Source organism: Pseudomonas sp. R1-18 (genome assembly GCF_051132095.1).
GTDB lineage: Bacteria > Pseudomonadota > Gammaproteobacteria > Pseudomonadales > Pseudomonadaceae > Aquipseudomonas.
On sequence record NZ_CP071658.1, the window covers coordinates 3,383,358 to 3,441,028 of the forward strand.

52 protein-coding genes and 3 tRNA genes (1 of these 55 only partly in view) are annotated in these 57,671 nt (G+C 61.0%); 9 read left to right on the forward strand and 46 right to left on the reverse strand.

All coding sequences use genetic code 11. The features are described 5' to 3' along the window. Positions 1-885, forward strand: partial view of an AAA family ATPase gene (locus J3P77_RS15425; protein ID WP_434677465.1) — the end only. Its footprint begins 2,760 nt before the window's first position; only the last 885 of its 3,645 coding nucleotides appear in the window; its start codon lies beyond the left edge, outside the window; it ends in the stop codon at positions 883-885. Between the two features lie 24 nt (positions 886-909). On the opposite strand, the gene J3P77_RS15430 is transcribed toward J3P77_RS15425, so the two are convergent. The 8 genes from J3P77_RS15430 to J3P77_RS15465 form a co-directional block, all read right to left on the reverse strand. After that, positions 910-1,113 (reverse strand): hypothetical protein, encoded by a 204-nt coding sequence (locus tag J3P77_RS15430; RefSeq protein ID WP_434677466.1) that lies wholly within the window; start codon positions 1,111-1,113, stop codon positions 910-912. Then, positions 1,110-1,289, reverse strand: coding sequence for a hypothetical protein (locus J3P77_RS15435; RefSeq protein ID WP_434677467.1), 180 nt, complete (start codon positions 1,287-1,289; stop codon positions 1,110-1,112). Before J3P77_RS15435 ends, J3P77_RS15430 begins: the two co-directional genes overlap by 4 nt. 387 nt (positions 1,290-1,676) lie before the next feature. Next, positions 1,677-1,859 carry a hypothetical protein gene (locus J3P77_RS15440; RefSeq protein WP_434677468.1) on the reverse strand — a complete coding sequence of 61 codons (183 nt, stop codon included), beginning with the start codon at positions 1,857-1,859 and terminating at the stop codon, positions 1,677-1,679. 189 nt (positions 1,860-2,048) lie between these two features. Then, a complete protein-coding gene (locus J3P77_RS15445; RefSeq protein WP_434677469.1) occupies positions 2,049-3,221 on the reverse strand; it encodes a lactonase family protein in 1,173 nt (390 codons plus the stop codon). 108 nt (positions 3,222-3,329) lie between these two features. Next, positions 3,330-3,887: a hypothetical protein gene (locus J3P77_RS15450; protein ID WP_434677470.1), complete on the reverse strand. Its 558-nt coding sequence runs from the start codon at positions 3,885-3,887 to the stop codon at positions 3,330-3,332. 246 nt (positions 3,888-4,133) lie between these two features. Beyond that, positions 4,134-4,418, reverse strand: coding sequence for a DUF5629 family protein (locus tag J3P77_RS15455; RefSeq protein ID WP_434677471.1), 285 nt, complete (start codon positions 4,416-4,418; stop codon positions 4,134-4,136). 126 nt (positions 4,419-4,544) lie between these two features. Beyond that, on the reverse strand, positions 4,545-5,537 hold the full coding sequence (araD1, locus tag J3P77_RS15460; protein ID WP_434677472.1) for an AraD1 family protein: 993 nt from the start codon (positions 5,535-5,537) through the stop codon (positions 4,545-4,547). Positions 5,538-5,563: 26 nt separating this feature from the next. Next, complete coding sequence (locus J3P77_RS15465) at positions 5,564-6,877, reverse strand: MFS transporter (RefSeq protein ID WP_434677473.1); 1,314 nt, start codon at positions 6,875-6,877, stop codon at positions 5,564-5,566. A gap of 205 nt (positions 6,878-7,082) precedes the next feature. Here J3P77_RS15465 and J3P77_RS15470 point away from each other — a divergent pair, with 205 nt between their 5' ends. Both J3P77_RS15470 and J3P77_RS15475 read left to right on the forward strand, forming a co-directional pair. Then, entirely contained in the window at positions 7,083-8,828 is a 1,746-nt protein-coding gene (locus J3P77_RS15470; protein WP_434677474.1) for an IlvD/Edd family dehydratase, read from the forward strand. A 110-nt stretch (positions 8,829-8,938) separates the two neighbouring features. Beyond that, entirely contained in the window at positions 8,939-9,661 is a 723-nt protein-coding gene (locus tag J3P77_RS15475) for a FadR/GntR family transcriptional regulator (protein ID WP_434677475.1), read from the forward strand. Between the two features lie 172 nt (positions 9,662-9,833). Here the strand turns inward: J3P77_RS15475 and J3P77_RS15480 are convergent, their stop codons facing one another. The 17 genes from J3P77_RS15480 to J3P77_RS15560 form a co-directional block, all read right to left on the reverse strand. Beyond that, the gene (locus tag J3P77_RS15480) at positions 9,834-12,224 is read right to left on the reverse strand and encodes an efflux RND transporter permease subunit (RefSeq protein ID WP_434677476.1); all 2,391 of its coding nucleotides are present in this window, start codon (positions 12,222-12,224) and stop codon (positions 9,834-9,836) included. Positions 12,225-12,249: 25 nt separating this feature from the next. Next, positions 12,250-13,278, reverse strand: a complete 1,029-nt coding sequence (locus J3P77_RS15485; protein ID WP_434677477.1) for a WD40/YVTN/BNR-like repeat-containing protein — start codon at positions 13,276-13,278, stop codon at positions 12,250-12,252. Positions 13,279-13,566: 288 nt separating this feature from the next. Then, positions 13,567-14,919 (reverse strand): DUF1329 domain-containing protein, encoded by a 1,353-nt coding sequence (locus tag J3P77_RS15490; protein ID WP_434677478.1) that lies wholly within the window; start codon positions 14,917-14,919, stop codon positions 13,567-13,569. A 25-nt stretch (positions 14,920-14,944) separates the two neighbouring features. Next, positions 14,945-16,942 (reverse strand): DUF1302 domain-containing protein, encoded by a 1,998-nt coding sequence (locus J3P77_RS15495; RefSeq protein ID WP_434682032.1) that lies wholly within the window; start codon positions 16,940-16,942, stop codon positions 14,945-14,947. A 439-nt stretch (positions 16,943-17,381) separates the two neighbouring features. Continuing rightward, positions 17,382-18,539, reverse strand: coding sequence for a glutathionylspermidine synthase family protein (locus J3P77_RS15500; RefSeq protein WP_434677479.1), 1,158 nt, complete (start codon positions 18,537-18,539; stop codon positions 17,382-17,384). Positions 18,540-18,559: 20 nt separating this feature from the next. Continuing rightward, positions 18,560-19,300, reverse strand: coding sequence for a DUF1190 domain-containing protein (locus J3P77_RS15505; RefSeq protein ID WP_434677480.1), 741 nt, complete (start codon positions 19,298-19,300; stop codon positions 18,560-18,562). 25 nt (positions 19,301-19,325) lie between these two features. Then, positions 19,326-19,751, reverse strand: a complete 426-nt coding sequence (locus J3P77_RS15510) for a DUF350 domain-containing protein (protein ID WP_434677481.1) — start codon at positions 19,749-19,751, stop codon at positions 19,326-19,328. A gap of 13 nt (positions 19,752-19,764) precedes the next feature. After that, on the reverse strand, positions 19,765-20,427 hold the full coding sequence (locus J3P77_RS15515) for a YjfK family protein (protein ID WP_434677482.1): 663 nt from the start codon (positions 20,425-20,427) through the stop codon (positions 19,765-19,767). A 57-nt stretch (positions 20,428-20,484) separates the two neighbouring features. After that, positions 20,485-21,033, reverse strand: coding sequence for a rhomboid family intramembrane serine protease (locus tag J3P77_RS15520; RefSeq protein ID WP_434677483.1), 549 nt, complete (start codon positions 21,031-21,033; stop codon positions 20,485-20,487). Between the two features lie 28 nt (positions 21,034-21,061). Then, a complete protein-coding gene (locus J3P77_RS15525; RefSeq protein WP_434677484.1) occupies positions 21,062-21,769 on the reverse strand; it encodes a PspA/IM30 family protein in 708 nt (235 codons plus the stop codon). 39 nt (positions 21,770-21,808) lie between these two features. Next, on the reverse strand, positions 21,809-22,450 hold the full coding sequence (locus tag J3P77_RS15530; protein WP_434677485.1) for a YjfI family protein: 642 nt from the start codon (positions 22,448-22,450) through the stop codon (positions 21,809-21,811). Between the two features lie 325 nt (positions 22,451-22,775). Next, the gene (pepN, locus tag J3P77_RS15535) at positions 22,776-25,436 is read right to left on the reverse strand and encodes an aminopeptidase N (RefSeq protein WP_434677486.1); all 2,661 of its coding nucleotides are present in this window, start codon (positions 25,434-25,436) and stop codon (positions 22,776-22,778) included. Between the two features lie 10 nt (positions 25,437-25,446). Then, positions 25,447-26,280 carry a DUF2797 domain-containing protein gene (locus J3P77_RS15540; protein ID WP_434677487.1) on the reverse strand — a complete coding sequence of 278 codons (834 nt, stop codon included), beginning with the start codon at positions 26,278-26,280 and terminating at the stop codon, positions 25,447-25,449. Then, the gene (locus J3P77_RS15545) at positions 26,277-26,537 is read right to left on the reverse strand and encodes a YeaC family protein (RefSeq protein WP_125831912.1); all 261 of its coding nucleotides are present in this window, start codon (positions 26,535-26,537) and stop codon (positions 26,277-26,279) included. Before J3P77_RS15545 ends, J3P77_RS15540 begins: the two co-directional genes overlap by 4 nt. 30 nt (positions 26,538-26,567) lie before the next feature. Continuing rightward, entirely contained in the window at positions 26,568-27,437 is an 870-nt protein-coding gene (locus J3P77_RS15550) for a rhomboid family intramembrane serine protease (protein WP_434677488.1), read from the reverse strand. Beyond that, positions 27,434-28,405 carry a metallophosphoesterase gene (locus J3P77_RS15555; RefSeq protein ID WP_434677489.1) on the reverse strand — a complete coding sequence of 324 codons (972 nt, stop codon included), beginning with the start codon at positions 28,403-28,405 and terminating at the stop codon, positions 27,434-27,436. Before J3P77_RS15555 ends, J3P77_RS15550 begins: the two co-directional genes overlap by 4 nt. After that, a complete protein-coding gene (locus J3P77_RS15560; RefSeq protein WP_083186220.1) occupies positions 28,405-29,295 on the reverse strand; it encodes an NAD(+) kinase in 891 nt (296 codons plus the stop codon). Before J3P77_RS15560 ends, J3P77_RS15555 begins: the two co-directional genes overlap by 1 nt. A gap of 910 nt (positions 29,296-30,205) precedes the next feature. Here J3P77_RS15560 and J3P77_RS15565 point away from each other — a divergent pair. Beyond that, positions 30,206-31,189: a DUF1853 family protein gene (locus J3P77_RS15565; protein WP_434677490.1), complete on the forward strand. Its 984-nt coding sequence runs from the start codon at positions 30,206-30,208 to the stop codon at positions 31,187-31,189. 33 nt (positions 31,190-31,222) lie between these two features. Here the strand turns inward: J3P77_RS15565 and J3P77_RS15570 are convergent, their stop codons facing one another. The 10 genes from J3P77_RS15570 to J3P77_RS15615 form a co-directional block, all read right to left on the reverse strand. Continuing rightward, on the reverse strand, positions 31,223-32,440 hold the full coding sequence (locus tag J3P77_RS15570) for an MFS transporter (protein WP_434677491.1): 1,218 nt from the start codon (positions 32,438-32,440) through the stop codon (positions 31,223-31,225). Positions 32,441-32,571: 131 nt separating this feature from the next. After that, the gene (locus J3P77_RS15575) at positions 32,572-33,909 is read right to left on the reverse strand and encodes an MFS transporter (RefSeq protein ID WP_434677492.1); all 1,338 of its coding nucleotides are present in this window, start codon (positions 33,907-33,909) and stop codon (positions 32,572-32,574) included. A gap of 148 nt (positions 33,910-34,057) precedes the next feature. Continuing rightward, on the reverse strand, positions 34,058-34,984 hold the full coding sequence (locus tag J3P77_RS15580; RefSeq protein ID WP_434677493.1) for a 1-aminocyclopropane-1-carboxylate deaminase/D-cysteine desulfhydrase: 927 nt from the start codon (positions 34,982-34,984) through the stop codon (positions 34,058-34,060). 194 nt (positions 34,985-35,178) lie between these two features. After that, the gene (locus J3P77_RS15585) at positions 35,179-35,442 is read right to left on the reverse strand and encodes a bacteriocin immunity protein (protein ID WP_434677494.1); all 264 of its coding nucleotides are present in this window, start codon (positions 35,440-35,442) and stop codon (positions 35,179-35,181) included. Between the two features lie 57 nt (positions 35,443-35,499). Next, positions 35,500-35,724, reverse strand: coding sequence for a bacteriocin immunity protein (locus J3P77_RS15590; RefSeq protein WP_434677495.1), 225 nt, complete (start codon positions 35,722-35,724; stop codon positions 35,500-35,502). A gap of 269 nt (positions 35,725-35,993) precedes the next feature. Next, complete coding sequence (locus J3P77_RS15595; RefSeq protein ID WP_434677496.1) at positions 35,994-36,257, reverse strand: bacteriocin immunity protein; 264 nt, start codon at positions 36,255-36,257, stop codon at positions 35,994-35,996. Then, the gene (locus J3P77_RS15600) at positions 36,250-38,544 is read right to left on the reverse strand and encodes an S-type pyocin domain-containing protein (protein WP_434677497.1); all 2,295 of its coding nucleotides are present in this window, start codon (positions 38,542-38,544) and stop codon (positions 36,250-36,252) included. Before J3P77_RS15600 ends, J3P77_RS15595 begins: the two co-directional genes overlap by 8 nt. 311 nt (positions 38,545-38,855) lie before the next feature. After that, positions 38,856-40,892, reverse strand: coding sequence for an FAD-dependent oxidoreductase (locus tag J3P77_RS15605; protein WP_434682033.1), 2,037 nt, complete (start codon positions 40,890-40,892; stop codon positions 38,856-38,858). A 170-nt stretch (positions 40,893-41,062) separates the two neighbouring features. Continuing rightward, the gene (locus tag J3P77_RS15610; RefSeq protein WP_434677498.1) at positions 41,063-42,439 is read right to left on the reverse strand and encodes a heavy metal sensor histidine kinase; all 1,377 of its coding nucleotides are present in this window, start codon (positions 42,437-42,439) and stop codon (positions 41,063-41,065) included. Beyond that, positions 42,436-43,107, reverse strand: coding sequence for a heavy metal response regulator transcription factor (locus tag J3P77_RS15615; RefSeq protein ID WP_434677499.1), 672 nt, complete (start codon positions 43,105-43,107; stop codon positions 42,436-42,438). Before J3P77_RS15615 ends, J3P77_RS15610 begins: the two co-directional genes overlap by 4 nt. A gap of 147 nt (positions 43,108-43,254) precedes the next feature. Between J3P77_RS15615 and J3P77_RS15620 the strand changes: the two genes are divergently transcribed. The 5 genes from J3P77_RS15620 (at position 43,255) to ilvA (ending at position 48,629) form a co-directional block, all read left to right on the forward strand. Continuing rightward, positions 43,255-43,749, forward strand: a complete 495-nt coding sequence (locus tag J3P77_RS15620) for a GlcG/HbpS family heme-binding protein (protein ID WP_434677500.1) — start codon at positions 43,255-43,257, stop codon at positions 43,747-43,749. 15 nt (positions 43,750-43,764) lie between these two features. After that, positions 43,765-44,175 carry a hydroxyisourate hydrolase gene (gene uraH, locus J3P77_RS15625; protein WP_434677501.1) on the forward strand — a complete coding sequence of 137 codons (411 nt, stop codon included), beginning with the start codon at positions 43,765-43,767 and terminating at the stop codon, positions 44,173-44,175. Between the two features lie 210 nt (positions 44,176-44,385). Then, positions 44,386-45,528, forward strand: coding sequence for a nitrilase-related carbon-nitrogen hydrolase (locus tag J3P77_RS15630; RefSeq protein ID WP_434677502.1), 1,143 nt, complete (start codon positions 44,386-44,388; stop codon positions 45,526-45,528). 2 nt (positions 45,529-45,530) lie between these two features. Continuing rightward, a complete protein-coding gene (locus J3P77_RS15635) occupies positions 45,531-46,571 on the forward strand; it encodes an AraC family transcriptional regulator (RefSeq protein WP_434677503.1) in 1,041 nt (346 codons plus the stop codon). Positions 46,572-47,093: 522 nt separating this feature from the next. Beyond that, positions 47,094-48,629 (forward strand): threonine ammonia-lyase, biosynthetic, encoded by a 1,536-nt coding sequence (gene ilvA, locus J3P77_RS15640; protein ID WP_434677504.1) that lies wholly within the window; start codon positions 47,094-47,096, stop codon positions 48,627-48,629. 133 nt (positions 48,630-48,762) lie between these two features. On the opposite strand, the gene J3P77_RS15645 is transcribed toward ilvA, so the two are convergent. The 11 genes from J3P77_RS15645 to accD form a co-directional block, all read right to left on the reverse strand. Beyond that, complete coding sequence (locus tag J3P77_RS15645) at positions 48,763-49,578, reverse strand: DUF2242 domain-containing protein (RefSeq protein WP_434677505.1); 816 nt, start codon at positions 49,576-49,578, stop codon at positions 48,763-48,765. Between the two features lie 223 nt (positions 49,579-49,801). Further along, positions 49,802-49,878 (reverse strand) — tRNA-Asp (locus J3P77_RS15650). Between the two features lie 82 nt (positions 49,879-49,960). Then, positions 49,961-50,037: transfer RNA gene (locus J3P77_RS15655), tRNA-Asp, on the reverse strand. A 70-nt stretch (positions 50,038-50,107) separates the two neighbouring features. Further along, positions 50,108-50,183, reverse strand: a tRNA-Val gene (locus J3P77_RS15660). A gap of 178 nt (positions 50,184-50,361) precedes the next feature. Further along, positions 50,362-51,126, reverse strand: a complete 765-nt coding sequence (locus J3P77_RS15665; protein WP_434682035.1) for an SDR family oxidoreductase — start codon at positions 51,124-51,126, stop codon at positions 50,362-50,364. 11 nt (positions 51,127-51,137) lie between these two features. Then, on the reverse strand, positions 51,138-52,349 hold the full coding sequence (locus J3P77_RS15670) for an O-succinylhomoserine sulfhydrylase (protein ID WP_434677506.1): 1,212 nt from the start codon (positions 52,347-52,349) through the stop codon (positions 51,138-51,140). 20 nt (positions 52,350-52,369) lie between these two features. Further along, on the reverse strand, positions 52,370-53,878 hold the full coding sequence (gene purF / locus J3P77_RS15675; protein ID WP_434677507.1) for an amidophosphoribosyltransferase: 1,509 nt from the start codon (positions 53,876-53,878) through the stop codon (positions 52,370-52,372). 12 nt (positions 53,879-53,890) lie between these two features. Beyond that, positions 53,891-54,478, reverse strand: coding sequence for a CvpA family protein (locus J3P77_RS15680; RefSeq protein WP_434677508.1), 588 nt, complete (start codon positions 54,476-54,478; stop codon positions 53,891-53,893). Between the two features lie 115 nt (positions 54,479-54,593). Next, on the reverse strand, positions 54,594-55,247 hold the full coding sequence (locus J3P77_RS15685) for an SPOR domain-containing protein (RefSeq protein ID WP_434677509.1): 654 nt from the start codon (positions 55,245-55,247) through the stop codon (positions 54,594-54,596). Continuing rightward, the gene (gene folC, locus J3P77_RS15690) at positions 55,231-56,535 is read right to left on the reverse strand and encodes a bifunctional tetrahydrofolate synthase/dihydrofolate synthase (RefSeq protein ID WP_434677510.1); all 1,305 of its coding nucleotides are present in this window, start codon (positions 56,533-56,535) and stop codon (positions 55,231-55,233) included. Before folC ends, J3P77_RS15685 begins: the two co-directional genes overlap by 17 nt. Continuing rightward, entirely contained in the window at positions 56,532-57,452 is a 921-nt protein-coding gene (gene accD / locus J3P77_RS15695) for an acetyl-CoA carboxylase, carboxyltransferase subunit beta (RefSeq protein ID WP_434677511.1), read from the reverse strand. The genes folC and accD overlap by 4 nt, the downstream gene beginning before the upstream one ends. Positions 57,453-57,671 lie beyond the last annotated feature (219 nt).

The window sequence follows — 57,671 nt, forward strand, 5'->3', positions numbered from 1 at the left end:
GAACTGAGCGAACTCGACGCCTTGATCAGCGAATGGCGCAACGATCACCGCGAGCTGGATGACAGTGCGCTCGAAGCGCTGCTGACCTACGACGACGCGCGCATCGAACAGCTGCGCCAACAATTGCAGGCCAGCGAGAAGGCGCTGGAGCAAGCTCGGGTGTTGTTGCAGGAACGTCAACAACGTTTGCAACAACACCAGGCGCAGCATGGCGATGGCCTGGATCACTCACAGTTGCAAGCCGCGCTCTCGGACGCCGCCCAGCAGTGCGCGGTCAGTGAGCAGCAGTGCGCGGATTTGCGTGCACGCTTGAGCGAAGACCAGCGCCGGCGCGATGCGAGCAGCGAATTGCAGGCACGCATCGAAGCAGCCAATGCGGAATTTCAGCGCTGGGCGCGTCTGGCCACGTTGATCGGTTCTGCCGAAGGCGACAAATTCCGCAAGATCGCCCAGGCCTACAACCTTGACCTGTTGGTTCACCACGCCAACGCGCAGCTCCGCCAGCTGGTGCGCCGCTATCGCCTCAAGCGTGGCGGCAGCATGCTCGGTCTGCTGGTACTGGATACGGAGATGGGCGACGAGCTGCGCTCAGTGCATTCGCTGTCCGGCGGAGAAACCTTTCTGGTGTCGCTGGCGCTGGCCCTGGGGCTGGCTTCGATGGCGTCGAGCACCTTGCGTATCGAGTCGCTGTTCATCGACGAAGGCTTTGGCAGCCTCGACCCCGAATCCCTGCAACTGGCGATGGATGCGCTGGACGGCCTTCAGGCCCAGGGCCGCAAGGTCGGGGTCATCTCCCACGTTCAGGAAATGCATGAACGGATTCCCGTGCAGATCAAGGTCCGGCGCCAGGGCAACGGGCTGAGCACGATCGAGGTGCAGAGCTAGTCTGCGGTACTGCGCTCAGAACGCTCAGGCATGGACGCCGGCGTTCTGAGGCGGTGTGGCCGCCATCAGCTTTTCCGCCCGCGAGCGTTCTATAGCGTGGGCAATCTCGTGACGGCACTCGATGCTTCGGGCGATCCCGCCTACCGAGTTCTGGCCGATACCCAGAAGTGAACTGCCATTGATCATCACGGCCAGACCGGCGGTTACCCAGATTCCCGCGCCGCTCATGAAGCACGCTCCTGCACCGGCTGATTTGCCGCCGATGCAGTGGCGGGCGCTTCATAGCGGCGATCCTTGAGTTGGGGATTCATGCTGGTGATGGCGACCACTGCGATGAATACGACGTAAAGGGAAATCGCGATATACGCGCCCTGTTTGATGGAATGAAGGATGGCAGTGGCCATGGTGTGCAGCTCCGTATACTGTTTTCCTGGCCGACAGAATGGCGGCGATACGAAGTTTTGAGAAACCACCAATACTCATAGCAACTATTAGTTCGCTTGATTATTCAGGAACTCAATGGCAGCCATAGAGAATCAAAACGTTACTTTTGCACGACATGAAAAAGACCCCGTCACGGCAAGTGACGAGGTTGCAGTCAGAACGATGGAATTCAAAGCTTTCGCGAGCAGGCTCACTGAGCAGAAGATGCCTGGCCTGCCACGTAATGAGCAGTGGGTCGCATCAACCTGTGTGGGCGAACGTGCTCGCAAAAGCCTTGAGCAGAGCCTTCGTGAATCCATTCCCCGGTAGCGAATTGTTCGTTAACGGGGAATGGATTCAATCAGCGTTCAGTGTGGCAACTTGTGGTCCAGCGCCGCGTAGAAGTTGGCGCTCTGTTGCAAGTACTTAGGGGTGTAACTTTGCGTGGCCTGTGTCTTGCGAGTTGAAACTTCCGCACTGGCACTGGCAGGCAGTGCGACGGATGCGGAAATGGCGGAAGCCGCGATAATGGAAAATACATTCAGGTTCATGTCGGTCACCTCTCGAAGTTATCAGCAGTCAAACTGTCTGCGGGTTGGCGGAAGTTCAGGCCGTCTTGGCCGTGACTCAAACTTACGCCCGAGGGCCGATTCATAGAAATCTTTTGTAGCACTAACTCATATCAGCTGGATTGATAGTGCCTGCAGCTCGCCGTTTGCGCGGGCTGCAAGCTGCGGACGTTACTCTTCGTTGAAGAAGTGCAGATCCGAAGGCGAGTCGAGGTCGAATTTCTGTACCGTCTCGCCGAGCAGGCCGCTTTGCGGATCACGGTGCAGGGTCACGATCTGGCTGCTCTTCTGATTGGCGATCAGCATGAACTTGCCGGAAGGATCGAAGCTGAATTCGCGGGGCTCCTTGCCCTCCACGTCGCGACGCTGAATCTCATCCAGAGTGCCGGTGGTGGGGTCGATCCGGAACACCAGTATCTGATTGGCATCACCTCGGTTGGCAACGTAAAGGAACCGGCCGTCAGGCGAGGTATGCAAGCCGCCGCCACCGTTCTTCTGATTGACGCCTTTATTCTTCAGGTCCACGCGCTGCTTCTGTTTGAACTCGCCGTTGTGGTACTCGAACGTAACCACCTCTGCCGACATTTCCAGTACCAGCCAGGCGTGCTTGCCCGAGCGGCTGAACAACAGGTGCCGGGGGCCAGTGCCGGCCGGCAACTGCACGGTAGGCACTTTGGCCGGTTGCAGAGGTTTGGCGCGATCCTGATCGTATTCATAAACAAACAGCTTGTCGGCACCCAGATCAGCGGCCACCAGATACTTGTCGTCCGGCGTCGGTACCGCCAGATGCACGTGGGACGCGAGCTGGCGCTCGGGATGCACTTTGCTGCCCGGACCCAGCGGCAGCGCCTGTACCGGGTCGGCCAGCTTGCCATCCTTGCCCACCGGCATCACCGCCAGCACGCCACCGGGATCAGGATTGACCGCGTAATTGGAGACGAACAGATACCGACCATCCGGGCTCAGGCTCGAATGCGTCGGCTCCTCCCCCTGAGTTACGACCTGATTGATGGGCGTGATGGAGCGGGTCTTCGGGTCGATGGCAAAGCTGCTGACCTTGCCAACCACGTCACGCTGGCCCGGTCCGTTCTCGTTGACGGCAAAAAGGTAGCGCTCATCCTTGGATACGGTTAGCCAGGACGGGTTTTCGGCCTTGATCACCTGACGAGGCTTGGGGTCGATCTGACCTGTCTCGCTGTTGAAGCCAAAGCGGTAGATACCCTCGCTCTTGCCCTGGGTATAGGTGCCTACCAGTAAATTGATATCGGTCATGGGTTCAGCCTGGAGTGGAGCCGCACTGATGGCACAGGCAAGCGCCAGCCATCGCAGCGATGTAGGGAACATAGGAGGCCTTCCTTTCTTGTTCAAATTGTGGGTGCCGACTACTCGACAGTCAGGTCTATGACAGTGCCGGGGCGCAGGTAGTTTTCTCATACCTCGCGCAAAGGTCTGTCAGCCTTCGGTCACAGGCGCCGGCGCCTGAATGGCGATGTGCTGGCTATCAACCGCAGGCTCGGCCGGCAGGTCCGTGGTCGGGATCAGCCGGGCAAGGAAACCCTGATAATGCGGCACGACCTGCTTGAGCTGACCGATAGGGTCGACCGAGATGCCGGCCAGCAGCACGGCGATCAGCAGACCGCCAATGGATACGTGACGCCGCACCGGCTTGAGGCCCCGCCGGGCCATGGGCAACAGCAGCACCAGGCCGATGAGAAACCAGACGAACAGCCGTGGCATCAGTTCCTGCCGGTCCAGGCCCACCTCCCACAGCGCCCACACCGTGCAGATCAGCAGCAGCAAGGTGAACAGCCAGACCGCAAAACGCAGACCCATGATCAGCAGAACGCCAATGGCAGCGAAGCCGAATCCGCACAGCATGTAGTAGAACGAGCCGCCCAGGCTCACCAGCCGCAAGCTCCCGGTCAGCATGACCACGCTCAGTACCAGCAGAATGACGCCTATGAAAGTCGGCAACAATCGTGCACGACTCAACGCACCTTGAGTAGACATTGGATCTCCCTATCTTCATCGTTTGCTCGAATCCGTGAGCAGAAAACTGGCTCGGCCAGTGAAAGTGATACACGTCGTTATGCCCGGACGCTCAGGCGTCCGGGCATAAGAAAAGGCAAGCACATCCGTGTGTAGCGGGCAAGCGCAGACTGCGCGCCCTACCACCTGATGCCGGTGCTTGCGCAGAAGCGACCGACAAGTGAAAGCGAATTTACCGGCAAGAGGCTTGCCGGAACCTGATCTGGATCAATCGGTTTCGGATTCGTCGTCATCTGTCGGGGTAAATGCGTCCAGGCAGATGATCCGATGATCGGCAGCGCCGTCGTTGACCACCCAGCTTTGCAGCGATTCGTCGAATACAGCGGCCTCGACCTGCGCCTTGCTGAACCGCCAGACCTTGCGCTCGCGGCCGTCCATGCATTCGATGTTCAGCTCCTCGCCAAGGGAAAAGTCCCACGCGTGCAAGCCGTCGATTTCCAGCATGGTGGTGGATTGAAGGGCCGAAAAAAGCGTGTCAGGGGTAGTAGTCATGAGTTTTGCCGGTTTGTGTGAAAGCGGGAATGATAAGGCAAAACCTGTGGCAGGAGGTCTAGCAGAAGCGGACCGTCTGGTCCGCTCCTACAGGTGATTAGGCGAAATTGCGGTGCAGCAACTACTTCAAAGCTTCCCGATCCCGCCCGGCTCGAACACGGTCTCGCTTTTCGCCAGCCCGTTTACCAGCGCCCGTCCGAACTCAGGCTGGCTGACTTCGAAGCGGTCTCCAGGCTGGGTTTTCACACCGTCGGCGAACGACAGCGTCGCGGTGCCGAAGAAGTGCACGTGTACATCACCGGGGCGCAGGAATTGGGCATATTTGAAATGGTGGAATTCGAGATTCTCCAGGCTGTGGCACATGTTGGCTTCGCCGCTGAGAAACTCCTTCTCCCACAACACCTCGCCATCGCGCCAGATCCGGCTGGTGCCTGACAGGTTCTGCGGCAGGTCGCCGACACGCAACTCCGGGCCGAACGAACAAGCGCGCAGTTTCGAATGGGCGAGGTACAGATAGTTACGCCGCTCCATCACATGGTCGGAATACTCATTGCCGACGGCAAAGCCCAGGCGATATGGCTTGCGATCCGGACCGATCACGTAAAGGCCGCTCATTTCGGGCTCTTCCCCGCCGTCCTCGGCGAACGGCGGCAGCGAGAACGCCGCGCCCGGACGGACGACGATGCTGCCGTCGCCCTTGTAGAACCACTCCGGCTGCACACCCGCCTGACCCGCCGCTGGCTTGCCGCCTTCCACGCCCCACTTGAAGATGCGCATGGTGTCGGTCATTGCCGCTTCATCGCCGGCCTGCTGGTGCATTTTGTCGCGCGCCGATGCGCTGCCCAGATGGGTCAGGCCGGTGCCGCTGACCAGCAGATGCGCCGGGTCCGGATGATCCAGTGGCGGCAGGACGCGCATTTCTTCAAGCAGCTGCGAATAATCATGGCTGGCACCCAGCCCCTGCCCTTCGACCTGCTGCGCCAGGCCGGTACCGGTTTCAATAGCGGCCAGCGCCAGCTCGCGGACGCTGTGGGCGCCCTGCACTTCGCGCACCTGATCACCGTCGACCACGCCAACCCGGCGATCGCCGTTGTTCAGTTCAAACTGTATGAGTCGCATGAAAGGCTCCTTTTAACGTGGCTCTCTTAACGAGCTTTGGCACTGGCGGAAAATTCGTCCTGCGGCAATACGTGCCTGCGCTCCAGCACGCGGTAGACAATGGCGGTCAGCACCAGGCCGAACACCATGACGCCGGACAGGAAGTACAGCCCGGACGCCAGGTTGCCGGTCGCTTGCTTGAGCGCACCGATCACGAACGGGCCGATGTAACCGCCCAGGTTGCCGACCGAGTTGATCAAGGCGATGCCAGCAGCGGCGCTGGCACCGGCGAAAAAGCGGCCCGGCAGGGTCCAGAACACCGCGGTGCAGGAGAACAGCGAGAACGCCACCAGACACAGCGCCGCCAGTTGTGCCACCGGCAACGTCAGCCAGGCACTGCAGAACAGGCCGATGGCACCCAGGATATAAAGCACTGCCAGATGTCCGTATCGGTCGTTGAGCCGATCGGAACTGCGCGGCACGATCAACAGACCGATGATGCCGAAGATGTAGGGCACGGATGACACGAAGCCGGTGGTCAGGTCGCTGCCGCCGAACTGCTTGATCAGCGTCGGCAGCCACAGGCCCAGGCCGTAAATACTCAGCGTCACCGGCAAGTAATAAAGCGCGAGCAGCAGAACGCGTTTGTCCTTGAGGGCGTGCAGCGGGTTGCCGTGGCGGGTCTGCCCGTACGCCTGCAGATCCTTTTTCAGCTCACCGGTCAGCCAGTCTTTCTCTTCCTGACTCATCCAGTTGACCTGCTGCGGACCATCCGGAAGCCAGCGCAGCACCGGCCAGGTCAGCAGGATCGCCGGAGTACCGATGACGATGAACAGCCACTGCCAGCCATGCAGGCCCAGTACGCCGTCCATGCCCAGCAGGCCGCCGGACACCGGGCCGGTGATCATCATGGCGATGGGTTGCGAGAGGATGAAGAAACCCAGGATCTTGCCGCGATGGCGAACCGGGAACCACTGAGTGATGTAGTACAGCACGCCCGGAAAGAAGCCAGCCTCGGCGGCACCCAGCAGAAAGCGCATCACGTAGAAGCTGTGCGGCCCCTGAACGAACGCCATGCCGATGGTGATCGCGCCCCAGGTGACCATGATCCGGGCGAACCAGCGACGTGCGCCGAACCGTTCGAGCATCAGGTTGCTTGGGATTTCCAGCAGAAAGTAGCCGATGAAGAACAGCCCGGCGCCCAGCCCGTAGGCCGCGTCCCCGATGCCGATGTCCGCGCCCATGTGCAGCTTGGCGAAACCGACGGCGGAGCGATCCACATAGGCGATGAGGTACAGCAGGATCAGGAAGGGAATCAGTTTCAGCGTGATGCGGCGTATAAGCCGCAATTCCTGGCTCATGAAGGCGGTCTCCAATTGTTTTTGTTATGGAACCTTGGGGAATCGCCACTCGCCGCCGCCCTGAAAAGGCCCGGCTGGGTCGTCCCCCGATTGCGAATAACTATATAGTAATACTATTTGAGCTGACAACTCTTCCAATGATCGATTTTTAGGCTTACCTTAACCGGCAGCAACGCTATTAAGTCTTACAATAAGAGAGCCGATCATGTCTGATTCCGATAAAAAACCTACCCTGCGTTCCGCCCAGTGGTTCGGCACCGCCGACAAGAACGGCTTCATGTACCGAAGCTGGATGAAGAACCAGGGTATCGCCGACCATCAGTTTCACGGCAAACCCATCATCGGCATCTGTAATACCTGGTCGGAACTGACCCCCTGCAACGCGCATTTCCGGCAGATCGCCGAGCACGTCAAGCGCGGTGTGATCGAAGCAGGCGGCTGGCCGGTCGAGTTCCCGGTGTTCTCCAATGGCGAATCCAACCTGCGCCCCACCGCCATGTTCACCCGCAACCTGGCGAGCATGGATGTGGAGGAAGCGATTCGCGGCAACCCTATCGACGGCGTGGTGCTGCTGACCGGTTGTGACAAGACCACGCCGGCCCTGCTGATGGGCGCGGCAAGCTGTGACGTGCCGGCCATCGTCGTCACCGGCGGGCCAATGCTCAACGGCAAGCACGCAGGCAAGGACATCGGTGCCGGGACTATCGTCTGGCAAATGCACGAATCCTATAAAGCCGGGACCATCAGCCTGGATGAATTCCTCTCGGCCGAAGCCGGCATGTCACGCTCGGCAGGCACCTGCAACACGATGGGCACTGCATCGACCATGGCCTGCATGGCCGAAGCCCTGGGCACCTCGCTGCCGCACAACGCCGCGATTCCGGCCGTCGACTCGCGCCGTTACGTACTGGCGCACATGTCCGGAATGCGCGCGGTCGACATGGTTCGCGAAGATCTGCGTCTGTCGAAGATCCTGACCAAGGCAGCGTTCGAAAACGCGATCCGCGTCAACGCCGCCATTGGCGGCTCGACCAACGCCGTCATTCACCTCAAAGCCATCGCCGGGCGCATCGGCGTCGATCTGGAACTGGACGACTGGACCCGCGTCGGCCGCGGCACGCCGACGATTGTCGACCTGCAGCCTTCCGGGCGTTTTCTGATGGAAGAGTTCTACTATGCAGGCGGCCTACCAGCAGTGTTGCGACGCATGAACGAGGGCGGCCTGCTGCCGAACCCGGACGCGCTGACTGTCAACGGCAAGAGCATCGGCGAGAACACCCAGGCCGCGCCGATCTATGGCGAAGATCAGGTGATTCGCACCCTGGACAACCCGATTCGCGCCGACGGCGGCATCTGTGTGCTGCGCGGCAACCTCGCGCCACTCGGCGCCGTTCTCAAGCCTTCCGCGGCCACGCCGGCACTGATGCAGCACCGTGGTCGCGCCGTGGTGTTCGAAAACTTCGAGATGTACAAGGAGCGAATCAACGATCCGGATCTGGATATCGACGCAAGCTCGGTGATGGTCCTCAAGAACTGCGGGCCCAAGGGTTATCCGGGCATGGCGGAAGTCGGCAACATGGGCCTGCCTGCCAAACTGCTGGCTCAGGGCGTTACCGACATGGTGCGGATTTCCGACGCGCGCATGAGCGGCACCGCCTACGGCACCGTGGTTCTGCACGTCGCGCCTGAAGCGGCAGCGGGCGGTCCGCTGGCCGTGGTGCGCGAAGGCGACTGGATCGAACTGGACTGCAACAACGGTCGTCTGCACCTCGATATTCCCGAAGCCGAACTGGCCGCGCGCCTTGCCGACTGGCAGGCACCGCAGCACCCGTTCATTGCCGGCGGCTACCGTCAGTTGTATATCGACCGCGTAATGCAGGCCGATCAGGGCTGCGATTTCGACTTCCTGGTCGGTTGCCGAGGCGCCGAGGTGCCACGCCACTCGCACTGACAGATCCGGTCGCGATTCATACAGCGGGTGTCGACGCCTCGGCACCCGCCGCACGCCCTGCGCGATGGTATGATGCGCAGCATTCATCGCCAGGATCGACTCGCGTCCCCATGGATTACCGAAAGCCTTCCGACCGTAAAAGCATGCACGCCCGCATCGTTCAGGAGCTGGGCATGCAGATCGTCTCCGGTCGTTTCAAACCCGACGAAAAATTGCCTGCCGAAGCTTTGCTGTGCGAGGAATACGCGGTCAGCCGCCCGGTATTGCGCGAAGCCACCCGCGTACTGGTTGCCAAAGGTCTGGTGTATTCGCGGCCGCGTGTAGGCACGGTGGTCAAGGCTCGTCGAGAATGGCATCTGCTGGACCCGGATGTGCTGCACTGGGTCATGCAGAGTTCGCCGCAAAACGAGTTCTTCAATCTGCTGACCAGTGTCCGCGCGGTCATCGAGCCCGCGGTGGCGGCCCTTGCCGCGCAGCACGCCACGGATGAAGAAATCGAATCGATCCATGAAGCGTATCAGCGCATGGAAGACGCCGAGACGCCCGAAGCATTGCTGCAGCCGGATCTGGACTTCCACAGCCGCATCGCCGATGCGACCCACAACGACCTGCTTTCGCACCTGTGCAACATGCTTTCACTGGCGCTGCGTGAAGCACTCAAGCATTCGAACAAGCGCCCCAACCTGCATGAGCTGGCGCTGCCGCGCCACAAGGCCATCCTGACCGCCATCCGGAACCGCGACGCCCTCGGCGCCCGCCATGCCACGCTGGTTCAGCTGGATGACGCGCGCAATGCCTTGAGTGTAGTGCTGGGTGCGAGCGAAGCGCTGTAGAAGCGTTTTTTCAGGCAATCAACAAAGCCGCCATCGCCAGCAAGCTGGCTCCTACACGTTAGAGATACGCCGCAATCCCTGTGGGAGCCAGCTTGCTGGCGATGGCGGTACGCCAAATTAGAGCAATCCTGGCTGTACCAATGCCGTCGCGGGCAAGCGCGCTCCTGCGTATTCAATGGGAAAACAACGAATTCCCGACCTTCCCCGCCATTTTCTCCGGCTTGATCAGGAAGCGCGCCAGCGCCGGCAGCAGCCATAGCGCGCCGAACATGTTCCAGAGCAGCATGAAGGTCAGCATCAGCCCCATGTCTGCCTGGAACTTGATCGCCGAGAAGATCCAGGTGCATACGCCGATTGCCAGGCACAGTCCGGTGAACAGCACCGCCTTGCCGGTGGACTTCAGGGTTTCGTAATAAGCCTCCTGTAACGGCAGCCCCGCGCGCAGAAAACTTTCCAGACGGCTGTAGATGTAGATGCCGTAATCCACGCCGATGCCAACGCCCAGCGCAACCACCGGCAAGGTCGCAACCTTGACGCCAATGCCCATGAACGCCATCAGCGCATTGCCCAGCACCGAGGTCAGCACCAGCGGCAGCACGATACACAAGGTCGCCGCCCAGGAACGGAAGGTGATCATGCACATGGCCGCGACGCAGATGTACACCAGCACCAGAATGATCAGTTCTGACTTTTTGATCACTTCGTTGGTCGCCGCCTCGATCCCGGCGTTGCCGGCTGCGAGCAGAAACTGCAGCTCAGGCGTGTTGTTCTCTTCGGCGAATCTCTGCACCGCGGATACCGCGCGGTCCAGGGTTTCCGCCTTGTGGTCGTTGAGGAACACCAGCAGCGGCGCCAGCGAGCAATCGTTGTTGTAGAGGCCGTCGGCGCGGGCGATGGAACTGTTCAGCACGTCCTTGTTACGCGACAGGGCTTCCCACTTGAGGTTGCCCTCGTTCATGCCCTTGATCACTTGCTTGGAAACCGTCACAAGGGAAATCGCCGACTGCACTCCCGGCGTATTTTCCATCTTCCAGGCCAGCTCGTTGATGGCCGACATCGTGGGGTACGCCGAGCAGCCTTCGCGCGCGGTCTTGACCATCACCACCAATACATCGGAGCTGGTGGAGTAGTGATTGATGATGAACGCGTTGTCCTGGTTGTAGCGCGAGTCAGGCCGCAATTCGGGTGCGCCCTGATCCAGATCGCCGATCTTGAGGTTCTGGCTGTACCAAAGCCCGCCACCGAAGGCCAGCAGCGCCAGCACGATGGATACCGGTGCGACCCTGGCGCTGGCAAAGTTGGACAGCAGGCGCCAGAAAGGGTGATCCGACACGGCGTCCTGTTTGCTGCGGGATATCGCCCTCTTACTGATACCCGCGTAGGAAATCGCCACCGGCAGCAGGATGAGATTGGTGAACACGATCACCGCCACGCCGATGGAGGCACCGATGGCCAGCTCGCGAATCACACCAATGTCGATGATCAGCAGGGTAATGAAACCGACCGCATCGGCGAGAATGGCGATCATCCCCGGCAGAAAGAGCTGGCGGAAAGTGCGGCGCGCCGCCGTCAGGGCGTTTTCGGCGTCGCTGGATTGCAGGGCGATACCATTGATCTTCTGCACACCATGGGAAATGCCGATGGCGAAGATCAGAAACGGCACCAGCATCGAGTAGGGGTCGATACCGAAACCCACCACATGCATCAGCCCCAACTGCCAGATCACCGCGATCAGCGTAGTGCTCAGGACTGCGATGGTGCTGCGGATGCAGCGGGTGAACCAGATCAGCAGCACCAGCGTGATGATAAAAGCGACGCCGAAAAACATCACGACCATCACCAGCCCGTCGATCAGGTCACCGACCTTCTTGGCAAAACCGACGATGTGGACCTTGATGTTGGGGTTCTGCGCCTGGTACTTGTCGCGGATCTTTTCTTCCAGCTGGTGGGAGAACTGCTGATAGTCCAGGGCGATCAACTTGCCCTGATCCGCCGGGTCCGGATAGGACTCCAGCAATGGCACGTCGACGATGCTCGACTTGAAGTCGTTGGCGACCAGCCGACCGATCTGGCCGGACTTGAGCACGTTGTTGCGCAACTGATCGAGGCTTTGCTCGGAGCCGTCGTAACTCTGCGGAATGACCTCACCGCCAGCGAAGCCCTCTTCGGTCACTTCGGTCCAGCGAACGCTCGGGCTCCACAGCGATTTGAGGCCGGAGCGATCCACGCCGGGTATGTAAAATACCTCGTCGTTGATCTCCCGCAGCGTTTCCATGTACGTCTTGGAGAAGATATCGCCATCCAGCGCTTCCACGGAAATCCGCACCGTGTTGCCCAGATTCGCCAGGTCGTTGCGGTGCGCCATCATGTTCTGGATGAACGGGTGATCCAGCGGGATCATTTTCTCGAAACTGGTGGATGGCCGAACCTGGGTGGCCTGCCAGAACAGAAAGATGCTGGCCAGCAGACACAGAAGGATCACCGCAGGGCGATTATTGAAAATCAGTCGTTCGAGAAAGGTCGCCTTGTCGCCGTGATGCTGCGTGTGTTGAAGATTGGTCATGACCAATGTCCCGCCCTGAGAGTTCTTATTGTTGGGTCGTGTCAGTGCCCGTCGGCGAAGTGAGGCGTACGCCGCCCTGGCCCACCAGGATCAGATTGCCGTGCTCGTTGGCGGTCACTCCGGCCAGTGAAACCCGGTCGGGACGGTTGGATACCTGAAAGCTCTGACCGTCGTCGGTGCTGCGCAGTACGCTACCGCCGTTCCCCACCAGCACCACTGAGCCGTCGCTCAGCAACGCGGCATTGGCCAGGCCGAACTCCAGCGGGCCGCGCGCCGCGTTCAGCTCCACCTGGGTCCAGCTGTCACCAAAATCCGTTGACCGGAACAGGTTGCCGCGCAGGCCATAGATCAGCAGCGTGGCCGGGCTTGCGGTGCCCGTCACGCCAAACAGCGATCCCTGGTAAGGGCCTTCGAGTTTTTCCCAGGTCTGTCCTTCATCAGCGGAGCGGAACATGCTGCCCGCCTCACCAACCACAAACAGTCCGGCGTCTCTGACCTCTGCGATTCCGTTGAGATGGTACTGGTCTTCGTTGTCGAGCCGGTCGCTGACGTCCTCCCAATGCAGGCCGCCGTCCAGTGTGGTCAGCAGCGTGCCGTAAGCGCCCACGGCAAAACCGGTGTTGGTGTCCTTGAACCAGACATCCAGCAACGGTGCTTCACGCTTGAGGTCTTCGAATTGCTTGGTCCAGGTCTGACCGCCGTCGGCGCTGGCGAGGATCTGCGCGTCGTGGCCGACCGCCCAGCCGTGCCGGTCGTCGGCGAAGTACACCGCCGTCAACAACTGGCGCGTCGGTACCTTTGCCTGAACCCAGCTTTTGCCCTGATCGTCGGAATAGAGAATGTGCCCTCGTTCCCCGACCGCCACCAGCCGCTTACCGGCATTAACGACTTCAAGCAGCAGCCCTCTGGATGCCTTGCTTGATTCGATGGCCTGGATAGCCGGGTCGGATACGGGACGATCAGCCGGTTGCGGCGCGGCGCTCACCGATGCGCAGGCCGCGAATGCCAGCAGCGCTGCAATCGACGACAGTCCGGCTCTCATTGGTGAACGCACGTCTGGCTGCTTGAATGAATAGGCGCGCCTCATGGACTTCTCCCCTTTTATTGTTATCGGGTCAGTTCGCGACGAAGGCGCCTGCAAGCGCTCTAGTCCTGCCCTTCCGGAAGCTCGCCCATCCTAGACAGCTTTGCGAATGCCTGACAATCAGCATGACGTTATCTTTTGTAAGCAGGTCCGGCGTGATTGACGAGGTATCAGTGGACCTGATGACCGGCGGCTCCGCTACGCGATGCGGCCTGCTACGGACAGGCCGCACGCGCAAGAGCTGCGACGCCGAGGGTTCTAGCGGGTGCCCCGGCGACGCAAGGCGGCCGGCGTAAACTCGCTCACGTCGGGCACCGGCTGGGCGAAGTCGAGAGTGCTGGGCTCTTCGTTGTCGAGGTTCTGCACGTGATAGCGCCGCGCCTGAAGGTCATGGAAGACATCCAGTGCCGACCAGATCGCCGGCAGCTCGTAGTAGTTCTTCAGATACGCCATGGACACCCGCCACAGTTCGCCGCGGCCGTCGTACTGATCGGCAACGGCCACCTGCCAGCTGTCTTCGTCCAGATAAAGCGTACGCCTGGAATAGACATGCCGGGCGGTGGACTTCAGTCTGCCCTCCACCACCCATACCCGATGCAGTTCATGACGCGTGTAGGCCGGGTTCAGATGACCGGGCTGCAGCAGCTGCCGATAAGTGACGTCAGGGCTCGACACCCGGTAGTTGTTGTAAGGGATGTAGATCTCGCGCTTGCCCACCAGCTTCCAGTCGTAACGATCAGGCGAGCCGTTGAACATGTCGGTATCGTCCGCCGTGCGCAGGCCATCGGAGTTGGGGATTGGCGTGTCATACGCAAGACTCGGCGCGCGACGCACCCGACGCTGGCCGGCGCTATAGGCCCAGGCCTGGCGCGGCTCCTGGATCTGGTCGAGGGTTTCATGAACCAGCACCGCTGAACCCGCAAGGCGCGCCGGGCTGCGGGTGAACGACAGGTAATAGAACAGAATGTTGTCCAGCCCGGCGTAGTTGCCCTTGGGGTCATAGAACCTGAACAGCGCTTCTTGCTGCGAGGTGATCGGGCTGTAACTGCCGTTGCGCTGCACGGCGACTTCCGAAGCACGGCGCACCACGTAGGTGCCGCGATATCGAGCGATGTGGTTCCAGACTGCCTGCACGCCATTTTCGGGGATCGGGAACGGTATACCACCATAGGCATCCACGAACCCATTGCCGTCACCGACCAGCCTGGCCCTGGCGGCATTCACCCGCGTGTTGTCGTAGACCCACTGTGGCGCGGAGGCAGAGCGCCGGGTCGGGTAGACCGGCATGGCATAACTGTTGGGCCAGGCGTTGAACAGGGCAATCTGACCCGGAGTCAGGTTCTCGCGGTATTGATCGAGGTTGGCCCGGGTGATGGTGAACAGGGGTTTGTCCGCTGCATAAGGGTCGACGTGACGTGTGCCTGGCCCACCGTAACCGGCGGGCGCCTGGGTGATGCCGCCGGTCCAGGCCGGTATCGTTCCGGCTGCGTTGCCGGCACGCTCGCCGCCCAGTGGCGTAAGGCGGGCGTCCAGCAGCGTGGCGTCCGCGGCGATTGCCGTATTGATCACAAGCGTCAAGGCTGTGATTCCCTTCAGGTACTTCATGAGCATGAGGCTCTCCTTGCTTGTGTCAGGGCTAGAACGAGTATTTGACGTTCAGGCCCACGTTGTCCCGGTCGCGAACCGCGTTGTTTTTGCCGGCGCCGTAGAACGAGGTGTATTGCAGTTCGGTCTCCAGGCGGTTCTGGTAGCTGGCCCGAACACCCAGCGTGTGTGCCTTGCGGCCCTCGATAAAGTTGCCGGTCTGGTGGGAATTGCCCTCGAAGTCCTCCTTGTAGATGGCGAATGGCGAGAGATTGACCCCGGCGTACACATCGTTCCAGGTGCCTTGCAGCATCAGGGTGTACCCGTAGGCATTGCGATTGACCTGGTCGCCGCGGTCGTAGCCGGCAAGATAGGAACCGTTGCCGCGACCCGCGTAGTAGCGGACGCTGCCGTCCCATGCGGTGTATTTCAGGCTACTGCCACGCAAGTGCTCGGAGGACAGTTCGGCGACCATGGTCAGACCATCGAACGACAGGCGCGGGCCGAAGTTGTACAGCGTGCCGAGCGACGCATTGAACATCTCGACCCGCTCGGCGTTGCGGATCTGCTCGCCGAGCGCCACCTGATGGCCGCCGATATTGACCCTGGAGCCGGTCGCCAGCTGCGGCGCCTGAAGCAGCAGGTCACCCAGCAGATCGCTGGTCGCGGCCTGACCAATGGGCATGTTGGGCCGGTATGCCAGCTCAGCGAATACCGACGCCTGGCCAATGTGGGTGTTGAAGCTTAGGCCCAGCATGCGGATGTCTTCGGCATACTGCCGGCGCCCCCGTACCTGGCTGGCGACATCCATGGTTGCGACGCCGCCGACCGCAGAGCTCAGGGCGCTGCGGTACGCCTGTGCCAACGGACCGTTGGGACTGGCTGCCATGATCTGCTGCAATTGCTGCACGCTGATCCCCGCCTGCCCCGCCACCAGCTGCTGAATCTGAGGGGCGGCCGCAGCGCTGATCTGTGCGAGGTTCAACCCGGAGTAACTACCCAGATCGGCATGGATGGTCGGCTCTTTGGCGTGGTAGTTGACGAAGTAGAACCCGAACTCGGTCGAATTGAGTTGTTCGGCCATATAACGCAGCGCGATGCCGTACTGCCCGTCATTTCGCGCATTGATGTCCGGGCCGATGCTCGCGGCCTTCACATTGCCCGCGCCATCGATGCGCCCGCCACCTTGCAGTCCGCCGACTCCTGCGGCGCTTAGCCCTTGATAAAGGCCAGTGAGCGGAACCAGCGCCGGGACCGGCGCATAGGCCGTATTGCCGCCAGCGGCAAACAGGTCGGTTTCGGAAAAGTAGGTGCCCACCGGATCAACCTCGGTTTCCCGCCAGTTGAACTGGTAAAACGACTCCAGCGACAGGCTTTCGCCCAGCCCGACATTGAAGCTCAGCGCCTCGACCGGTACCAGAACCTCCTTGAGTTCGGAGCCCGGCAGCCGGAAGCTGGCCGCATCGATCGGGTTCGTGGTATTGACGCCGCCACGATAGAACAGCCCTTCGCCCCAGTTGAACACTTGCCTGCCCAGGCGCGCGTCGAGCGGGGCTCCGGCAACCTCCCAATTGCCGCGGACATAAGCGTCGAGAATCTCCGCATTGCGTCCGGCGCTATGTCGCGTCTCGCGGGTGAACGATCGATCGTCCGGATAGTTCTGACTCGGCTGAGAAGCGCCGTTGCCATCGAGAAAGTTGGTTCGCTTATCCATGATCTGCGTGTCATAGAATGCAGAACCTCGCACGAACAGTCCGTAATTTTCGTAGGAAAGTTCTAACTCGCTTGTAAGTTTAAACACCTCCGATACCAGACCAGTATCAAAGTTTCGATTACCGTCGTTGGTATTAACGTCATCGTTGCGCTTGTCACGGCCTTGTACCCGCCACATCTGCCCGTAGGAAACAGTCGTATCGAGAGTGCCCGTCACCCGGTCATCGGCGAGACTCATTTCTACTGCCTGCACTCCGCCCGCCGCCAGCCATGGCAACAGCCCGGACAGCACGCAGCCTGCAGTCTTGAGCCTGCGGCACGATGCAGTATCACCCATTGATTTGCTCATAAGTGTCAGCTCCTTGCTGTATTTTTATTGGTGCTTCCTGCCCGAACGCTGCAACTACAGAGCAAACTGTAAGAAATGAAACTTCAACTTGTAGGAAGTTTCTCGATTCAACCCCTTATCAAATCTTGACCACAGATTGCCGTTGCACGCTACAGATATCATTCGAGGAATTGTAAGTATAACTGCAACCCGAGCGCTCGCTAATATCAAAATAAGATCGATTTCCGCAGCGCACTACATATCCGGTTAAATACTAGGGACGGTACGCAAAACAGCGCCTCGTATTACACGCGCGCCGACCGTGAATCCGGACATGATTTGCAAACTTGACGAGGCCGAGGATTGCCCTCGCTGACCTGGACCGGCAGTCGGTCACAAAAAAGGGGGTACCGCGTGACCGGTAACCCCCGTGGACGAGACAGGCAACTCAGTCGATCACAACGTGGGGCAGAAACCGGCTGGTGTCTTTTGTGATCAGGCTGTCGTCCTCGCGGATGCCGATGCCGGATGCGAGGTCGCCGATCACCCAGGACCCGATCAGCGTGTAACTGTCGCCGAAGCGCGGCAGCGGCGAGTACTGCTGCAGGATATAGGGCGCATCGGTGTAAGGGCCGTCGACCGCAATGATCTCGTCCCCCAAGGTATGCATTTCGATGTTGGCACCCTCGCGGGAAAAGTACGGCTTGCGTACCCAGCCACGCGGCAGCGGCTTGCCGGGATCGTTGTCTACATGCGCCGGCAGCAGGTTGGGATGGCCCTCGTTGAACTGCCATAGCAGTGGCAGAATCCCCTTGTTGCTGAGAATCGCCTTCCATGCCGGCTCGACGAATTGCGTGCCGCTGGCCGGCACATGGCTGCCGAAGGACTCATGAAAGATGTGCTCCCAGGCATGCAGCTTGAACAGCCGCTCGATCCAGCGCCCCTCAAGGTCGACGAATCTCCCCTGCTCGTTCAGCCCGATGTCTTCGATATCGATGTGCCGGGCGTCGATGCCGACATGGGCGGCCATTCGTCGCAGAAAGTCGGTGGTGCCGCGATCCTCGACCGAGCCCGACATCGCTGCGAAGTAGAACGGACTGGTGCCAGGCAGCGTGGCGAAAGCACGCACCAGGTCCTCGGCGATAGAGTTGAACTGCGTGGCCCGCTCCGGTAACACGCCACGTTCGATCTGCTCTTCCAGCCATAACAGCTGAAAGGCGCCGGCTTCCATCAGGCTGGTCGGCGTGTCGGCGTTGATTTCGTACATCTTCGCCGGCCCGCTGCCGTCGTAAGCGAAATCAAAGCGGCCATATAGATGCGGATGCCCTTCACGCCATGAAGAACCAACCAGATCGAAAAACGCTGGCGGGATCGCCAGGCGAGTCAGCAGTTCTTCGCTTTCCACCACCCGCGCCACGGCGTCCATGCACATCTGGTGCAGCTCTTGGGTCGGCTGTTCGAGATCGCGGGTGATCTGCTCTTCAGTGAACAGGTAATACCCGCGCTCGTCCCAGTAGCGTTCGCCGTCGATTGTGTGGAAGGCGAAGCCCTCTCGTTCGGCGGTGACGCGCCAGTCAGGACGCTCCTCGATGCTGATCTTTTTCATGGATCGGTTCCAAAAAGGGCCTAGCCGCCCGAGCTGAAGCCGCCGCTGCTCTTGCCGCCCCAGCCGCTGCGCGCGGCCGCCTGACTGCCAAAGCCGCCGCGCGAAATGGTCGAAGACACCGACGATCCGGCGCCGGAAGCGCCAAGACTGCGGCCCAGCGTGCCCTGACTGTAGCGAGCGTCCGGACTTGAACGCGCCTGCGTGGAACGACTGAACGTCTTGCCACGGTCGATCTGCCCAGGCAAGGAGGAACTGTAATAGCCGCCGCGGCTATCACGGGTCTGATAGATGGGCTGCGAGTAATAACGGTTGCCGCCGAAACCGTTGCTCATCAGATTGCCAATCAACAGACCGGTCAGCAGACCTTCGGTGCCGCTGAAGCCGCTGCCCTGCGCCTGCGCAACTTCCGCGCGGGCCCTGTCCAGCGCTTCCTTGGGCACGTTACCCTCGAAGCCCAGCTCGAAACCGCCCAGTTTCGGCATGTACTTGCCGTCCGACGTGACCTGGCAGTAATCGGGAACGAAGTCGGCTTCGCAAGCGGCCTTGTCATCGTAGGTCGGGGCAATGCGGCGATGGTCGGACATGGCCTGCATGTAGGCGTCCGAGCAGGTGTCCACCGGCACCTTGGCTTCGACACATTCCTGTACCGACTTGAAGTTGGCCTGAGCACTGAAGTTGGGTGTGTCTTGCGACGGACCACAGGCTGAAAGCGCCAGCGGCAGGGTGCCGGCGAGCACGAGTTTTGCGGGACTGCGTCTCATGGTGATCTCCTTGACCGTGCCGCGCTCAGACCGTCGGGGTCATGCAGGCCGCATTGAGCAGGCCGACGCTGACCGCCACGCTGGCCGAATAGATGGCCGCCGCCATTTCGCCCTTGGCAATGCGTGCCGACAACCCCTTGAGCACCACGCTCGCGACGCCGAAGGCCGCCAGCTGGACGACTGCGGCAATCAGCGCCCAGACGATGACATCGAGGATGCCGATGCTGTAGGTGATGATATTGCTGGCCGGCAGTGCAAAGCCGATCAGCGAGCCACCGAGCGCCAGTGCCGCCGCGCTGTTGTTTTCGCGGATCAGCGCGAATTCCCTGTGCGGCGTGATCCGGCTGTAGATGAACTGGAAGAGCGCAAAGAGCACTGCCGCCACCACGATATACATAATGAAGCCGAACACGGCAGTAGCGTTGAGCGACATACGCAGCGCGTCGATCATTTGGATTTCCTTGTCATATAACAGTGATGTCTGTGGATTGCAGAGTGACGCCAACGGCCGTTGTCAGGGTAATCGCGCCCTCTTCGTCCTCTTCGACCGAAAACAGCAGAAATTCCCGACGACCGATCAGGCCGGTTTCCCGCGCATATAGCATGCTCAGGTGTTTTACACGGTATCCGCTGTCGGGGCTCAGCACATCTTCGTCCAGAGGCGTCAGCTCGGTCTGGCCGTCTTCGGTGCCCCACTGCCGGAAGTACTCCTCACCTTCGTGCTCGTAGGTCGGCAGCCCGATCTGCGATTGCGGTCCGGTCAGGCGCAGCAATTCTTCCTTGCTGGTGATCGGCGCTGCACTGTAATACCCGAACAGAATAATGTCCTGAATATCTTCAGCGGCCGGCCCGTCGCTGACCACTTGCAGGAAGTAGTCGTCGTCATCCAGATAGAAGCGGTGAATCCCCATGGACTGACCAAGATCGATGCGGCCCACGGCCCAGACCTTTTCGTCGCCAGGAATGACGACGTGGGAGTGGCCGTCGAGCAACGTCTTCAATGAAGGGTCCAGGCACAGCATGCGCCCGGAAGCCAGGCCCAGCGGGCTGGCGGTAACAGCAGTTCCGGCGACGCGCCCCGAAGGCTTGGGCGCTTCGAGCCCCATCGCACGTTTGAACCAACTCATAACGCATCTCCTTGCAGACCACTGGCCGCGATGTAGAAAAGTCCGTGCCGTAGACAATCAGACCCTGGACGTTGTGGCATGCATCAGCCGCGCGACGCAGATCCCGGCCACAGCGCCGGCGATATGCGATTCGAACGACACACCCGCCGCCGGCAGAAAGCCGTAGATCAACCCGCTGTATCCGGCCAGCGCGAGAATCGCCAGCAGCAGACTGGCAATGCTGCGCTGATACCAGGCGCGGGCCAGCACGTAGGTCCACAGACCGAAAATCAATCCGCTGGCGCCTACATGCAGACTGGTCCGTCCGAACACCCAGACCAGCGAGCCGCCAAGCAGCACGATCAGCGCCACGACCCAGGCATAACGCCGGACGCCTTCAGTCGCAACCAGCCAGCTCAGCGCCATGAACGGCACCAGATTCCCCAGCAGGTGCCCGAACGAGCCGTGAATGAAGGGTGCCAGAACAATGCCTCGCAAACCTTCGAGACTACGCGGAACGATCCCGAACGACACCAGCCAGTAGCCGGTCAAGGCATTGGCCAGTTGCAACGCCACCAGCAGCAGCGACAGACCCAGAACAACCTTCAGCCGTATCGAAAAACTCATGTGCCATCCTTGATAACGGCTGCCTGGCTTACTGGGCCGGCGTCTGGCTCTTGGCTTTCAGGCGCGCCAGTACGTCCTCGGCACCGCCACTCTTGGCGCCGATACCGGCTTCCTGCAAGCGACGCTCAAGGTCGCTGCCGCTGGACTGGCCAGCCAATTCTTCGGCGGCTTCGAGCTTGGCGTCCTGTTCATCCTGACGCTGCTTGAGACGCGCCAGCGATCCAACGGCCGTTTCCACCGCGCCACTGGCACCGCCGGTGGCATTGGCGGTTGCGACGCGAGCGCGCTGGACGGTTTCGCGGGCGCGGGCCATCTCGACCTGCTGCTTGAGCCCGCGGATACGCGATTCGGCCTTGACGACCTGTTCCTGCAGCAAACCGACCTGTTTGGCGAACTGGTCCGCCAGTGCCTGCTCCTGGTCGCGCTGTGCTTCGAGCTCGGCAATCTTGGCAGCGCATTCCGCCGCCAGTGCTTCTTCGCCCTTGCTCAGGGCCTGCATCGCGCGGCCTTCCCAGTTGGCAATACTGGCCGCGTGCTCTTCAAGCCGTTGCGCTGACAGTTTGTGCTTGGCCTTGATGGTGATCAGGCCGTCCCGGGCCTTGACCAGCGCGCTGTCGGCGTCACGGATTTCCTGATCAAGGATTCGCAGGGCGTTGGCGTCAACGATTGACTCGCCCACTTCGGAAGCGCCACCCCGTACCGCGGTGACCAGTTTTTTCCAGATGCTCGTTGTCATGGATTTCTCCTCCTGACGGCAGTGTTCCTGAAGCAATGCTCAGCGAATGAAGTGGTCGTCGAAAGCCTCTGCCGCACGGATCACATTGTCCGCGAGGGTAAGGATTTCCTGAACGATGACGGTCAGCGACGATGCCGCGCTAAGCGCACCGAACAGGCAGTAGACTTCCTGCCCGTCGGCCAGCCGCTCGATGCCGACCGAAGACAACGGGAACAGGTCGCGGCTGCGCAGCACCACGTCGTTGAACGCTACCGGGTCCTTGACGCGATCAACTTCGATCAGGGTCGCATCGGCCAGTATCTGGTCGCCGGCCACTGCGATGTAGACAGGCAGGTCGCCGAACTCCTTGAGGGTCAGGCGGACGCTCGGTTCGGCTGTATGGGTGATGGACAGGTCGATTTCGCCCTTGGTTACGGCTTCAAGTCCGGCAAGGGACTTGTGCAGCGAGCTCGTCGTCCAGTTGGTGTTCTCGGTCATGAAATCCTCCAGTTTGATTCTCTGGCCCAGAAAGGGCTGGCGCAGGGCTTTTTCGATCCCCCGCAGGGCATCGACGTTTTCGGGCCGGATCCAGAATTCCCGCTTCACCAGCCCGGCTTCCTTGAGTCGCACGCGCATTTCACGCATGTAATCGGTAGAGCTTTTCAACGCCCTCGCCGGGGCGTCCGGGTTTGTCCGAGGCATGGGTACTTCCCTCTATCTCGTCCAGAATCTGAAGTGCAAGCTAGCAGATGTGGTGTGGGATAGATATCCCTCACATGTGAGATTTCTATTCCGGGAGCGTTTGTCTTCGCGGACAAGTCCGCTCCTACACGTTCAGCCCAATCCACAGGTCCAGCACAATCCTTGTAGGAGCGGACTTGTCCGCGAAAGTGCCAGTACATCCGCAGCATTTCTATTGCCTGAACGTCTGCTTTCGCGGACAAGTCCGCTCCTGCAGGCATGCACTACCCAAAAAAAAGGTGCTAACCGCCAGAGCGGGTAGCACCTCTTCCGAAGCCCTGCGCCGTTACTCGGCCAGACTCTTGCTCACCACTTCAAACACGTCGGCCGACAGGTTGCCCGAGGCGAGGATGCGTTCAAGCTCGGCTTTCATCAGCGCCTGACGAGCGCTGTCGTATTTGCGCCAGCGGGTCAACGGCGCCAGCTGCCGGGAGGCAATCTGCGGGTTGAAGCCGTTGAGCTCGATCACCAGATCCGCCAGGAAACGGTAGCCCGAGCCATCCGCCGCATGGAAGTTGATCAGGTTCTGCCCGGCAAACGCGCCGATCAGGGCCCGCACCTTGTTCGGGTTCTTGATATTGAACGCCGGGTGCTGCATCAGCGCCTTGACTCGCTCCAGACCACCGGGCAGCGGGCTGCCGGCCTGCACGCTGAACCACTGATCCATGACCAGCGCGTTGTCCTTGAAGTTCTCGGCGAACACCGCAAGCGCTTTGTCCCGCGCTTCGGTGAACGGCGAGTTGACCAGCACGGCCAGCGCCGTCAGACGCTCGGTCATGTTGTCGCTGGTGTCGAACTGTTCGATGGTCGCGTCCAGCACCTGCGGCTTGCCACTGAGCATCAGGTACGACAGCGCGATGTTCTGCAGGGCGCGACGCGCGAAGTGTTCAGCCTCGGCCACATAAGGTGTGGCTCGCGAAACACTGCGATTGGTCTGATAGCGCTCCCACAACGCGTCGAACAGGCTGTCGGCCAACTGCCGACGGGCGAATTCGCGAGCGGCATGGATCGCCTCGACATCGGCCACTTCGCTGATTTCGGCCAGATAAGCCTCGCTCGGCAGCGAAAGCATTTCCGCGACCATGGCCTGATCCAGCTGCTCGTCCGCCAGAACGGTACGCAACGCCGTGACCAGTCGCTGATCCATAACCAGCGCCTGACCTTGCTGGTGCTGGCCGACCAGTTCCTGAAGCACCTGGACCGCCAACTGCTGCCCGGCGTCCCAGCGATTGAAGCCATCGGAATCGTGCTGCATCAGGAACATCAGCTGATCGCGATCGTAAGGGAAGCTCAGCTTGACCGGCGCCGAGAAGCCACGCAGCAGAGACGGCAGCGGGCGTTCAGTAATGTCAACGAAAGTGAAGGTCTGTTCGGCCTCGGTCACCGACAGCACACGGCTGGTGCCGCCTGCCACTGCCTCGCCGGCCAGGCGCAAGGCGATTTCGCCACCCTGGCTGTCCAGCAGGCCAAGTTCGACGGGAATCACGAACGGCAGCTTTTCCTGCTTGTCCGGAGTCACCGGATAGCTTTGGCGGAAGGTCAGACTGTAAGTGCCGGCGGCGCTGTCCCAGGACTCGCTGACTGCCAGACGCGGCGTGCCAGCCTGGCTGTACCAGCGCTTGAACTGGGTGAGGTCCACACCGTTGGCGTCTTCCATGGCCTTGACGAAATCGTCGCAGGTCACGGCCTGACCGTCATGGCGCTCGAAATACAGGTCGCTGCCTTTGCGAAAGCCCTGCGGGCCCAGCAGCGTGTGCAGCATGCCGACAACTTCCGAGCCCTTTTCGTAAACGGTCAGGGTGTAGAAGTTGGAAATCTCGATGAAGCTGTCCGGGCGCACGGCATGCGCCATCGGGCCTGCGTCTTCGGCGAACTGGTGAGTACGAAGGTAAGCGACATCCTGGATGCGCTTGACCGTCGCCGAGTTCATGTCCGCCGAGAAGCCGGCGTCACGGAACACCGTGAAGCCTTCTTTCAGTGACAGCTGGAACCAGTCGCGGCAGGTTACGCGGTTGCCCGACCAGTTATGGAAATACTCATGAGCGACGATGGCCTCGACCCGCTGGTGTGCGGCATCGGTGGCGGTTTCGGCACGGGCCAGCACGGCGCTGGAGTTGAAGATGTTGAGGCCTTTGTTCTCCATCGCGCCCATGTTGAAATCGTTGACGGCGACGATCATGAAAATGTCGAGATCGTATTCGCGGCCGTAGACCTCCTCGTCCCAGCGCATCGACTTCTTCAGGCTGGTCATGGCGTGCTGGCACTTGTCGATGTTTTCCGGCTCGACGTAGATGCGCAGGGTCACGACCCGCTCGCTCATGGTGGTGAACGTGTCTTCGACGCACCACAGGTCACCCGCCACCAGCGCAAACAGGTAAGCCGGCTTCTTGAACGGGTCTTCCCAGGTCGCCCAGTGACGGCCGTCTTGTTCCTGACCGCTGGCAATCGGGTTGCCGTTGGACAGCAGGATCGGGAACTGCTGCTTGTCCGCGCTGACCGTGGTGGTGAAGATGCTCATCACGTCCGGGCGATCAAGGTAATAAGTGATTTTGCGAAAGCCTTCGGCCTCGCACTGGGTGCAGAACATGCCGCCGGACTTGTACAGGCCTTCCAGCGCCGTGTTGGTTTCCGGGTGAATGCGCACGGTGCTGTCGACCGTGAAGCGTTCGCCCTTGGGCTGCAGAGTCAGGTGGTCGGCGCTCAGTTGATACTCGGCGGCGCTGAGTTCGACGTCGTCCAGTTGCAGCGACACCAGCTCCAGTTGCTGACCATCCAGCACCAATGGCGGCAGGCCCGCGCCGCGCTCGGGATTGCGGCGCATCACCAGTTGCGCGTGTACCAGCGAATGGTCGTCGAACAGCTCGAAGGTCAGGTGCGTCTCGTCGATGAGGTACTCGGGCGCCTGGTAGTCCTTGAGGTAGATCATTTTCGGTTGTTCGGTGCGCATGCTCGAATCCTTACTGATGCACGGCCAGTTGATAGGCCGTGTACTTGCGAATATTGATCACGCCGGTGTCGAAAATCAGGTACTGACCCTTGATTCCCAGCAGCGTGCCCTCGGCAATGGGGTTCTTGTCCAGGTTGAAGCTCACGATCTTGGTGGGGTAAGCCTCGACCGGGTAACGGAACTCCAGAGGCTCGGCGTCATGCAGTAATTGGATGGCCTGCAGGCCGAAACGTTCTTGCAATCCGAGCAGACCGGCACCGCAGCTGTCGAACAACTCCTGGCGAATGGCCTTGAGGTCGACCGGTTGCGCGTCGCCCTTGAGCAAGGCCCGCCAGTTGGTGCGGTCGGCGACCTGACTGCGCAGCAGGTCTTCGACGAAGCCGGATTGCTGGCGGGTAGCGACACGCAGAATCGGCAGTGCCTGACTCGCGCCCTGATCCAGCCAGCGGGTGGGCAGCTGAGTGGCGCGGGTGATTCCGACCTTCACACCCGACGAATTGGCCAGATAGACAATGTGATCGGTCATGCAGAACTGCTCGCCCCAGGCCGGGTCCCGGCAGGTGCCATGCTCGTGATGGCACTTCTCCGGGCTCATGATGCACACGTCACATTGAGCGAGCTTGAGCATGCATGGGTAGCAATAACCCTGGCTGTAACTGGACTTGGTCTTGCGGCCGCAATGGGAGCAATGGATCGCCCCCAGAAACTCCAGGCGCACGGTCTTGCCGATCAGCGGGTTGACCGGGATTTCCATGTCGCCCAGGCGAAAGGCGTACTGCACGAACGGCGCGTCATCATGGCGCACCGACATTTTGTTGACTGATCCGCGACCGAGTTCGATCAATGAATTGCATCCGACTTGAACAGAATATTAGGCACCGGCGCCGACTTGGACGCGCATTCCTGCGGGCCCATGTAGCCGATACGCTGGTCTTCGGGCAGGTTCTGCGCTTCCCAGGCGATCAGCGCCTGCAAGGACAGCTCGCGCTGCTCCTGGGTCAGCTTGCGACCGTCGGACCACTTGCCGATTTCCACGGCCAGCTTGAGGCTCTCGTAGATATCGGGGGTGATGTTTTCGATCATTTCCACAAAAGACGACATGGCGAACTCCAGAAATTGGCGGGCAGTATTCTAACGTTTCCTGCGGGCCAGGGCTCCGCCCGCAAGACCCGTGACACAACCGATGATCAGACCGCCGACGTGGGCGCCGTTGGCGATATCGCCGAAGCCGAGCATGCTGACCACGCCGAACAGGCACAGCAACAGCCAGACCAGCATCATCACCAGTACGCCGCGTGGCAGGTGGTAGACCGGATTGGGTGCCAGCAGCTGGAATATCCAGCAATGGCCGAGCAGCCCGTAAAGAACGCCGGACAACCCGCCGAACAGGCTCGGGCCGCCGAAAACGTATTGAACATAGTTGGAAACCGCCGCGAACAGCAGGGTCAGCGCCAGCAATTGCCAGCTGCCCTGGCGCAGCTCGATGCGCCGCCCCAGTTCCCAATACCACATGCCGTTCATGGCCAGATGCAGTATGCCGAAATGGATCAGCATCGGCGATACGAGCCGCCACCACTGCCCCGCCGTCAGGCTGTCGGCCAGCGGCACGAAGGTCGCGTAGTCGCCGTGCACGCGAAAATCCAGAAACGTCAGCCAGCGCACCGTATCCAGGTTGTCGCCCAGCAAGGTGATGCCGGCAACGATCAGGCTGGCCAGCAACACCAGGGCCGTCACCGGGCTGGCGCGCAACTGCCCGACAAAGCCCGGAGGACTCACGCCCGATTCGCGGTCTGTCGGCAACTGATACGCGTCATCACCGTCGGGAAAACGCTGGTACAGCTCGCGGACTTCTTCGGCCAGTTGCCCGGCATCGGGCACCCATAACACTTGCTCGCCGACTTCCTCGCTCACCCGATGGGGCACTTGCAGACGGTGCAGAAGACTGACGAAGCCGCTCAGATCGGTGTTCAACGGCAGACGCAGGACGGCGACTGGGGTCATTGCGAAACCTCGGGGCGATGGACATCGACCCAGACAAATTTATTCGGGTCGATCTGTGTTTCCTGGTCCAGCCGATAGGCGACCAGCTTGCCGTACAGGACCGCGCTGTAATCCAGGCATGCCAGGTTGGGGCGGATCGGCGCGGGGATACCGCTGCGCCAGTAATGCCCGACGAACAGCAACGGCTCATCGATGCCATAGCGCAGCAGCGCGTTCTTTTCGCTGGTCGAGAGCGGCGTCTTGGCCACCCCTTCCGGCAGCGCATCCGGCTGGAAGACGATATCGCCATAAGTCTGCGGGTCGTCCTCCCAGAACTTGGTACGGAAAAACGCGCGGGTCAGGCCGTCGCCACCGGTCAACGTCAGGCCGTGCGGCAGGCGCATGTCAGTGCCACGCAGCAAGCGGTTGAACACGTTGCTGGCGAAACTGCCGGGCACCGCCGACGCCTGGACGAAATGCTTGTCGATGCAGCCATCGCCGTGCACCCCCCGCAAAGGTTCGATCAGGGTCGGATCCCAGCAGGCATGTACTACGCGAAACCGGCCGGCATCCAGGAACAACGGCAGCTCGTAGAACCATTCGACGAACTCGCTCCATTCCTCCGGATACCGCTCGAACTGCGCCAGCGTTTCACCGATCAGCCGTGCGTGGCGCGGACTGTGCTCGCGCACGTAGCGCTGGCCGCTCTCGGGCAGCGCTGGCGTCACCCAGCCCAGCGCGTTGAACTCGTGATTGCCCATGATGCAGTGGGCGTGCCCGGCCTGGACCATGTCGCGGACAATATGCAGCGCTTCGCGGATACGCGGCCCGCGGTCGATGATGTCACCGAGAAACACCGCCATTCGTTGCGGATGACGCCAGACACCGCCTTGCAGCCGGTAGCCGAGACGCTCCAGCAAGTGCTCAAGCGTATGAGCACACCCATGCACGTCACCGATCAGATCAAAGCTACGCGCCGGATCGAGCATCAGTCGCCTCCAGCACCAAGCCGGCTGCCCCAGCCGAGCTTGGTGCGGCACACTTCGTAGTAGTTGTGGTCCAGCGGATGAATCAGTCGCAGCTTCTGCGGCTTCTTGCTTACCGTGATGGTATCGCCTGGCGCGCAGGTGAAATGGTTCTGACCATCGCAGGACACTTGCGGATAAATCGTCATGTCTTTGGAGACCACAATTTTCAGCTCACTGTTCCCGTCGACCACAATCGGCCTGCCGGACAGCGTGTGCGGGTACATCGGCACGATGACAATGGCGTCTAGCTTGGGGTGCATGATCGGCCCGCCGGCCGACAGCGCATAAGCGGTCGAACCGGTCGGCGTCGCGACGATCAAGCCGTCGGCCTTCTGGCTGCAGACGAACTGGCCGTCGATGTAAATCTCGAATTCGATCATCCGCGTCGACTTGCCCGGATGCAGCACCACGTCGTTGAGCGCATCACCCTGACCGATGGCCTCGCCATGACGCCGGACCTCGGCCTGGAGCAGAAAGCGGTTTTCGACCAGGTAATGGCCGTCCAGCACTTCGGCGCACTTGACCTCCAGCTCGTCGGGACGGATGTCGGTCAGGAAGCCCAGGCTGCCGCGGTTGATCCCCAGCACCGGCACGTTATGCCGCGCCAACGCTCGCGCCGCGCCAAGCAGACTGCCGTCGCCGCCGACCACGATCACCATGTCACAGACTTCCCCGAGCATCTTGCGCGAAGACGTCTGGAGCCCGTGACCGGGCAAGACCTCGGCGATGGTTTCTTCGAGGATCACGTGCAGGTGGCGATCCAACAGGAATCGCTTGAGTCGGCGCACGGTATCGAGCACCTGGACACTGCCCAGGCGGCCAATGATGCCGATATTGCGAAATTGCTCCATGGGGCTCCTGCTGCGCTTCGATACGGCTTAAAGATACGGATTATGGGCGAAAGCGCCGGGTAGCGGCAAACACAGGTCGTCTCGCGAGTGATTTAGCGTGTCGGGCACTCTCGCTCCGGTGCTGGTCGGTCCGTGCAAGTCGCGTTTTGTGGTGCCCGCACTGTCCGATGCTATCTCGCAGGCGGCGCGGAACGCGACTTGTGCAGGCCGAGCGTAGGCGTTGCGCAGGGGGAAACGAGCCATGGATGGCGAATTAGCGCCATAGGGCCAGGGACGGCCCATCGGTGCGGCCCCCGGAGCGGCGCCGGAGCGAGGGGACCCCGAAGGGGCCGGAACCAGGAGCAAATGGTTTTCCCCCCTTTTGCCAAAACAAAAGGGGGTCGCCGTAAAGGCGAAACCGATGGTGGCCGTGATCAAGCATCCGGATCTGCATGTTGGTATGAGGCGCGTAGTTACTGATTCGTGCGCCTGGCTTTAGGTCGCTTTGCGCCTTTACGGCGCGTCACTTTGGTTTCGGCCAAAGTAACCAAAGCCATTGCTCCGGGTTGGGCCCCTTCGGGGTTCCCTCCTTCCGGCGTCGCTCCACCGGGCCGCGCCGATGGGCCGTCCCTGGCCCAGCGGCGCTGGCTCGGCGTCCTGCCTCGCTCCCCGGCTCCGCGACACCTCCACTCGGCCTGCACCAACGTCGCGGTTGGCGTTGTCCGGGCTCGCGCTGTTTGCAACTTGAGAAACAGAGCACATGTGCAGCGGCTGGGCGGCTATCCACTTGTCCACGATGTAGGTGCCAACTATTAATTTGCTGCGGCTGCACCGACCTCATCGCGGGCAAGCGCGCTCCTACGGGCCCTGTAGTGTTTCGGCCGTGGATATCGGCGGTGCCGACACCACCAACTCCAGCTATCCTCGGTGCATGACTCTATTCCCTACCCTCATCGACCTCCCCCGCCACCTTCGCCACCCCGAGGTGCGGGATCTGGCGTGGGTGATTCTCGCGCCGCCGATGCTGGCAGTCACGCCATGGCCGCAGCGGCATCCGTTGACCGGCAGCGACTGGGTGGCCGAACCGCAACTGCTGAAGGATTTTCTGTTGCGCCTCGATGCCGATAGTCGCGAGCTGGAGCACTGGCTTGCGCTAGCCGCGACCCGACGGCTGGGGCTGTACTACGAGCGGCTCTGGCAATTCGCCGTTCGCCACGCACCCGGTGTGGAAATCATCGTCGCCAACCTGCCGATCCGTCAGGGCGGTCATACCCTTGGCGAGCTGGACATGCTGCTGCGCGACCGTGACGGTGTGCACCATGTCGAACTGGCGATCAAACTCTACCTCGGCCCGCAGGACGGCGACGGCAACGACCCAGCGCAGTGGCTCGGGCCCGGCTGCCATGATCGACTGGACCGCAAGCTCACTCATTTGAGTCAGCATCAGCTACCAATGTCAGCGCGCCTGGAAAGCCGCGCAGCCCTGGCGGAACACGGCATCGAAGCGTTCAGCGCGGAGCTTTGGCTGGGTGGCTATCTGCTTTATCCGTGGCCTGGCGAAGCACAGCCGCCGACGGGTGCCCACAGCCAGCACCTCAAGGGTCGCTGGCTGCATCAGAAGGATTGGGAACGCTTCATCGCCCAGAGTGGGGATGGCTGCTGGCAGCCGCTGCCACGCCACGCCTGGCTGGCGCCGGCGCGTTACGCCGAACCATGGTCGGCCATGCAATTGCAGCAATGGCTGGCCCTGCTCGACCCGCTGGCTCCGGCGCAATTGCTGGTGCGGTTGACCCCCGACGTCGACGGCAACTGGCTGGAAGCCGAGCGGCTGTTCCTGGTGTCGGACCTGTGGCCGAATCTGGCCGACACCAGCAACCTGCTCAGCCAGGCCGCGCTGCCGGCATCACCGGTTTGATGGCCAGTGTTGGCCTGGCGGCGGCCAACAGAGTCATTTGGTGCGCGGCAACAGGATGGCGAAGATGCCAAGCAGCGGCAGATACGAGCACAGGTTGTAGACGAACAGAATGCCGTGGCTGTCAGCCAGGTAACCCAGCAGTGCCGCGCCGATGCCCCCGAAGCCGAACATAAGGCCGAAGAAGATGCCCGCGATCATGCCGACGTTACCCGGCACCAGTTCCTGAGCGTAAACCACGATTGCCGAGAACGCCGACGCCAGCACGAAGCCGATGATGACGCTCAGTACGCTGGTCCAGAACAGGTCGGCGTAAGGCAACGCGAGGGTAAAGGGGGCGGCACCCAGAATCGAAAACCAGATCACCGCCTTGCGGCCGATCCTGTCGCCAATCGGGCCGCCGAAGAACGTCCCCGCCGCTACCGCTCCGAGAAACAGAAACAGATGCAGCTGCGAGCTGGCCACCGACAGACCGAACTTCTCGATCAGGTAGAAGGTGAAATAGCTGGTCAGGCTGGTCATGTAAAAGAACTTGGAGAACACCAGAAACGCCAGCACCCCGAGAGACATTATCACTCGGCCGCGCGACAGACCATGGGTCGCCGCCTGCCCGGCCTTGAGCTTGAACAGGTTCAGATGCGCGCGATACCAGCGGCTGATTGCGTAAAGCAGGCCCAGCGCAAGCAGCGCGATCACGCCGATCCAGGCCACATTGCCCTGGCCGAACGGGATGATGATCGCCGCCGCCAGCAACGGGCCAATGGCCGAACCGGTGTTGCCGCCCACCTGAAACGTCGACTGCGCCAGGCCGAATCGTCCACCGGACGCCAGCCGCGCGATGCGCGAGGCTTCCGGGTGGAATGTCGACGAGCCGATGCCGATCAGGGCCGACGCCAGCAGGATCATCGGGAAGCTGCCCACCACCGAAAGCATCACGATGCCAATCAGAGTACAGATCGAACCGACCGGCAGGACCAGCGGGTTGGGATGGCGGTCGGTGTAGTAACCGACCCAGGGCTGCAGCAACGACGCAGTGATCTGGAACGTCAGGGTAATCAGACCGATCTGGGTGAAGCTCAGGTCATAGCTGGCCTTTAGCATTGGGTAGATCGAGGGCAGCACGGCCTGGATCAGGTCGTTGATCAAGTGCGCCAGCGCCACGGCACCGATGATGCGCATCACCAGCGGGCTGGATTGAGGGGTTGTCGAAGCCTTCGTAGCCGTCGCCATGTCGGGCTGAGCACTGGTTCCCATGGAATTCGTCCGTAAATAGGTTTTCAGGTGACCCCGGACGGATGGTTACAAGATGTGTCACGCGTACCAGGGCGCGCCAATGTGCCATTTTTCGGTGCGACCCTGCTACGTTTTGTTGCGTTTTTGCCAACTCAGGCCACTGCGCCCGCCGTGGGCCTTTTCTTCCCTGATGGCACGTCATGCAGGGAAATCTTCGAGGTTTCCGGCAGTGCAAGACCGCCGACCAGTGCCAGTACCGACACCGCGACCAGATAGAACGCAGGTGAGAGGTTGCTACCCGTGGTGCTGATCAGCCAGGTCGCGACCAGTGGTGCGGTACCGCCGAACAGCGTGTAGGCCATGTTGTAAGTGATGGCAGACGCGGTGTAGCGAGTGCGGGTCGGAAACGTTTCCGAAAGCAGCGCCGCAGTGACCACGCCACACAACACCGCGCCCACCGCCAGCAGCATCACGCCTATGATCGAGGCGGCGAATGACCCTGAACTCGCCATCTGGAAGGACGGAAAGACCACAACCATCAGCAGGACGCACGCGGTCACAACCGTGGCACGCCGACCGACACGGTCGGAAAATGCTCCAGCCAGCGGGCAGATCGCCGCAGCGAACAACAGCGCGAGCAGCGAGACCAGCAATGCCGTCGCGCGGCTCAATCCGCCCGCTACTTGCAGATACGTCGCAAAGTAGGTGGTGAACATATAGAACGACAGGGCCGTGAGCGACACGAATGCGCCCAGGCAGCAAATCGCGCGGCCGTGATTGCGCAGGGTTTCCTTGAGTGGCGAATGTGCGACCGCGTGTTCCTGGGTCACCGCCTGAAAGGCTGGCGTCTCGTCCAGTTTCCAGCGCAGGTAAAGCCCGACCAGCCCAAGTGGCGCCGCGATCAGGAACGGCAGACGCCAGCCCCAGCTGCCCATGGCCTGCGCCGACAACGAGGCTTCCAGCGCATAAGCCACCACCGCCGCCGCGGCGAAGGCGGAAAAGGTCGAGACCGGCACGAAGCTGCCGTACCAGGCGCGTTGGTCGTGCGGCGCGTGCTCCATGAGGTACGCACAGGCGCCGGCGTACTCGCCGCCCGCCGAAAAACCCTGGGCGCAGCGGATGATCGTCAACAGGATCGGAGCCGTGACGCCAATGGCAGCATAAGTAGGCAGCAAACCGATGAGAGTCGTGGCGGCAGCCATCAGCAGAATGGTCATCGCCAGCGTTCGCTTGCGGCCGATCCGGTCGCCGAGCATGCCGAAGAAGATCCCGCCCAGCGGTCTGAACGCAAACGCTACCGCGAACACCGCGAAGGTCTTCAACAACGCGGCGCTGGCGTCGCCGCTGGGGAAAAACTGCAGGGCAATGGTAGTGGCCAGAAAGCCATAGACGGCAAAGTCGAACCATTCGACGAAATTGCCGATGGCCGCCGCGACGATGACGCGTTTCAACGTGGCTGGATCGACTTGCGCAGCAGCGGTGCTTGTCATGCTGACCTCGGCGTAAAGGATCGGGAAAGGATCGATTATCGGGATAGCGACCGGCCGACCTTACTCCGAAACAGTCATCCACATAGTCAGGGCCGACACCCGCGGTTCCAAAAGCGCAGATTTTGTCTGAAAGCGTCTGGACCGGGCCTCAGAGGCCCATTGCCCGACGCCCCTGTAAACCGCCGGTATGAACGAGGATCAAGCGACTGCCTGGCCGGAACCGACCTGCGTGAACCTGTTCCTGCAAGGCCAGCAACGCTTTGCCTGTGTACAGGGGTTCCAGCGGCACACCGGACTCCGCTTCGGCTTCGGCGATGAAGGCGAGCAACTGCGGATCGGTTCGAGCGAAGCCGCCACGGCTGGCCTGATGTAAAGGCAAGTCAGCCTTGTCGTAGAAGTGGCCGGCCTGCTCCAGCACCGCCGCGACATTCTGCGCTACGCCGTGATCGTCCGGCACCGCCAGCGCGCCATGCACCGGGCGTACGCCCGCCTCGGCCAGAGCCAGTCCCGCCAGCGTCGTGCCGGTGCCTGCCGCCAGCCACCAGCCGTGGTAGTCGTCCCAGCCAAGCGCGCCCAGTTGGCCGTGCACCATCTCCCGTAAAACACCACAGCCCAACGCGCCAGCCAGCCCGCCGCCTCCTTCGGGAACCGGTTGCAAACCGGGATACCGGGCCTGCCAGGGCAGCCAGAAATCCGCCTCATGCCGAGCGCGATAACCGCCGTAACCCAGCCAGTGCAGCTGCATACCGAAGCTCTGCAAGTCCCGGCTCGTCGGCGTGTCCTGCGGATGGCCACGCAACAGCCCCACGGTGGGAAAGCCAAAACGCTTGCCCGCCGCTGCCAGAGCGTGAAGATGATTGGAATGCGCGCCACCGAGGCTGATCACGCCGTTGGCACCAGCGTCTTGCGCTTGGCGCAGATGCTCGGTCAGCTTGAACCACTTGTTGCCGCTGATCAGCGGATCAATCAGGTCCAGCCGCAACACGGCGGCCTCGATGCCAGCGTCTTTCAACCACGTCAGGTTCAAGGGTTGCAGAGGCGCGGATGGGCGCCAGGTCAGGGCGTCAGCGAGCATGCAAGACCATATTATTATTTGCGGCGAATCGTCTATCTTTGCGAGCGCTTCGCACTCGGTCGCGGGCAAGCGCGCTCCTACGGGTCGTGGTTTGTTTGTTCATGTCATCCGTGAGCTGGCATTTGGTCAGGGCGGCAGTTTAACACCGCCCTGAATCGGTCCGATTCGACGCCCGACAGCCAATCGCTCATCGGTCACTCGGGTTTAAAACCGGGCTTACCGTTTTCTGCTCGCCATTGCTTTACTGTTTTTACTACTCCTTCCGGCGAGCAGTCCGCCCCAGGCTGTGGATGAAATAAAATATCAGCTCCACTTGGATATTCTGTGACCTCTCTGAAATGCTTGACCCATGATCTTATTTCAGCCTCGCTAGCTGAGTTGACCAAGACGATATCCCTGAGAAAGTCGGTAAACTCCAACTCCGTGTAATCCTCGAATTTGCTTTTCAATATAGCCACTGATCACCTCGATTCTGACGAATCCGATTTGAAACCGGGCTTACCGTTTTCAGCTCGTCACCGCTTGACAGTGTCCAAGACGCCCAGAAGAGAACAATCGGCACCGGGCTGAGGATAGAAAAAAAGATCGCTCCCCACTGGATGCTCGGTAACCTTTTCAAAATGCCTGATCCATGATCGGTTCTCAGCCTCGCCTGACGAATTCACCGAATAGATATCATCAAGAAAACTGATAAGCTCCGACTCAGTATAGTCTTCGTACCTTTCCTTTAACTCAGCCACGCTTCACTCCCGAATGCAACTTGATATGATGTTTTGGAGACACCACCAACAGATTATCCCCCGGGCAGGAGCGCGCTTGCCCGCGACCCGTCACTTCCGGCGAGTCGTCCATCTTGCGAGCGCTTTGCACTCGGTCGCGGGCAAGCGCGCTAATACGGGTGGTGGTTTGTTTGCTCATGTTTTCCGGAAGCCGGCATTTGGTCAGGGCGGCAGTTTAGCACCGCCCTGCGCTGCCCCGGATCAGAGGCCGACAGCTAATCATTCCTCGATCACTCGGGTTTAAAACCGGGCTTACCATTTTCTGCTCGCCAGCGCTTGACCGTATTCAAGACTCCGTGGAGCGAGCAATCTGCACCGGGCAACGGGTGAAAAAAAAGATCACTTCCCATGGGATGCTCAGTAACTTTCTCAAAGTGATCAATCCACGAATCGTGCTCTGCCTCGCTCGCCGAACTCACCAAGTAAATCTCATTAAGAAAGCTGATGAATTCCGACTCAGTGTAATCCTCATACCTTTCTTTTAACTCAATCACGACTCACCCCCGAATGCAAATTAATATGATATTTTGGAGACACGATCAATAGGTTATTGACATCGTAAACAGCGCCCCCATTCGATATAAAATGTATATGATGAATTTCAAATTTTTTTCGTCCACCGACACGTTGGTCCATCGGAACGTACGGTGCATAACCTTTTTTCATACGCTCCAGGTCAAGATAAGTAAAACTGGTTGACAAGATCGGATCAGCGGCTACCAATTTCCAAAAAGTTCTTCTAAAGCTCGAAAAACTACTGAATTTCCTGCCCCGCATCTGATCCGCTATCTGCTTCGGTATAGGGGCGCCTTCCCCCTCAGTTAATCCTAACCAGCCAGCCGAAACATCCTGTCCGTCACCGCTTACCACGCCTGGCATATTGCGTGGGCTTTTGAAAACTACATAGAGCGGTGGCAGCCCGGAGTCGGCGGGGAATACGAAAATGTAATCATCAATCTCGACATCGGCAAGGTCAGGATACGTATCGATCCTGCCTTCGACCGGGACCAATGTGGCACCCTCATAGACCGGTGCCGGCGGATTCTCGACAGGTGTCGCGGTCGAGCTATCGCCCGGTTGAACGATGGGCGTCCAGATAAGCGTGCGCTCAGGTGTATCGGGCGTAGATGCGGTATAGACGTTCTGAACGGCGTCGTATGTAACCGGGATAACCTGCACGGAAGTCGAGACACGCACCCCGTCAGCCGGTATGGCGATGATCGCGGTCTCTTCATCATCCGACGGTTTGAAGCCAAGGCGTACAGGAACGTCAATTGTGCCGGTGCTCTGCTCAGTATCTGACGACACCCCAAGGTCAGTGAGTGGCAATGAAAGCGCGTAACGCTCGGGTAACTCACCGTTCCCCAGTTCGGATGGATAGATCAGGGCAGCCAACCCGACCAGCAATCCCGGAGCAGTTGCCGCGGCTGCCGCAGCCACCCCAGCCACACCGCCTGTTGCTATACGTATCGCCGCTTGCAAGGCAATCGTGCTGCCCTCGGCCGCCACGATTCTGCCCGCCGTGGTGAGCAGTTGAGCGCCACTCGTGCCCGCCATTCCAGAAAATTGAAAGAGGCTCTTCCCGATTTGCTCGAACGATTCACCGCTGCTCGGCCACTCTGCTTCCACCGCTGTGTGAACCCGCTGCCCAGCTGCTTGTGCGGCCTCTTCTCCTTGAGCCTGCTCCACCGCTGCTTGTGCTGCCGCTTCAGCCTGTGCCTGTTTCGCCGCTGCTTCTGCTTCTGCTGCCGCTTCGGCTTGAGCCTGTTCCGCCGCTGCTTGTGCTGCCGCTTCAGCCTGAGCCTGTTCCGCCGCTGCTTGTGCTGCCGCCTCGGCCTGAGCCTGTTCCGCCGCTGCTTGTGCTGCCGCCTCGGCCTGAGCCTGTTCCGCCGCTGCTTGTGCTGCCGCCTCGGCCTGAGCCTGTTCCGCCGCTGCTTGTGCTGCCGCTTCGGCTTGAGCCTGTTCCGCCGCTGCCTTTGCTGCTGCTTCGGCTTGAGCCTGTTCCGCCGCTGCCTTTGCTGCCGCCTCGGCCCGAGCTCGTTCTGCCGCTGCTTGTGCTGCTGCTTCGGCTTGAGCCTGTTCCGCCGCTGCCTTTGCTGCCGCGTCGGCCTGAGCTCGTTCTGCCGCGGCTCGGGCAGCCGCTTCGGCCTTAGTTCGTTCTGCGGCGGCTCGGGCTGCCGCTTCCGCCTGGGCCTGAAGATCCGCCAACCTCGAGCGCAAGAAAGCCTCCTGCTGACCCAACCTAGTGAGTGCTTCGGCTGCATACCGACGTTTATACGCGGCCTCATGCGAATGCTGGGCAAGCCTATGCACATCTTGAAGAAGGCGTGAACGCTTCATCCTTTCCAGAAGTTGATTCCATTGTTGTTCACTGGTCAACGCCAACGGATCCGAGCCGTAAAACTGGTCCGCAACTTGGGAAAACTGCTGTATGACAGTTCTTTTTCCATTGGAAATATTCACGCGCAGCGCAAGTTCTCTCTGCACTCCATGGATAGTATTAATGTCTTCGGCTTGTCCGCCGCGAGCGGCAGCAAGCTCTTGAACAAGATTTGAGTCTACCAACGCCAGCTCAGCGTTGAATTTTTTATCCCACTCCTTGAGGGTATCCCACATGAATGACCCAAATAGCATAGCTTGAGGTATCGCGGGCACCCCGCCACCTAAGGACCATCCCGCATAATTGAAATCATTGCCGAACGGCTGCGCTCCTATATAAGTAGGAGGCAATGTTACCTGCTTCTTAGACATCTTATCGTCCTTAAATTGATCATCGCCCAAAGAAATCAACCATATACAAACAGCGCATTCCATCGCTGCAATAAACCAAACAAAAGAATTGGTAGGTGTTCATATAGCTTCAACGGATCCCGTTTAAACACTACTCATAACAATTTGCAAGCCCATTGGAATCAGCTTTTTGCGCGCAAGTAAAAAATCAGAGAACTTTTTCAATGCAGGGCGAACTTCAATCACAAAAACAATAAGAAAAAGCGCTGGAACCTGTAGGAATATTCCTCAACTCAAAAATAAATTTGACGCAAAAAAGGCGCCTAAGCGCCTTTTTCAATTCATTTAGAAGTTCGCGAAGTTTACAACTCAGCCGCCAACCTCGACCCCTGATTGATCGCCCGCTTGGCATCCAGCTCCGCCGCCACATCGGCGCCGCCGATCAGGTGGACGCTTTGCCCGGCCTGGACCAGTTCGTCGTATAGCTCACGCAGCGGGTCCTGGCCTGCGCAGATGATGATGTTGTCCACGCGCAGCAGTTTTTCTTCGCCTTCGCCGATGCGGATGTGCAGGCCTTCGTCGTCGATTTTCAGGTACTGGACTCTGTTGAGCATCTGCACCTGCTTGTTCTTCAGCCCGGTGCGATGTATCCAGCCGGTGGTCTTGCCCAGGCCGTCACCGACCTTGGAATCCTTGCGCTGCAACAGGAACACCTGACGCGCCGGCGCGTGCACCTGCGGCCTGACACCTGCAACACCGCCGCGCGCTTGCAGGTCGGTGTCGATGCCCCACTCGCGCCAGAATGCGTCGCGATCCAGGCTGGTGGAGACGCCCTGATGAACCAGAAACTCCGACACGTCGAAGCCGATACCGCCCGCTCCGATGACCGCGACGCTGTGGCCGACCGGCTTGCGCCGCTGGATCACGTCGAGATAACTGAGCACCTTAGGGTGTTCGATGCCGGGGATGGCGGGTGTGCGCGGCGCGATGCCGGTGGCCAGGATCACCTCGTCGTAGCCGCCTTGCAGCAGATCGGTGGCGGTAGCCCGGGTCTGCAGTCGCAGGTCGACGCCGGTTCGCTGCAGCTTGTGATCGAAGTAGCGAAGGGTTTCGAAGAACTCTTCCTTGCCCGGTATCTGCTTGGCGATGTTGAACTGGCCGCCGATTTCGCTGGCTGAATCGAACAGCGTGACCTGGTGCCCGCGTTCGGCGGCGACGGTCGCCGCCGCGAGCCCGGCAGGCCCCGCGCCAACAACGGCAACTTTCTTGACCTGCCGGGTCGGCACATAGTTGAGCTCGGTCTCATGGCAGGCGCGCGGGTTGACCAGACAGGTCGTGAGCTTGCCGCCGAAGGTATGGTCCAGACAGGCCTGATTGCAGCCGATGCAGGTGTTGATCTCTTTGGCGCGGCCTTGAGCGGCCTTGTTGACGAATTCCGGGTCGGCGAGGAACGGCCGGGCCATCGACACCATGTCGGCATCGCCTTCGGCGAGAATCTGTTCGGCGACTTCCGGGGTATTGATCCGGTTGGTGGTGATCAGCGGGATCGTCACCGAGCCGCGCAGCTTGGCGGTCACCCGGCTGAAAGCGCCGCGCGGCACTTTGGTGGCGATGGTCGGAATGCGCGCTTCGTGCCAACCGATGCCGGTATTGATCAAGGTCGCGCCGGCCTTTTCGATGGCCTGCGCCAGCTCCACGATCTCTTCCCAACTGCTGCCGCCTTCGACCAGATCCAGCATCGACAGGCGGAAGATGATGATGAAGCGCGGACCGACCGCCTCGCGCACCCTGCGCACGATTTCCACCGCCAGGCGCATGCGGTTTTCGTAGCTGCCACCCCAGCGGTCGGTGCGGTGGTTGGTATGGGCCACCAGGAATTGGTTGATGAAGTAGCCTTCCGAACCCATGATTTCCACGCCGTCGTATTCGGCGATCTGCGCAAGGCTGGCGCAATTGACGAAGTCCTGGATCTGCTTCTCGATGCCGGCCTCGTCCAGTTCGCGCGGTTTGAACGGGTTGATCGGTGCCTGAATGGCGCTGGGCGCGACCTGGAATTTGCTGTAGGCGTAGCGACCGGCGTGCAGGATCTGCAAGCAGATCTTGCCCCCCGCTTCATGCACCGCACGCGTCACCAGACGATGCGGCTCCGCTTCTTCGAGGCTGGTCAGTTTGGCCGCGCCGTCATAAACCCCGCCTTCACTGTTCGGCGCAATGCCGCCGGTCACCATCAGCCCGACGCCGCCGCGCGCGCGCTCGGCGAAGTAAGCGGCCATGCGCTCGAAACCACCGGGACGCTCTTCCAGCCCGGTGTGCATCGAGCCCATTAGGGTGCGGTTGCGCAAGGTGGTAAAACCCAGGTCCAGCGGGGCGAGCATGTGTGGATAAGGCGCGGCGGTCATGGCGAAGCTCCATCGGTTGATCACGGAAACATCGAGGGCCTCTGCGTGCCCTGTCGACATGGCCCACATCCGGCGGCCTGTTCATGGCGCCTACAGTAAAGAGCGCTCAGGCCACACTCAATGACCGAAACTGACAAGTTAATGATCCAAGCGTGCAGGCGCACCGTGCCTTAGATACTCGCTGGCGCGCACAGCAGCGATAGCGTGAAAACAGTGCCGGTCTCATCACTGGTCACATCCACCTGACCGCCATGGGCCTGCATGATCGAACGAACTATGGCCAGCCCCAGCCCGCCGGAGTCGCCCGGCTGGTTCCGGGACGGATCGCAGCGATAGAAGCGGTCGAACAGAAACGGTAGATGCTCCGCGGCGATCGGCTCACCCAAGTTGTGCACCGACACCGCGCACCTGGCGGAATCGACCCGACTGCTGATCGTGACCACCGAATCCGGGCATGCGTAGCGCAGCGCATTGGCGATCAGATTGGCCAGCGCCCGGCGCAGCAGTTGCGGGTCTGCATAGACGATACCAACGCTCTGGTTGACCAGCTCGATACCGCGCTCCTCGCCCATGCCCTCGAAGTATTCGCACAACTGCGCAACCAGCGCCTGCAGGTCGACAGGCTCACGGCTGATCGACGCGTTGGGCTGTTCGGTTCGCGCCAGAAACAGCATGCTGTCGATCATTCGCGCCAGACGCTCGTACTCCTCCTGGCTGGACGCCAGCAGTTCCTGATACTCCTCGACCGAGCGACCGCGACCCAGCGCCTGTTGGGTCTGCCCCATCAGGTTGCTCAGCGGCGTGCGCATCTCATGCGCAAGGTCTTCACTGAAACGCGAGAGTTGGGCAAAACCGCTTTCCAGACGCGCAAGCATCTGGTTGAGTGCGCGACTGAGGGCGCTCAGCTCGCTCACTTGTTCGTGTTCGCGCAGCCGCAAATGCAGGTTGCGAGCGTCAATCGCAGCGGCCCGCGTCGCCAGCTCACGCACCGGGCGAAGACCGTGCAGGCTGACCAGCCAGCCGAGCAGAAACGCCAGCACCGCCCCCACCGACAACGCCACCCAGAGATTGAAGCGATAGGCACTGAGCATCTGCGCGCGCTCATCGGTCAGCTTGCCGGCAATGAGCGTCAGCCGCCGATCCGTGCCGGGTACGTCGATCCAGGCCAGCCGTAGCGACGGGTTGCCCGGGCTGTCGCCCAGCTTCGGCGCGGGGGCCGGGGACAACGCAGGTAACGGCGTGGCGAGCGGATTGACGTCGATCAGCAGGCGCCCGGCATCGTCGACGATCCACAGCACGTTATCGCGGTTGCCCAGCATGTTCTCGTAGAGTTGCGGCCTGGCCTGCAAGGCTTCGATGCTCTGGCTGTCGTTGATCAGTGCCTGCATGCGCTGCACGCGGCCCAGCAACGCCTGGTCATCGCGCCATGCGACTTCACGCTGCAAGGACTGATAGAGATAAAGACCTATGGCCCCGGACAACAGCACGCTGACCAGCGCAAACATCAGCGCCAGACGCAGACTCAGCGTTCGCGGAAACAGCTTCACTGCTGCACTTCCAGCATGTAGCCCATGCCGCGCACGGTATGTATCAGCTTGATCTGAAACGGATCATCGACCTTGGCGCGCAGCCGCCGAATCGCGACGTCGACAACGTTGGTGTCGCTGTCGAAGTTCATGTTCCAGACGTGGGAAGCGATCAGCGCACGCGAAAGCACTTCACCCTCGCGGTTGAGCAACAGGTGCAGCAAGGCGAACTCCTTGTTGGTGAGGTTCAGGCGCACGCCGCCCCGGGTAACCTTGCGTTTGAGCAGGTCCAGATGCAGGTCGGCCACCTGGAATTGCTCGACCTCGCGCGGCGGGCCGCGACGCAGCAACGTGCGAACCCGGGCAAGCAGTTCGGCGTAGGAGAACGGCTTCACCAGATAATCGTCAGCACCCAGCTCCAGGCCTTTTACCCGGTCCTCGACAGCATCGCGCGCGGTGAGAAACAGCACCGGCGTCTGCGACTTGCGGCGAATGATCTGCAGCAACTGCCAGCCGTCCAGGCCCGGCAGCATGACGTCGAGAATGATCAGGTCGAATTCGCCTTCCTGAATCAGGTGCTGGCCGTCCAGACCATTGAGGGCGACCTCGACCAGATAGCCCGACTCGCCCAGCCCCTTGCGCAGGTAATCTGCGGTTTTTACTTCGTCTTCCACAACCAGGATGCGCATGTTGTCCTCCGGCACAGGCGCATAGCCTAAGCCGATATGCCGTCACCTCCCATTACAAAACGGTAATCCAATGGCAATCGGTTCGTTCGCAACGATTGCGCATCATGACGGCCAATGGCTCAGCCGAGCTTGAACCGGGAGGACCGCATGTTGATCCGAAGCGTCACTTTTACATTCATCGCACTGGCGTCGTGCTCAGTCTGGGCCGCCAGCCAGCCGGTTGCGCAGCGAGCGGACATCACCCTCGCGGCGGCCAATGACCTGCTCGATGCCACGCTGGCTGCCTGTCATGCAGACGGCAAAACCGCGGTCGCCGCCGTTGTTGATCGTGGCGGCAATCTGGTCGCCGTGCAGCGCGATGACAACGTCGGCCCCCACAACACGCTGGCCGCACAACGCAAAGCGTACACCGCGCTGTCGACCAAAACCGCAACGGGTCTTCTGGCCGAGCGCGCACGCAGCACTCCCGCCGCCGAAAACCTCAACACCCTCGGCGAGCTGCTGCTTCTCGGCGGCGGCGTTCCGCTGAAGTCGGGCGATCAGGTAATCGGCGCAATCGGCGTAGCCGGAGCTGGCGGCGCCACGGGCGACGAAAGCTGTGCACTGAAAGCCGTCGCGCAAGTCATGCCCAACCTCAAATAAACCTGGAGTAGATCGATGAACCTGATGAAATCCCTGATTGCCGGCGCCGTATTGAGCGGCCTGTGTTCCATCGCGGCAGCTGCCGGCAACCCGCTGAGCGTGCATGTGCTCAATCTGCAGGACGGCCTGCCCTCTCCCGACCTGAACGTCACCCTGGAAAAACAGGACGGCCAGGGCTGGCACACTCTCAATCAAGGGGTGACCAACGAGCAGGGTCGAATCGCCGGGCTGTACCCGGACGGCAAGACCCTGGAGAAAGGCACCTATCGCGTCACCTTCAAGACCGGCGAGTGGTTCAAGAAGCATGACACCGCAAGCTTCTTCCCTGAGGTCCCGGTGATATTCAACGTTGACGGCTCGGTACCTCACTACCACATCCCTCTGCTGCTCAGCCCTTACGGTTTCTCGACCTATCGCGGCAGCTGATCAGGTTTGTCGGCAGCCTCCAGCCTCACCTGCTTCGGGTGAGGCTGGACGCGTTATTCGCGCTCCAGCGGCCGATGCGGTTAACATCCACTTCTCACCGATAAAGCGGGTTTGAAGCGGGAGCAATGGATTCTGTGAGTAGCTGTTTTACCCTCGCCTTGATCAAGGCCCTGCCGGGTTTTCGGGAACCTGCGCACTGCCGCCGATCCCATGCGTAAGTTTCTGGTTGCGTGCCTGGTACTGATCAGCGCTGCTGCGCTGACTGCTTATGGTCTGTGGACCAGCCAGCGCCCGATGGGCCATTACCTGTCCGACCTGCGCGCGCGGGTGGCGATCGACGCTGGCCAGCCCGGCGAACGCGGCAACCTGCTTGGCATCGAACCGGAACTGTTTCCCACCGACTATCAGGATCTGGGCCGCCTGCATCGCAAGCTTGCCGCCTATATGCAGCAGGCCCGTGAGCGCGGCCTGATCAACGGCAGGACCATCGTGGTACTGCCCGAGCACATTGGCACCTGGCTATTCGCGACCGGCGAGAAGAACCAGTTCTACCGCGCTGAAACCGTCGAGCAAGCCATGGACTGGCTGGCCTGGAGCAACCCGTTGAAATTCCTTGGCGCGCTGCCCGGCACCCACGGTGAAAACCGTCTGGCCGATGCACGGATGCGCATGAAGGCCAGTTCCATGGCCGAAGATTACCAACAGTTGTTTGGCGGCCTCGCCAGAGAATTCGGCGTCACCCTGGTCGCGGGCTCCATTGTGCTCCCCGATCCCGGTGTCGAAGACGGCCGGCTGCGGCCCGGCCACGGGCCGCTCTATAACGTCAGCCTGACCTTCGGCAGCGATGGCAAGCCGCTGGGCCAGCCGCAGCGTCAAATCTATCCAAGCCGCCATCAACGCCGCTACGTTCGTCCCGACGCCGGTGCCCCCCTGAACGTGATCGACACCCCCGCCGGACGCCTGGCGGTGCTGATCGGCAGCGACAGCTGGTACCCTCGCAGCTACACGCGCCTGAACGAAAGCGGCGCCGAGCTGATCGCCGTCCCCGCTTTTGTGCAAGGCAGCCAGGGCTGGTCGGGCCCATGGCGCGGACATCGCGACAGTAGCGCCAGCACGCATATCGATGTCCAGGGCAGCAGGCTCAGCGAAGAGCAAGCCTGGCATCGCCTGACATTGACCGGTCGTGCGCCGCAAAGCACCGCACATGCGGGTGTGATCGTATTCATGCGCGGACAGTTCTGGAATCAGGGCAGCTCCGGCCAGAGTTTTGCCAGCCAGGGCGGACAGCTCATCGCCGAACCGGACGGGCAACAGCCTGCGCCGGGCGCGCGCCTGATCAACGTCTGGTTATGACCATGCCCGGCCAGAGCATGCGTCTTGGCGATCTGTCGGTGGGCTTCGTGCAGAATCTGGCAGACGCGGTCCGCAGTTTCCATCAGGATCCTGCGCCGCTGCTGGAGCAATACGGTCTGGACACGGCCCGCTTGAGCGAAGCTGGCGCGCGCCTGTCGATCCCGCGCTATATGCGTCTGGGTCATGCCGCCATTCAGCTTACCGGTCGCGCCGACCTGGGCCTGCGCATGGGCCAGCTCAGCCGGATGGGCCAGGCGGGGCTGGCGGGCGTCACCGCCGCGCAGGCCCCTAATGTACGCGAGGCGGCGCGCACGCTGACGCGCTTCGAACCTTTGTACGGTTCCAACTATCGTGGGCAGTCGAGCCTGCACGAAGATGCCGACGGCGCCTGGCTGCGTTTCTATTCGATCAGCCCGTACAACGCCTATAACCGTTTTGTGGTCGACTCGATTCTGTCGGGCTGGGTCGCACAACTCTCCAGCCTGGTCCGCAGCCCGTTGCAGGCACAACGAATCGAAATCGAATTCCAGGCGCCCGACTACGCGAGCGCCTACGATTTTCTCAGCGAGCAGCCCGTGGCATTCGGCTCGGCCACCAACCAGTTACGACTCGACCAGGCGAGCCTGGCGCTGCGCAACCCCGACCACTGCCCGAGCACCTGGAAGCATCTGCTGCAGTTGTGTGAAAGGGAATTGCAGCAGTTGACCCGAACCCGCAGCCTGCGGGAACGGATCATACAACTGCTGGGACCGTTGTTGAGCGGCGGAAGGGAACCGGATCTGGAAGAAGTGGCCGCCAGATTGAAGCTGCCAACCTGGACGCTGCGTCGCAAGCTGGCGGAAGAAGGCACGCAGTATCGCGCGGTGCTCAACGACACTCGCCGCGATCTGGCGATGACCTATATCCGCGACACTGAACTGGCGTTCGGTGAGATCGCTTATCTTCTGGGGTTCGCCTCAGCCGAGGCTTTCCAACGGGCCTTCAAACGCTGGAACAACCAGACGCCAGGAGAATTCCGGCGCAGCCAGCGTCAACGCGTCTGAACGGTTACAGCTCGGTGGCGTCGTCCGCCGGCTCCATTGGGTCCAGTTCGGATGCACGGTATTCGAGCAGTTCTTCTTGATAGTCATCCATGGGCGCGTCCTCTTGGCTCATCTGTGTTCGTATTGATAAAAGCTGAAATCACTGACCGTTGAATCAACCATAAATTGCGGAAGTGAAGGAAATATGTCGGCTCAGCTGTATATACGTAGCGCAGGCCCGAAGATTCAGGCGGCTTGCCGCGCTGCGATCCGACGGCCGGCTTGACTTCAACCTGCCGCTCGACCTAACCTCAGGCCCATGACCACATCCAAGCAAAACGTCTGCCAGATTATTATTACCGTCATTCCAGTCATGGCGGGTTAGCCGACGTTTGCAAAAAACCCGCCCTGGAGGCGGGTTTCTTCTGTCTCCCGGGCCACTTGAACGCACCAGGAGTCAGCCATGATCGCTATCCCTCGCTCTATCGCACTTTCTAACGTCTGGTCTCTGATCACCCAACCGACGCACAGAGTGACGACGCGATGAGCCATGGTCAGACCGATCTGCTGAATCATTACGCCCGCAAGATCCTCACCTCCCGCGTCTACGACATCGCCGTCGAAACCCCGCTGCATGGCGCGCGTCAGTTGTCCGAGCGGCTTGGCAACCAGGTGCTGCTCAAGCGTGAAGACCTGCAGCCGGTGTTTTCCTTCAAGATCCGCGGGGCGTACAACAAGCTGGCACAGCTCTCGCCTGAAGAACTGGTGCGGGGCGTGGTGACCGCCTCGGCGGGCAACCATGCGCAGGGGCTGGCGCTGGCTGCCCGGCAACTGGGCATTGCCGCCACCATCGTGATGCCCAAGACCACGCCCGAGATCAAGGTCGAAGGCGTGCGCTCGCGTGGCGCGCAGGTGCTGCTGCACGGGGATTCGTTTCCCGAGGCGCTGGCCCACTCGCTGAAACTGGTCGATGAGCAGGGCCTGGTGTACATCCACCCTTACGACGACCCCGACACCATTGCCGGGCAAGGCACGGTGGCCATGGAAATCCTGCGCCAGCAGCCCGGCGCGCTGGATGCGATCTTCGTGCCGGTGGGCGGCGGCGGCCTGATTGCGGGCATTGCGGCCTACGTCAAATACCTGCGCCCGGAGATCCGCATCATCGGTGTCGAGCCGGACGACTCCAACTGCCTGCAGGCCGCCATGGCGGCGGGCGAGCGCGTGGTGCTCAGCCAGGTCGGGCTGTTTGCCGACGGCGTGGCGGTGGCGCAGATCGGCCATCACACGTTTGAAGTGTGCCGCCAGTATGTCGACGAGGTGATCACCGTGAGCACCGACGAGATCTGCGCGGCGATCAAGGACATCTACGACGACACCCGCTCGATCACCGAACCGGCCGGCGCGCTGGGCGTGGCCGGGATCAAGAAGTACGTCGAGCAGCGCGGCATCAGCGGCCAGACCCTGGTGGCCATCGACTCAGGCGCCAACGTCAACTTCGACCGCCTGCGCCACGTCGCCGAGCGCGCCGAGCTGGGCGAAGGTCGCGAAGCCATCATCGCGGTGACCATTCCCGAGCAGCCGGGCAGCTTCAAGGCGTTCTGCCAGGCCATCGGCAAGCGGCAGATCACCGAATTCAACTACCGCTACCACACCGACCGCGAGGCGCACATCTTCGTCGGCGTGCAGACCCACCCGGTCACCGACCCAAAGCACGCGTTGATCGCCAGCCTCACCGGCCAGGGCTTTCCGGTGCTGGACCTGACCGACAACGAGCTGGCCAAGCTGCACATCCGCCACATGGTCGGCGGGCATGCCGAGCGGGTCAGCGATGAAGTGGTGCTGCGTTTCGAATTCCCCGAGCGGCCGGGGGCGCTGTTCAACTTCCTCAACCGGCTGGGCGGGCGCTGGACCATTTCGATGTTCCACTACCGCAATCACGGCGCCGCCGACGGCCGTGTGGTCGCCGGGCTGGTGGTGCCGGAAGACGAACGCCACCTGGTCGGTCAGGCGCTGGACGAGATCGGCTATCCGTATTGGGATGAAACGCATAATCCGGCGTATCGGTTGTTTTTGGGGTAGAGCCCTTGGCTTTGGACACCGCAGCGCCTGTGGGAGGGAGCTTGCTCGCGACGAGGCCGGTACATTCACAACACAGGTACTGGTCGAAATACGCCGTCGCGAGCAAGCTCCCTCCCACGGGTTCAGCGCGGGCTCATGGTGCAGGTGGAGCTTCGGCGGGAGCTGGTTGCTCATGCGGGGGCGCGACTGTTTCGGCTTCGAACGAAGCGGGTTCAGTCGGGGCGGCGACGGGTTCGCTGGCGCCAACCGGCGCAGGCGGCTCGGCAGCGGGTGCGGCTTTTGGCTCAGGCTCAACCGGTGCTGGTGCTGGTGCTGGTGCTGGCGCAAGGCTTGCCGGCTCGGCAGCCTTGGGGGCGGCTGGCGCAGCATCGGGCACGCCAAGATCGGCTTTGGGTTGCTCGACTATGTGCGCAGCCTGTTTCACTTCCGGCGGCAGGAAATTTTCCACCAGTCCAAAAAAACGCTCGTAGAACTTGGCCGAGGCAACGGTCTCGCTGGCGACCTTGACCATCGAATCGTCCGTCGAGCCAATCGGCATCGATACGGAGCCCAATACGCCTACCCCGAGGCTGGCTGAGTTATTGGTCTTTTTCAGCGCATAACGGTCCTGCAAGGCGTTGGCGAACATGGTCGACTTGCCGTCCGCCGAATCCGCCGCACACACGAGGTTGAAACTTATTTCGATGTGGGTCTCGCCGGTCTGCTGGAAGCTCTTGCGGCCGCTGATCATCTTCGGATCGCTGCTGGTGATGATATAGCCCTGGCTCAGCAGTGCTCGTCTGCCGGCTTCGCACGAGGACAGATCGGAAGCCGGATAGCTTCTGGAGAACGTTCCCGCGTCGTCGAAATGCTCATGGTCGTATACCGCCTGCTTGGGCGACGAACAGCCGGCAGCGAGCAGCAAAACGGACATCGAGCAAAAGGTGCGAACGTTAGGTGGCTTGAGCATCGAGAACCCTGCGGAAAGAAAAGAGCTGCGAGCGAACGCGCGGACCGAAAAACGGTGGTAAGTCTGCAACAAGGCAGCCGTCGGATCAACGCAGAGTTGGCAAGGATCAGGATACAACTCGACAGGTGAAGATACCGTGGACCAAACGGCAGACAACAAAAAAGCGACCCTAAGGTCGCTTTTCTGTTCGCTTCAAGGAGTTCAAGGGCCTTGAAGCTTTATATGGCGCAGCGGACGGGACTCGAACCCGCGACCCCCGGCGTGACAGGCCGGTATTCTAACCGACTGAACTACCGCTGCGTATCGCTTGTAAACTTTTGAGCATGACTGGCAAGCCTTGGCCTTCCAGTCTCAGACCCGGCGAACCCGATCTGTACAAATATGGCGCAGCGGACGGGACTCGAACCCGCGACCCCCGGCGTGACAGGCCGGTATTCTAACCGACTGAACTACCGCTGCGCATTGTGGACTTTCGCCCTGGTGTTACACACTTTGAAAGCCCTCATGTTTCAGCTTTCAAACTCAACGATGGTGGGTGATGACGGGATCGAACCGCCGACCCGCTGCTTGTAAGGCAGCTGCTCTCCCAGCTGAGCTAATCACCCTTTGCTTCGTTGAGGCCGCGAAATTTACGCACCTACCGAACCTAAGTCAATAGCCTGATTGAAGTTTTTTTAAAAAAGCATGTTTTGGGCAACACGCTTGAAACGCCAACCAGACAGCAGATACGAAACAGAGAGAAGAACGGAGAAACGAAAGTTACAGGCAACAAGTTGCCTTGGTTTATTCGACGTACACCATTTTCTTGGTCATACCGCCGTCAACCACGAATTCCTGCCCTGTAACGAAGCTGGCGTTTCTGGACAGCAACCAGGCAACCATCGCTGCCACGTCCTCTACCGTCCCCACCCTGCCCGCTGGATGCTGGGCATGGTCGCTCTCGGAAAGCGGCTCGGCGCGGCGCACGGACGGATCACGCGCATCAATCCAGCCGGGACTGACTGCGTTGACCCGGATTTCCGGACCAAGACTGATGGCCAGCGCATGAGTCAGGGCCAGCAGCCCGCCCTTGCTCGCCGCGTAGGCCTCGGTGTCAGGCTCGGATTGCCGGGCACGAGTAGACGTAAGGTTGACGATGCTGCCGCAGTGCGCCCGCAGATACGGCGCGCAATGCTTGGCGAGCAGCATCGGACCACCGAGGTTGACGCCCAGCACCTTGTTCCAGTGCGACAGCGGAAGGCTTTCAAGCGTGGTGTTGTGAGGATCGGCAACGGCTGCGTTGCAGACCAGCGCGTCGATGCGGCCGAAACGCCGCAGCACTTCGGCCACCCCGCCAACCACCTGATCTTCGACCGACACGTCCATGGCGATGAACAGGGCATTTTCGCCCAGCGCATCCGCCACTTTCTTGCCACGTATCCGGTCCAGGTCCGTCAACACCACCTGCCAGCCCTCGGTGATCAGCCAGGCGGAAATACCCAGGCCGATCCCTCGGGCCGCGCCCGTCACCAGAGCTACGCGGCCGTTATGGCTGCTGGTGAACTGCATCGTCCAGTCGCTCACAACGCCGCCAGACCGCGCGCCAGATCCGCTTGAAGGTCGGCCACGTCTTCCAGGCCCACGGCAACCCGGATCAGGCTGTCGCGGATACCCGCCGCTTCACGTTCCTGCGGCGCCAGACGACCGTGGGACGTCGTGCTCGGATGAGTGATCGTGGTCTTGCTGTCCCCCAGGTTGGCGGTAATCGAGATCAGACGGGTAGCGTCGATAAAGCGCCAGGCGCCCTCTTTTCCGCCCTTGACCTCGAAACTCACCACCGCACCGAAGCCCTTCTGCTGGCGCTGCGCGAGAGCATGCTGCGGATGGCTCTTGAGACCGGCGTAATGCACCTTCTCGATACCATCCTGCTGCTCCAGCCATTCGGCCAGCGCCTGCGCGTTGGCGCAATGCGCGCGCATGCGCAGGTTCAGGGTTTCAAGCCCCTTGAGGAAAATCCACGCGTTGAACGGGCTGAGCGTAGGCCCCGCCGTGCGCAGGAAGCCGACGACTTCCTTCATCTGTTCGCTGCGACCGGCTACCACGCCGCCCATGCAGCGACCCTGGCCGTCGATGAACTTGGTCGCCGAATGCACCACGATGTCCGCACCCAGCAGCAGTGGCTGTTGCAGGGCCGGCGTACAGAAGCAGTTGTCGACCACCAGCATGGCACCCTTGGCATGGGCGACCTCCGCCAGCGCCGCGATATCCACCAGCTCGGCCAGCGGATTGGACGGCGACTCGACGAACAGCATTCTGGTATTGGGCTTGATCGCCGCGTCCCAGCCATCCAGTTCGGCCAACGGCACGTAGTCGACTTCGATGCCGAAACGCTTGAAATACTTTTCGAACAGACTGATGGTCGAGCCGAACACGCTGCGCGAAACCAGCACATGATCGCCCGCGCTGCACAGGCTCATGACCACGGAAAGAATTGCCGCCATGCCGGTGGCGGTGGCCACGGCCTGCTCAGCGCCTTCGAGGGCCGCAATGCGCTCTTCGAAAGAACGCACGGTGGGGTTGGTATACCGCGAATAGACATTGCCCGGCACTTCGCCAGCGAAACGCGCGGCCGCATCGGCGGCCGTGCGGAACACGTAGCTCGATGTGAAGAACATCGGGTCGCCATGCTCGCCTTCAGGCGTCCGGTGTTGTCCGGCACGTACGGCGAGGGTATCGAAACCCACGCCTTCCAGGTCGCTGTCCAGCCGACCGGCATCCCATTCCTGAGTCATGCCGTGCACTCCTCGTCCAGTTAGTTGTTGTACAGATCGATGATCGCGCTCACGGCCTGAGTCTTGACCTTGGACGCGTCGTTGCGCGCCTGCTCGATCCGGTTCAGGTAATGCTCGTCGATATCGCCGGTCACATACTTGCCGTCGAAAACCGAGCAATCGAAGTTGTCGATCTTGATCTTCTTGCTGCCACTGACCGCTTCAATCAGGTCATTCAAGTCCTGATAGACCAGCCAGTCGGCACCGATAAGGTCGGCAACGTCCTGGGTGGAACGGTTGTGGGCAATCAGCTCATGAGCACTCGGCATATCGATGCCGTAGACGTTGGGGAAACGTACCGCCGGGGCGGCGGAGCAGAAATACACATTCTTGGCACCCGCCTCGCGCGCCATCTGAATGATCTGCTTGCACGTGGTGCCGCGCACGATGGAATCGTCGACCAGCATCACGTTCTTGCCACGGAATTCCAGTTCGATGGCGTTCAGCTTCTGGCGCACGGACTTCTTGCGCGCGGCCTGGCCGGGCATGATGAAGGTACGACCGATGTAACGGTTCTTGACGAAGCCTTCACGGAACTTGACGCCCAGACGATTGGCCAGCTCCAGCGCGGCGGTGCGGCTGGTGTCCGGAATCGGGATGACCACGTCGATGTCGTGGTCCGGGCGCTCGCGCAGGATCTTGTCGGCCAGTTTCTCGCCCATGCGCAGACGCGCCTTGTAGACCGAGATGCCGTCGATGATCGAGTCCGGACGCGCCAGATAGACGTGTTCGAAGATGCACGGAGCGTATTTCGGATTAGGTGCGCACTGGCGGGTGTGCAGCTTGCCGTCTTCAGTGATGTATACCGCTTCACCTGGAGCCAGGTCGCGAATCAGGGTGAAGCCCAGCACGTCCAGCGATACGCTTTCGGAAGCGATCATGTACTCGACGCCTTCGTCGGTATGACGCTGACCGAACACGATCGGGCGAATGGCATCCGGATCGCGGAAGCCGACGATGCCGTAGCCGGTGATCATGGCCACGACCGCATAACCGCCACGGCAGCGCTTGTGCACGTCGGTCACGGCGGCAAAGATGTCTTCTTCGGTCGGCTGCAGCTTGCCGCGCACGGCCAGCTCATGGGCGAACACGTTGAGCAACACCTCGGAATCGGAGCTGGTGTTGACGTGACGCAGATCGGATTCGTAAATTTCCTTGGCCAGCTGCTCGACGTTGGTCAGGTTGCCGTTATGCGCCAGGGTAATGCCGTAAGGCGAGTTGACGTAGAACGGCTGAGCCTCTGCGGAGGTCGAGCTGCCCGCGGTTGGGTAACGCACATGGCCGATACCCATGTGCCCGACAAGACGTTGCATGTGGCGCTGATGGAATACATCACGCACCAGACCGTTGTCTTTGCGCAGGAATAACCGGCCATCATGGCTGGTGACAATACCGGCAGCGTCCTGGCCGCGGTGCTGGAGGACGGTGAGCGCGTCATACAGCGCCTGATTGACGTTCGACTTTCCAACGATACCGACGATGCCACACATGCGACACAACCCCTACTTAGTGGTACTGGATTTACCAAGCACTTCCTGCGGCAATGTAGACGGCAGGAGTTGCTCCTTGAACGGCAGGTCAGCGGGTACGCTGATGCCGCTGGCGAGCCATTGACTGGACATCCCGAGAATCAGGTTTTTCGACCAGTCAGCGACCATGAGAAATTGCGGTAACAGCCTCGATTGCTGCCACCATTGATCCTGTTGCACGGGGCCAAGGCTCAACAGCCCGACCGCGATGACGACAAGCAGGCCGCCGCGCGCTGCGCCGAAGACCATGCCCAGAAAACGATCGGTCCCGGAAAGCCCGGTGACGCGAATCAGTTCGCCCAAAAGAAAATTGACCATGGCGCCTACCAGCAAGGTGGCGACGAAAAGGATGGTGCAGCTCGCGATGACCCGAGCCGAGGGAGTCTGAATATAATCGACCAGATACAGTGAAAGGGCCGCACCGAACATCCAGGCAACGACACCTGCAATGATCCAGGTCATCAACGACAGCGCTTCCTTGACGAAGCCGCGTTTCAGACTGATCAGAGCGGAAATGACGACGATCCCGAGGATCGCCCAGTCAACCGGAGTTAATGCCACGTTGCAGCCTACGAACCGTTAAGGCGGCGCATTTTAGCAGAGCGCCCGCCCGCGGGTAAGCAGCGATTATCGGCAGGACGCAATTTCCATCGAAACGCGCCCTCCCGGACAGCAATCAGCCGCGTTCCGGCTGAAAGCGCACCACGATGCCCTTGAGCTTTTGCTGCTTGTCGAGCTGGTCACGCAGGCGATCGGCCTCGGCTCGCTCGATCAACGGCCCGACGAATACCCGGTTGACGCCTCCGGCAGTGCGTATATAGGCGTTGTAACCCTGCGCGCGCAGTGTTTTCTGCAGGTTATCCGCATTGGCGCGATTGGACATGCTCGCCAGCTGCACGGACCAGCTGACCGACAGCCCGTTGGCGTCCACGCCAGCCGGCGCGGCAGGCCTGGCGGTCGCCGCCGCAGCCGGCGCGGGACCCGTGGCAGGCGCGGGCGCGGGTTTGGCGGCCGGCTTGCTGGCAGGGGTCGCGGGTGCGCTTGGCACTGGCGGCGCCGGTGCAATGGGCATTGACGGCTGGCCGGTAGCCGGCGCCGCCTGTTCTTCGACTATGGGTTCCTCGGGCAGCATCTGCGGCTCGGGCACCGGAACAGGCTCGACCTTGACCTGCGGGGCGACAGGCGCCTGCGGAGCTGCGGGCGCGTCAACCTGCACCTGACGGGTTTCGTCCTGGCGGGTAAAAAGCATGGGAAGAAAGATGACCGCGACAGCGATCAGAACCAGCGCGCCGACCATACGCTGTTTGAATACGTTATCCAGCAAAGCCATTTGCAGCTTCCTCGTCGGTGCGCCGGGCCAGCCATTCCAGGGCCTCGGCCACACAGTAAAAAGATCCGAACAGCAGAATTTCGTCATCGGCCGTAGCGTGCGCGCACTGCGCTTCGAGAGCGGATGCGACACTCTGGTAGGACGTCACTTGTGCACCAAGGTTCTGCAGCACCGACTGCAATTGTGCGGCTGGCCGGCTTCGGGACGTAGGCAACGGCGCCACGGCCCAGTCGTCTATGACCGGCGTCAGTGGAGCGACCACGCCTTCGAGATCCTTGTCGCCCAGCAGGCCGAATACCGCGCGACGCTTGCCGGAAACCGGGCTTCGCGTCAGGCATTCGGCGAGAAACTGTGCTGCATGAGGATTATGGCCTACATCCAACAGCAGGTTGAGCTGTTTACCCTGCCACTGGACGGTTCGGCGGTCGAGCCGACCGGCAAGTCGCGTGTGCGCCAGCGCGCGTCCGATCGCCTCCGGTTCCAGCGGATAGCCAAGCAGTGCGAAGGCCTGAAGCGCCAGCGCCGCGTTCTGCACCGGCAGATCCAGTAACGGCAGGCCGCGCAGCTCGACCTGTTCGCCGTGCGCAGTGCCACGCCAGTCCCAGCCGTGCGGCCCGATAACGCAATCGAAATCCGGGCCACGCAGCAGTAACGGACAACCGAGCTCGCGGGCCCTGGCCAGCAAAGGCTCTGGCGGATCCGTATCGCCGCACAGCGCCGGGCTGCCGGCGCGAAAAATGCCGGCCTTCTCGAAAGCCACGGATTCACGGGTGTCACCCAGCCAGTCGGCATGGTCGACACCGATACTGGTGACCAGCGCCATATCGGCGTCGATCAGGTTCACTGCGTCCAGACGACCACCCAGGCCGACCTCCAGCACGACCGCATCAAGCTGCGCCTGCTCGAACAGCCAGAACGCCGCGAGCGTACCCATCTCGAAGTAGGTGAGCGTGACATCGCCACGCGCCGCTTCGACCGCGGCGAAGGCGTCGCACAGCTGGATATCAGTCGCCTCGACACCCTGCACCTTCACCCGCTCGTTATAACGCAGAAGGTGCGGAGAGCTGTAGACACCCACTTTCAGACCCTGGGCCTGCAACAGACTGGCAACGAAAGCGCAGGTCGATCCCTTGCCGTTGGTGCCCGTTACAGTGATCACCCGGCGCGCCGGGCGTGTGAGCCCCAGCTGCTGCGCAACCTGTCGCGAACGATCCAGGCCCATGTCGATGGCCGACGGATGCAGTTGCTCCAGGTAGGCGAGCCAGTCGCCCAGGGTCGCGAGGGTCATACGGTGGCCGGTGCCGGAGGAACGACGATCGGCTCGACTACCGGCGCGACGAAGGTCGGAGTCGGCAGGTTCATCATCTGCGCCAGCAGGCTGCCCAGACGTGGACGCAATTCGCTGCGGGAAATGATCAGATCGATGGCGCCATGGCTGAGCAGGAACTCACTGCGCTGGAACCCTTCAGGCAGTTTTTCGCGAACGGTCTGTTCGATAACCCGTGGACCGGCGAAACCGATAAGTGCCTTGGGCTCGGCAACGATCACGTCGCCCAGCATTGCCAGACTTGCCGATACGCCGCCGTAGACCGGGTCGGTCAGCACGGAGATGAACGGCAGACCTTCTTCACGCAGACGCGCCAGCACCGCCGAGGTCTTGGCCATCTGCATCAGGGAAATCAGGGCTTCTTGCATCCGCGCGCCACCCGAAGCGGCAAAGCAGATCATCGGGCAGCGATTTTCCAGCGCATAGTTGGCGGCGCGCACGAAGCGCTCACCGACGATGGCACCCATCGAACCACCCATGAAGGAGAATTCGAAGGCGGATGCCACGACCGGCATGCCCAGCAGCGTGCCGCTCATGGAGATCAAGGCGTCTTTCTCGCCGGTCTGCTTCTGCGCAGCGGTCAGGCGGTCCTTGTACTTCTTGCCGTCACGGAATTTCAGACGATCCACAGGCTCCAGATCGGCACCCAGCTCGGCGCGCCCATCCTGGTCGAGGAAGATATTCAGGCGCGCACGCGCATCGATGCGCATGTGGTGGTTGCACTTGGGGCAGACGTCAAGGGTCTTTTCCAGTTCAGGGCGATACAGCACCGCTTCGCAGGATGGGCACTTGTGCCAGAGGCCCTCGGGGACCGAGCTTTTCTTCACCTCGGAACGCATGATCGAAGGGATCAGTTTGTCTACCAACCAGTTGCTCATGCTTTCTTTCTCCAGTACCGGTTCGGCTCGAACGCATGGCGTTTACACGCCAGGCGCATGCCCTAACTCAATTCGTTTATGTAGCGATAATGAAGGCAGCGGTCGGCACCCGACCGGACCTGCATGCCCTTCTATCCCGATGTTCAACAACCGGAGCGACGAACAGTGTCATCGCCGCTCGCTCAATCAGGTCTGCCCGATCATTCCCCGGCAATCGAA

What these genes read in the sequence shown, in the direction of transcription:
- J3P77_RS15430 (WP_434677466.1), bottom strand. Translation starts at nt 1,113, where the DNA reads ATGAGCGGCGCGGGAATCTGGGTAACCGCCGGTCTGGCCGTGATGATC.
- J3P77_RS15435 (WP_434677467.1), bottom strand. Translation starts at nt 1,289, where the DNA reads ATGGCCACTGCCATCCTTCATTCCATCAAACAGGGCGCGTATATCGCG.
- J3P77_RS15440 (WP_434677468.1), bottom strand. Translation starts at nt 1,859, where the DNA reads ATGAACCTGAATGTATTTTCCATTATCGCGGCTTCCGCCATTTCCGCA.
- J3P77_RS15445 (WP_434677469.1), bottom strand. Translation starts at nt 3,221, where the DNA reads ATGTTCCCTACATCGCTGCGATGGCTGGCGCTTGCCTGTGCCATCAGT.
- J3P77_RS15450 (WP_434677470.1), bottom strand. Translation starts at nt 3,887, where the DNA reads ATGTCTACTCAAGGTGCGTTGAGTCGTGCACGATTGTTGCCGACTTTC.
- J3P77_RS15455 (WP_434677471.1), bottom strand. Translation starts at nt 4,418, where the DNA reads ATGACTACTACCCCTGACACGCTTTTTTCGGCCCTTCAATCCACCACC.
- araD1 (WP_434677472.1), bottom strand. Translation starts at nt 5,537, where the DNA reads ATGCGACTCATACAGTTTGAACTGAACAACGGCGATCGCCGGGTTGGC.
- J3P77_RS15465 (WP_434677473.1), bottom strand. Translation starts at nt 6,877, where the DNA reads ATGAGCCAGGAATTGCGGCTTATACGCCGCATCACGCTGAAACTGATT.
- J3P77_RS15470 (WP_434677474.1), top strand. Translation starts at nt 7,083, where the DNA reads ATGTCTGATTCCGATAAAAAACCTACCCTGCGTTCCGCCCAGTGGTTC.
- J3P77_RS15475 (WP_434677475.1), top strand. Translation starts at nt 8,939, where the DNA reads ATGGATTACCGAAAGCCTTCCGACCGTAAAAGCATGCACGCCCGCATC.
- J3P77_RS15480 (WP_434677476.1), bottom strand. Translation starts at nt 12,224, where the DNA reads ATGACCAATCTTCAACACACGCAGCATCACGGCGACAAGGCGACCTTT.
- J3P77_RS15490 (WP_434677478.1), bottom strand. Translation starts at nt 14,919, where the DNA reads ATGCTCATGAAGTACCTGAAGGGAATCACAGCCTTGACGCTTGTGATC.
- J3P77_RS15495 (WP_434682032.1), bottom strand. Translation starts at nt 16,942, where the DNA reads ATGGGTGATACTGCATCGTGCCGCAGGCTCAAGACTGCAGGCTGCGTG.
- J3P77_RS15500 (WP_434677479.1), bottom strand. Translation starts at nt 18,539, where the DNA reads ATGAAAAAGATCAGCATCGAGGAGCGTCCTGACTGGCGCGTCACCGCC.
- J3P77_RS15505 (WP_434677480.1), bottom strand. Translation starts at nt 19,300, where the DNA reads ATGAGACGCAGTCCCGCAAAACTCGTGCTCGCCGGCACCCTGCCGCTG.
- J3P77_RS15510 (WP_434677481.1), bottom strand. Translation starts at nt 19,751, where the DNA reads ATGATCGACGCGCTGCGTATGTCGCTCAACGCTACTGCCGTGTTCGGC.
- J3P77_RS15515 (WP_434677482.1), bottom strand. Translation starts at nt 20,427, where the DNA reads ATGAGTTGGTTCAAACGTGCGATGGGGCTCGAAGCGCCCAAGCCTTCG.
- J3P77_RS15520 (WP_434677483.1), bottom strand. Translation starts at nt 21,033, where the DNA reads ATGAGTTTTTCGATACGGCTGAAGGTTGTTCTGGGTCTGTCGCTGCTG.
- J3P77_RS15525 (WP_434677484.1), bottom strand. Translation starts at nt 21,769, where the DNA reads ATGACAACGAGCATCTGGAAAAAACTGGTCACCGCGGTACGGGGTGGC.
- J3P77_RS15530 (WP_434677485.1), bottom strand. Translation starts at nt 22,450, where the DNA reads ATGCCTCGGACAAACCCGGACGCCCCGGCGAGGGCGTTGAAAAGCTCT.
- pepN (WP_434677486.1), bottom strand. Translation starts at nt 25,436, where the DNA reads ATGCGCACCGAACAACCGAAAATGATCTACCTCAAGGACTACCAGGCG.
- J3P77_RS15545 (WP_125831912.1), bottom strand. Translation starts at nt 26,537, where the DNA reads ATGTCGTCTTTTGTGGAAATGATCGAAAACATCACCCCCGATATCTAC.
- J3P77_RS15550 (WP_434677488.1), bottom strand. Translation starts at nt 27,437, where the DNA reads ATGACCCCAGTCGCCGTCCTGCGTCTGCCGTTGAACACCGATCTGAGC.
- J3P77_RS15555 (WP_434677489.1), bottom strand. Translation starts at nt 28,405, where the DNA reads ATGCTCGATCCGGCGCGTAGCTTTGATCTGATCGGTGACGTGCATGGG.
- J3P77_RS15560 (WP_083186220.1), bottom strand. Translation starts at nt 29,295, where the DNA reads ATGGAGCAATTTCGCAATATCGGCATCATTGGCCGCCTGGGCAGTGTC.
- J3P77_RS15565 (WP_434677490.1), top strand. Translation starts at nt 30,206, where the DNA reads ATGACTCTATTCCCTACCCTCATCGACCTCCCCCGCCACCTTCGCCAC.
- J3P77_RS15570 (WP_434677491.1), bottom strand. Translation starts at nt 32,440, where the DNA reads ATGGGAACCAGTGCTCAGCCCGACATGGCGACGGCTACGAAGGCTTCG.
- J3P77_RS15575 (WP_434677492.1), bottom strand. Translation starts at nt 33,909, where the DNA reads ATGACAAGCACCGCTGCTGCGCAAGTCGATCCAGCCACGTTGAAACGC.
- J3P77_RS15580 (WP_434677493.1), bottom strand. Translation starts at nt 34,984, where the DNA reads ATGCTCGCTGACGCCCTGACCTGGCGCCCATCCGCGCCTCTGCAACCC.
- J3P77_RS15605 (WP_434682033.1), bottom strand. Translation starts at nt 40,892, where the DNA reads ATGACCGCCGCGCCTTATCCACACATGCTCGCCCCGCTGGACCTGGGT.
- J3P77_RS15615 (WP_434677499.1), bottom strand. Translation starts at nt 43,107, where the DNA reads ATGCGCATCCTGGTTGTGGAAGACGAAGTAAAAACCGCAGATTACCTG.
- J3P77_RS15620 (WP_434677500.1), top strand. Translation starts at nt 43,255, where the DNA reads ATGTTGATCCGAAGCGTCACTTTTACATTCATCGCACTGGCGTCGTGC.
- uraH (WP_434677501.1), top strand. Translation starts at nt 43,765, where the DNA reads ATGAACCTGATGAAATCCCTGATTGCCGGCGCCGTATTGAGCGGCCTG.
- J3P77_RS15630 (WP_434677502.1), top strand. Translation starts at nt 44,386, where the DNA reads ATGCGTAAGTTTCTGGTTGCGTGCCTGGTACTGATCAGCGCTGCTGCG.
- J3P77_RS15635 (WP_434677503.1), top strand. Translation starts at nt 45,531, where the DNA reads ATGCCCGGCCAGAGCATGCGTCTTGGCGATCTGTCGGTGGGCTTCGTG.
- ilvA (WP_434677504.1), top strand. Translation starts at nt 47,094, where the DNA reads ATGAGCCATGGTCAGACCGATCTGCTGAATCATTACGCCCGCAAGATC.
- J3P77_RS15645 (WP_434677505.1), bottom strand. Translation starts at nt 49,578, where the DNA reads ATGCTCAAGCCACCTAACGTTCGCACCTTTTGCTCGATGTCCGTTTTG.
- J3P77_RS15665 (WP_434682035.1), bottom strand. Translation starts at nt 51,126, where the DNA reads ATGCAGTTCACCAGCAGCCATAACGGCCGCGTAGCTCTGGTGACGGGC.
- J3P77_RS15670 (WP_434677506.1), bottom strand. Translation starts at nt 52,349, where the DNA reads ATGACTCAGGAATGGGATGCCGGTCGGCTGGACAGCGACCTGGAAGGC.
- purF (WP_434677507.1), bottom strand. Translation starts at nt 53,878, where the DNA reads ATGTGTGGCATCGTCGGTATCGTTGGAAAGTCGAACGTCAATCAGGCG.
- J3P77_RS15685 (WP_434677509.1), bottom strand. Translation starts at nt 55,247, where the DNA reads ATGGCTTTGCTGGATAACGTATTCAAACAGCGTATGGTCGGCGCGCTG.
- folC (WP_434677510.1), bottom strand. Translation starts at nt 56,535, where the DNA reads ATGACCCTCGCGACCCTGGGCGACTGGCTCGCCTACCTGGAGCAACTG.
- accD (WP_434677511.1), bottom strand. Translation starts at nt 57,452, where the DNA reads ATGAGCAACTGGTTGGTAGACAAACTGATCCCTTCGATCATGCGTTCC.